41 protein-coding genes and 8 pseudogenes (2 of these 49 running past the window's edge) are annotated in these 57,671 nt (G+C 54.7%); 24 read left to right on the top strand and 25 right to left on the bottom strand.

All coding sequences use genetic code 11. The features are described 5' to 3' along the window. The 6 genes from sufB to ABNG04_RS13960 form a co-directional block, all read left to right on the top strand. On the top strand, window positions 1-144 hold the 3' portion of the coding sequence (gene sufB, locus ABNG04_RS13980) for a Fe-S cluster assembly protein SufB (protein WP_371163009.1). The gene continues 1,287 nt to the left of window position 1, outside the view; only the last 144 of its 1,431 coding nucleotides appear in the window; its start codon lies off the left edge, out of view; the stop codon is at window positions 142-144. Between the two features lie 40 nt (window positions 145-184). Next, window positions 185-514: a 4Fe-4S dicluster domain-containing protein gene (locus tag ABNG04_RS13975; RefSeq protein WP_371163008.1), complete on the top strand. Its 330-nt coding sequence runs from the start codon at window positions 185-187 to the stop codon at window positions 512-514. Window positions 515-517: 3 nt separating this feature from the next. After that, on the top strand, window positions 518-925 hold the full coding sequence (locus ABNG04_RS13970) for a hypothetical protein (protein WP_371163007.1): 408 nt from the start codon (window positions 518-520) through the stop codon (window positions 923-925). A gap of 90 nt (window positions 926-1,015) precedes the next feature. After that, a complete protein-coding gene (locus ABNG04_RS13965; RefSeq protein ID WP_371163006.1) occupies window positions 1,016-1,879 on the top strand; it encodes a 2-oxoacid:ferredoxin oxidoreductase subunit beta in 864 nt (287 codons plus the stop codon). A 5-nt stretch (window positions 1,880-1,884) separates the two neighbouring features. Next, entirely contained in the window at window positions 1,885-2,019 is a 135-nt protein-coding gene (locus tag ABNG04_RS18060) for a DUF7563 family protein (protein WP_445972120.1), read from the top strand. Between the two features lie 116 nt (window positions 2,020-2,135). Beyond that, window positions 2,136-3,530 carry a protein adenylyltransferase SelO gene (locus ABNG04_RS13960; protein ID WP_371163005.1) on the top strand — a complete coding sequence of 465 codons (1,395 nt, stop codon included), beginning with the start codon at window positions 2,136-2,138 and terminating at the stop codon, window positions 3,528-3,530. Window positions 3,531-3,873: 343 nt separating this feature from the next. On the opposite strand, the pseudogene ABNG04_RS13955 reads toward ABNG04_RS13960, so the two are convergent. The 3 genes and pseudogenes from ABNG04_RS13955 to ABNG04_RS13945 form a co-directional block, all read right to left on the bottom strand. Further along, a pseudogene (locus ABNG04_RS13955) lies at window positions 3,874-3,960 on the bottom strand (sulfite exporter TauE/SafE family protein); the annotation flags it as partial. Between the two features lie 131 nt (window positions 3,961-4,091). Continuing rightward, window positions 4,092-4,571 (bottom strand): type II toxin-antitoxin system VapC family toxin, encoded by a 480-nt coding sequence (locus tag ABNG04_RS13950; RefSeq protein ID WP_371163004.1) that lies wholly within the window; start codon window positions 4,569-4,571, stop codon window positions 4,092-4,094. Between the two features lie 11 nt (window positions 4,572-4,582). Beyond that, window positions 4,583-4,852, bottom strand: coding sequence for an AbrB/MazE/SpoVT family DNA-binding domain-containing protein (locus ABNG04_RS13945; RefSeq protein ID WP_371163003.1), 270 nt, complete (start codon window positions 4,850-4,852; stop codon window positions 4,583-4,585). A 668-nt stretch (window positions 4,853-5,520) separates the two neighbouring features. On the opposite strand from ABNG04_RS13945, the gene ABNG04_RS13940 reads away from it, so the two are divergent. Continuing rightward, a complete protein-coding gene (locus ABNG04_RS13940) occupies window positions 5,521-6,573 on the top strand; it encodes an RNA-guided endonuclease TnpB family protein (protein ID WP_371163002.1) in 1,053 nt (350 codons plus the stop codon). Between the two features lie 380 nt (window positions 6,574-6,953). Here ABNG04_RS13940 and ABNG04_RS13935 read toward each other — a convergent pair whose 3' ends face one another. Beyond that, entirely contained in the window at window positions 6,954-7,322 is a 369-nt protein-coding gene (locus ABNG04_RS13935) for a winged helix-turn-helix domain-containing protein (RefSeq protein WP_371163001.1), read from the bottom strand. A 1,133-nt stretch (window positions 7,323-8,455) separates the two neighbouring features. On the opposite strand from ABNG04_RS13935, the gene ABNG04_RS13930 reads away from it, so the two are divergent. Continuing rightward, on the top strand, window positions 8,456-9,175 hold the full coding sequence (locus tag ABNG04_RS13930) for a universal stress protein (protein ID WP_371163000.1): 720 nt from the start codon (window positions 8,456-8,458) through the stop codon (window positions 9,173-9,175). Between the two features lie 265 nt (window positions 9,176-9,440). Next, a complete protein-coding gene (locus ABNG04_RS13925) occupies window positions 9,441-11,636 on the top strand; it encodes an amino acid permease (protein WP_371162999.1) in 2,196 nt (731 codons plus the stop codon). 77 nt (window positions 11,637-11,713) lie between these two features. Here the strand turns inward: ABNG04_RS13925 and ABNG04_RS13920 are convergent. Further along, window positions 11,714-11,958, bottom strand: a pseudogene (locus ABNG04_RS13920) (IS6 family transposase); the annotation flags it as partial. 131 nt (window positions 11,959-12,089) lie between these two features. Here ABNG04_RS13920 and ABNG04_RS13915 point away from each other — a divergent pair. Continuing rightward, window positions 12,090-13,778 carry an NAD-binding protein gene (locus tag ABNG04_RS13915; protein WP_371162998.1) on the top strand — a complete coding sequence of 563 codons (1,689 nt, stop codon included), beginning with the start codon at window positions 12,090-12,092 and terminating at the stop codon, window positions 13,776-13,778. A 40-nt stretch (window positions 13,779-13,818) separates the two neighbouring features. On the opposite strand, the pseudogene ABNG04_RS13910 reads toward ABNG04_RS13915, so the two are convergent. Then, window positions 13,819-14,883 (bottom strand): annotated as a pseudogene (locus ABNG04_RS13910) (RNA-guided endonuclease InsQ/TnpB family protein). Between the two features lie 336 nt (window positions 14,884-15,219). Between ABNG04_RS13910 and ABNG04_RS13905 the strand changes: the two are divergent. Continuing rightward, a complete protein-coding gene (locus ABNG04_RS13905; RefSeq protein ID WP_371162997.1) occupies window positions 15,220-16,269 on the top strand; it encodes an RNA-guided endonuclease TnpB family protein in 1,050 nt (349 codons plus the stop codon). Window positions 16,270-16,578: 309 nt separating this feature from the next. Continuing rightward, window positions 16,579-17,130, top strand: a complete 552-nt coding sequence (locus ABNG04_RS13900) for a DNA integrity scanning protein DisA nucleotide-binding domain protein (RefSeq protein ID WP_371162996.1) — start codon at window positions 16,579-16,581, stop codon at window positions 17,128-17,130. 16 nt (window positions 17,131-17,146) lie between these two features. On the opposite strand, the gene ABNG04_RS13895 is transcribed toward ABNG04_RS13900, so the two are convergent. Beyond that, a complete protein-coding gene (locus tag ABNG04_RS13895; RefSeq protein WP_371162995.1) occupies window positions 17,147-19,372 on the bottom strand; it encodes a HAMP domain-containing methyl-accepting chemotaxis protein in 2,226 nt (741 codons plus the stop codon). Window positions 19,373-19,621: 249 nt separating this feature from the next. On the opposite strand from ABNG04_RS13895, the gene ABNG04_RS13890 reads away from it, so the two are divergent. Beyond that, entirely contained in the window at window positions 19,622-21,325 is a 1,704-nt protein-coding gene (locus tag ABNG04_RS13890; protein ID WP_371162994.1) for a histidine kinase N-terminal 7TM domain-containing protein, read from the top strand. Here the strand turns inward: ABNG04_RS13890 and ABNG04_RS18055 are convergent. After that, window positions 21,293-21,511 (bottom strand): annotated as a pseudogene (locus tag ABNG04_RS18055) (hypothetical protein); the annotation flags it as partial. The gene ABNG04_RS13890 and the pseudogene ABNG04_RS18055 overlap by 33 nt on opposite strands. A gap of 547 nt (window positions 21,512-22,058) precedes the next feature. On the opposite strand from ABNG04_RS18055, the gene ABNG04_RS13885 reads away from it, so the two are divergent. The 6 genes from ABNG04_RS13885 to ABNG04_RS13860 all read left to right on the top strand — a co-directional run bounded on the left by ABNG04_RS13885 (window position 22,059) and on the right by ABNG04_RS13860 (window position 32,704). Further along, on the top strand, window positions 22,059-23,531 hold the full coding sequence (locus ABNG04_RS13885) for an ATPase domain-containing protein (RefSeq protein ID WP_371162993.1): 1,473 nt from the start codon (window positions 22,059-22,061) through the stop codon (window positions 23,529-23,531). Between the two features lie 47 nt (window positions 23,532-23,578). Next, window positions 23,579-25,123, top strand: coding sequence for a sensor histidine kinase (locus ABNG04_RS13880; protein ID WP_371162992.1), 1,545 nt, complete (start codon window positions 23,579-23,581; stop codon window positions 25,121-25,123). Beyond that, a complete protein-coding gene (locus ABNG04_RS13875) occupies window positions 25,116-26,942 on the top strand; it encodes a PAS domain-containing protein (RefSeq protein WP_371162991.1) in 1,827 nt (608 codons plus the stop codon). Before ABNG04_RS13880 ends, ABNG04_RS13875 begins: the two co-directional genes overlap by 8 nt. A 645-nt stretch (window positions 26,943-27,587) precedes the next feature. Then, window positions 27,588-30,707 (top strand): PAS domain S-box protein, encoded by a 3,120-nt coding sequence (locus ABNG04_RS13870; protein ID WP_371162990.1) that lies wholly within the window; start codon window positions 27,588-27,590, stop codon window positions 30,705-30,707. A gap of 726 nt (window positions 30,708-31,433) precedes the next feature. Further along, a complete protein-coding gene (locus tag ABNG04_RS13865) occupies window positions 31,434-32,267 on the top strand; it encodes a ParA family protein (protein WP_371162989.1) in 834 nt (277 codons plus the stop codon). Beyond that, window positions 32,267-32,704, top strand: a complete 438-nt coding sequence (locus ABNG04_RS13860) for a DUF7970 domain-containing protein (RefSeq protein WP_371162988.1) — start codon at window positions 32,267-32,269, stop codon at window positions 32,702-32,704. The genes ABNG04_RS13865 and ABNG04_RS13860 overlap by 1 nt, the downstream gene beginning before the upstream one ends. Before the next feature lie 556 nt (window positions 32,705-33,260). Here ABNG04_RS13860 and ABNG04_RS13855 read toward each other — a convergent pair. From ABNG04_RS13855 to ABNG04_RS13835, 5 genes and pseudogenes are all read right to left on the bottom strand, one after another. After that, window positions 33,261-34,460 carry an ABC transporter permease gene (locus ABNG04_RS13855; RefSeq protein WP_371162987.1) on the bottom strand — a complete coding sequence of 400 codons (1,200 nt, stop codon included), beginning with the start codon at window positions 34,458-34,460 and terminating at the stop codon, window positions 33,261-33,263. Next, on the bottom strand, window positions 34,457-35,200 hold the full coding sequence (locus ABNG04_RS13850) for an ABC transporter ATP-binding protein (RefSeq protein WP_371162986.1): 744 nt from the start codon (window positions 35,198-35,200) through the stop codon (window positions 34,457-34,459). The genes ABNG04_RS13855 and ABNG04_RS13850 overlap by 4 nt, the downstream gene beginning before the upstream one ends. Then, window positions 35,193-35,498 (bottom strand): annotated as a pseudogene (locus ABNG04_RS13845) (hypothetical protein); the annotation flags it as partial. The gene ABNG04_RS13850 and the pseudogene ABNG04_RS13845, both read right to left, overlap by 8 nt. A 33-nt stretch (window positions 35,499-35,531) precedes the next feature. Further along, window positions 35,532-36,362 carry an IS5 family transposase gene (locus ABNG04_RS13840; RefSeq protein WP_371162985.1) on the bottom strand — a complete coding sequence of 277 codons (831 nt, stop codon included), beginning with the start codon at window positions 36,360-36,362 and terminating at the stop codon, window positions 35,532-35,534. 78 nt (window positions 36,363-36,440) lie between these two features. After that, window positions 36,441-37,526, bottom strand: a pseudogene (locus tag ABNG04_RS13835) (CARDB domain-containing protein); the annotation flags it as partial. A gap of 361 nt (window positions 37,527-37,887) precedes the next feature. Here ABNG04_RS13835 and ABNG04_RS13830 point away from each other — a divergent pair. Then, window positions 37,888-39,054, top strand: a pseudogene (locus tag ABNG04_RS13830) (ISH3 family transposase). A gap of 296 nt (window positions 39,055-39,350) precedes the next feature. Beyond that, window positions 39,351-39,719 (top strand): hypothetical protein, encoded by a 369-nt coding sequence (locus ABNG04_RS13825; protein WP_371162984.1) that lies wholly within the window; start codon window positions 39,351-39,353, stop codon window positions 39,717-39,719. Window positions 39,720-40,043: 324 nt separating this feature from the next. Here the strand turns inward: ABNG04_RS13825 and ABNG04_RS13820 are convergent, their stop codons facing one another. The 5 genes and pseudogenes from ABNG04_RS13820 to ABNG04_RS13800 all read right to left on the bottom strand — a co-directional run. Then, a complete protein-coding gene (locus ABNG04_RS13820; RefSeq protein WP_371162983.1) occupies window positions 40,044-41,045 on the bottom strand; it encodes a cytochrome d ubiquinol oxidase subunit II in 1,002 nt (333 codons plus the stop codon). Beyond that, window positions 41,038-42,486, bottom strand: a complete 1,449-nt coding sequence (locus ABNG04_RS13815) for a cytochrome ubiquinol oxidase subunit I (protein WP_371162982.1) — start codon at window positions 42,484-42,486, stop codon at window positions 41,038-41,040. The genes ABNG04_RS13820 and ABNG04_RS13815 overlap by 8 nt, the downstream gene beginning before the upstream one ends. A gap of 261 nt (window positions 42,487-42,747) precedes the next feature. Continuing rightward, window positions 42,748-44,133 (bottom strand): hemolysin family protein, encoded by a 1,386-nt coding sequence (locus ABNG04_RS13810; RefSeq protein WP_371162981.1) that lies wholly within the window; start codon window positions 44,131-44,133, stop codon window positions 42,748-42,750. 1,153 nt (window positions 44,134-45,286) lie between these two features. Further along, window positions 45,287-47,485, bottom strand: coding sequence for an amino acid permease (locus ABNG04_RS13805; protein WP_371162980.1), 2,199 nt, complete (start codon window positions 47,483-47,485; stop codon window positions 45,287-45,289). A gap of 232 nt (window positions 47,486-47,717) precedes the next feature. Next, window positions 47,718-47,971: pseudogene (locus ABNG04_RS13800) on the bottom strand (IS1595 family transposase); the annotation flags it as partial. A gap of 273 nt (window positions 47,972-48,244) precedes the next feature. Between ABNG04_RS13800 and ABNG04_RS13795 the strand changes: the two are divergent. Then, the gene (locus ABNG04_RS13795; RefSeq protein ID WP_371162979.1) at window positions 48,245-48,406 is read left to right on the top strand and encodes a hypothetical protein; all 162 of its coding nucleotides are present in this window, start codon (window positions 48,245-48,247) and stop codon (window positions 48,404-48,406) included. A gap of 205 nt (window positions 48,407-48,611) precedes the next feature. Here the strand turns inward: ABNG04_RS13795 and ABNG04_RS13790 are convergent, their stop codons facing one another. The 5 genes from ABNG04_RS13790 to ABNG04_RS13770 all read right to left on the bottom strand — a co-directional run bounded on the left by ABNG04_RS13790 (window position 48,612) and on the right by ABNG04_RS13770 (window position 55,065). After that, window positions 48,612-49,655: a hypothetical protein gene (locus ABNG04_RS13790; protein WP_371162978.1), complete on the bottom strand. Its 1,044-nt coding sequence runs from the start codon at window positions 49,653-49,655 to the stop codon at window positions 48,612-48,614. Then, the gene (locus ABNG04_RS13785) at window positions 49,652-50,338 is read right to left on the bottom strand and encodes a hypothetical protein (protein ID WP_371162977.1); all 687 of its coding nucleotides are present in this window, start codon (window positions 50,336-50,338) and stop codon (window positions 49,652-49,654) included. Before ABNG04_RS13785 ends, ABNG04_RS13790 begins: the two co-directional genes overlap by 4 nt. Further along, window positions 50,338-50,679, bottom strand: coding sequence for a DUF7344 domain-containing protein (locus ABNG04_RS13780; protein WP_371163108.1), 342 nt, complete (start codon window positions 50,677-50,679; stop codon window positions 50,338-50,340). The genes ABNG04_RS13785 and ABNG04_RS13780 overlap by 1 nt, the downstream gene beginning before the upstream one ends. Window positions 50,680-51,360: 681 nt before the next feature. Further along, window positions 51,361-52,524: a hypothetical protein gene (locus ABNG04_RS13775; protein ID WP_371162976.1), complete on the bottom strand. Its 1,164-nt coding sequence runs from the start codon at window positions 52,522-52,524 to the stop codon at window positions 51,361-51,363. A gap of 1,176 nt (window positions 52,525-53,700) precedes the next feature. After that, entirely contained in the window at window positions 53,701-55,065 is a 1,365-nt protein-coding gene (locus ABNG04_RS13770) for a restriction endonuclease (protein WP_371162975.1), read from the bottom strand. Between the two features lie 136 nt (window positions 55,066-55,201). On the opposite strand from ABNG04_RS13770, the gene ABNG04_RS13765 reads away from it, so the two are divergent. Together ABNG04_RS13765 and ABNG04_RS13760 are read left to right on the top strand one after the other, a co-directional pair. Further along, complete coding sequence (locus ABNG04_RS13765; RefSeq protein ID WP_371162974.1) at window positions 55,202-55,648, top strand: hypothetical protein; 447 nt, start codon at window positions 55,202-55,204, stop codon at window positions 55,646-55,648. Window positions 55,649-55,680: 32 nt separating this feature from the next. Next, window positions 55,681-56,199: a DUF6166 domain-containing protein gene (locus tag ABNG04_RS13760; protein ID WP_371162973.1), complete on the top strand. Its 519-nt coding sequence runs from the start codon at window positions 55,681-55,683 to the stop codon at window positions 56,197-56,199. 306 nt (window positions 56,200-56,505) lie between these two features. On the opposite strand, the gene ABNG04_RS13755 is transcribed toward ABNG04_RS13760, so the two are convergent. Together ABNG04_RS13755 and ABNG04_RS13750 are read right to left on the bottom strand one after the other, a co-directional pair. Continuing rightward, entirely contained in the window at window positions 56,506-56,787 is a 282-nt protein-coding gene (locus tag ABNG04_RS13755; RefSeq protein WP_371162972.1) for a hypothetical protein, read from the bottom strand. Window positions 56,788-57,368: 581 nt separating this feature from the next. Continuing rightward, window positions 57,369-57,671 carry the 3' end of a sensor domain-containing protein gene (locus ABNG04_RS13750; RefSeq protein ID WP_371162971.1) on the bottom strand. Its footprint extends 390 nt past the window's final position, so 303 of the gene's 693 nt are visible here — the last part of the coding sequence; its start codon lies beyond the right edge, outside the window; the stop codon is at window positions 57,369-57,371.

The raw sequence follows: 57,671 nt of genomic DNA, 5'->3' as shown, positions 1-57,671 counted from the left end.
CAGTCGCGTGGTCTCGATGACGACGACGCCAAACAGATGATCGTCTCCGGGTTCATCGAGCCGATCACCGAAGAGTTACCCATCGAGTACGCCGTCGAGCTGAACCGGCTCGTCGAACTCGAGATGGAGGGCTCGCTCGGGTAGTAGTTCGTCTGGACTACGCCACCCTTATCGAGAAATTCTCATGGCTATCGATCCACAATTCGAAGCGAACCGCGATGTCGCTGAGAAACACGAGGGGCACCGAGTCTGGGGGCCAGTCGACGAACCGGAACAGCAGGGAATCCACGGCACACACGTGGCTGTCGACTTCGATATCTGTATGGCCGACGGTGCCTGCCTCGAGGACTGTCCCGTCGACGTGTTCGAGTGGACGGATACACCGGGGCACCCCGAGAGCGACATCAAAGCCGATCCGATTAACGAGACACAGTGTATCGACTGTATGCTTTGTGTCGACGTGTGTCCCGTCGACGCCATCGATGTCGATCCCGGACGAGCGGGGCGCCTGTGAGGGATGATTGAGGAACCACTTATGACCCTCCCACTCCAGTGCTACCGGTGCGGGGCAGAGTACACCTATATCGGTAAGAGTCCACATTCCGCACAGTGCCCAGCATGCGGCTCCTCTTGCGTTCCGCCGGCTGGCAGTCTCACCGTCGTCAACAGCGTTCACTGGGAGAGTGCAAACGGGGTCGCGAAAGTCTGGGTCCACAGTGTGGATGAACGTGACCGACCGTTCGAATTCGAAGTCGCTGCACACGGTCGCCGTGGCAAGTTGGTTGCGATCAAAGTTGACGGCGTACCGATTAACCCACAAGTCGACGAGACACTGGAAACGCTCCCACCAGCAGTGAAGGCCCAAATCGAAGCACAGGGAATAACAGACGTCGATATCGCGACAGTCACGAACTCGAAAGCATGATACCAAGCCAGATTACGCAACGACCGACACCCGCGAGCATCGGCTCGAAGGATGTCCTCTTACATACGGTCGAAGGGGGACGGTAAGGTGATGAGTACTGACATCAGATTCACTGACTTCAAATCCGACGAGCAGCCAACATGGTGTCCCGGTTGCGGGGATTTCGGCACCATGAACGGGATGATGAAAGCCCTCGCGAACACCGGGAACGACCCGGACAACACGTTCGTCGTCGCAGGGATCGGCTGTTCCGGAAAGATCGGGACCTATATGCACAGCTACGCACTTCACGGCGTTCACGGTCGCGCCCTTCCCGTGGGAATCGGGGCGAAGCTAGCGAATCCGAACCTCGAAGTGATGGTCGCCGGCGGCGACGGAGATGGCTACTCGATTGGCGCTGGCCATTTCATCCACGCGGTCCGCCGCAACGTCGATATGACATATGTCGTCATGGACAACCGCATCTACGGCCTCACGAAGGGGCAAGCCTCGCCAACATCGCGTGAGGACTTCGAAACCTCGACGACGCCCGAAGGGCCGAAACAGCCGCCGGTCAACCCACTTGCGCTCGCGCTGGCTGCCGGCGGGACGTTCATTGCCCAGTCGTTCAGTTCGGACAGCCAGCGCCACACCGAGATCGTTCAAAAAGCCGTCGAACACGACGGGTTCGGCTTCGTCAACGTCTACAGCCCTTGTGTGACGTTCAACGACGTCGATACCTACGACTACTTCCGAGACACGATTGTCGATCTCGCCGAGACAGACCACGATCCGACGGCTTACGATGACGCTACAGACATGATGATGGATGGAAATAAAGAGTACCAGGGTGTACTCTATCAGGACGAGCACTCGGTTGCCTACGAAGAGCGTGAAGGGCTCTCAGACAATATGGCGGTCATACCCGACGGAGCTCCGGACAATGCAACGAATCTCGTTCGGGAGTTCTACTGATACACATGCCTGATTGTGCTACCTGTGGCGAGCATATTTCTGCTCAGTTTGTACATGTGTTCGGCGACAAGGACGGCGTCGTTCTTACATGCCCGTCCTGCTCGCCCAATGCTGGTATTGGAAAGGAAATACGACAGTGAACAGAGGATATATGAAGATTCTCTCTCTATTGGGCCCTATTCACTCGTATTGTCACCCATGGGCGGCATGAGCCGTACAAATTATCAAAGCAAGCGAAGAACACTATATGACCTAAATGACCTTTTCATTTGACACGACTTACAAAGAGTTAGACTCGGAGCTGTATTCGAGAGTGACACCGAAGAGTATCGCTCATCCCGAAATTGTGGTTCGTAACGACGAGCTATGCGCTGACCTTGGGTTGGATACAGCGAAACTTGATGCAGAGATGCTAGCAGGTCAAGATCGCTTGGAAGAACCGATCGCCCAGGCATATGCGGGCCACCAGTATGGGACTTTTACGATCTTGGGCGACGGGAGGGCGATGATACTCGGCGAGCACGTACACGATGGGAGTAGATACGATATTCAACTGAAAGGGTCTGGTCGAACGCCTTACTCTGGAAGAGGCGATGGAAACGCAACTGTCAGCTCGATGCTCAGAGAGTATCTGTACTCGTATGCGATGCGGAATCTACACGTCAAAACATCGAGGAGTCTTGCGGTCGTCGAGACTGACGACGTGGTCAACCGACGCCGGACAGAACCCGGAGCCGTCCTAGTCCGAGTAATGAATAGCCACATTCGGTACGGAACCTTCCAGTACGTCGCAGCCCGAGCATCCGACGAACTACAGCAGTTCACTGACTACGTAATTGACAGGCACTACCCGCAACTACATAAAAAAGATCGTACATATGTAGAGTTCTTCGATGTAGTCATGCAGTCAGCGATCGAAATGGTTGTTGACTGGTTGCGTGTCGGATTCGTCCATGGTGTGATGAATACGGACAACATGAGCATCGATGGAGAGACGTTTGATTACGGACCCTGCGCCTTCATGAATTACTACGACGAGGAGACGGTCTTTAGCTCAATCGATAAGCACGGGCGATACGCATTCGGAAACCAGCGACCCGTCCTGCGGTGGAATCTCGACCGGTTCGCGGAGGCACTCCAACCGCTGTGTACACAGTCAGCGCTCACGTATGGTGAACTCGAAGCCAAGCTAGACGAATTTGGGGATCGATTTGATGCGCAGTACTACGCAATGATGCAGAAGAAGCTGGGGATCGGCTCAGATGGCGAGGAAGAGCTCGTCGATGAATTCCTGGAGTGGCTTCGCAAAACGAACGCAGACTACACTAATACATTCCTCGAATTAGAGGCACCCAAGACGTTTGATGACCCGGTGTTTACAACTGCGGAATTCGAGCAGCTGAGGGATAAGTTGGCTGCGGTCGGCCTGAATGAGGAGTTGATGCAGGAGGTCAATCCGCGGTATATTCCCCGCAATTATCTAGTTGAAGAGTCACTGGATGAGTATCTCGAAACTGGAGAGCTATCCAAACTCAAGCAGTTACTGACCGTGTTGGAAACCCCCTATACTTCAAAGGATATGGGTTCGCAGTTCCAGCAACCACCGCCACGAGAGTTCGATGCCGAGTATACAACGTACTGTAACACATGAGCGGACGTCATCAAATCAACACAGTCATCAGTTCAGCATGGTCTCAACAAACTTTCCAGCAGCTATCAGTAACGAGGTGAGTTACCCCAAAGCGACGCTCAAGGTGGTGTTAAATTAGAGGGAGAGGCGGGCGATTGTAAGTTCCTATGCCAGAGTTCGACCGCCTCAGCAAACGTATCATATGTATTGACTTGTCGTTTGTGGAACTAGACCGAGCCCTGCGTTGGGCGATTGAAGTAGGGATCTTGGGTTCCTAAAGGCCGGATACCGTCGTGTTTCCCCTCGTAGTCGTTGCTGGGAGCCGTTACCTGTATCGAGCCAGCGAAAAGGATCCAGCGCTGGGTCAGTGCCCCATCGTGCCCCCGAGGGGCTGGTAATGCGGGAACATCGGGTGTGGAAGATGGACACCGAGCGCCATCAGCCCGTGCGCGAATTGGAGCCGTGCTGAATACAGAGCGGTATCGGTCACCGGTCTACCCGCTGAGAAACGGGACTGGGGATCGGTCAGTACAGGGGACTCACGAATCACTTAACAGAGTCTGAATGGGTATCACAAGCCAGTCATCCGTCAATTAGTGCCAATTTCTCACGTTTCTCGGCTGGGATTGGATTTGCGTATGTCACGTCTTCACCCTCACACAAATCGTCAAAATCGCCGTCAGTCGTAATCAAGTAATCAGCATCGTACGCTCGCGCAAGCGCAACGATGAACGAATCGTAGATGTCGTGATTTTTCTCCGCACTGATTTCGTATGCCTCAAGCAACGTTGTCTCTGTGGTATTGACGATTCGTGCGGGGCTTCGAATGAGTGATTGAATCGCGTTTCGGGCAGCAACTTCATCGACTCCAAAATTGCTTGTCATCACATACTGTGCTCGCAATGGGTAGTAATCGAACACAAGCAACACGTTCGGCCCATCAATTGCGTTCTGTATCCACGGATACACCTCGTTATGTGCGGGGTGATCATCAGTAAGCGCAATCGCAAGCACGTTCACGTCTGTAAGAACCGTCACTTCGGTCGGGAGAGAATCAGTCATCGAAGCGTCGCTCACTGATCCATCGGCCCGAAGAGCGTTTCACCGGCATCAGTTGGTGTTGTGTCCTCCCATGTCTCCCGACCAGCTGTTGCGGTCTCCAGCTTTGAGCTCGGTTTCGGGTTGACTTCGAGGACAGACCCGACGAGGGTCGCCGGAATCTCATCGTTTGATTTGATCCCCAATCGGTTACGAACCTCTTTTGGGAGTGTTACCCGCCCCCGATCATCCACTTTCAGGGTGAGCTCTTCTCCGTTAATCGCCTCAAATGAAGTTTTTCCCATTTTGAATCACCTATTTCCCACTACTATACTGACATACAAAACTCTTGCGCCATTTGAACTGCTGATCAGTTCGCAAGCGAATCCTACCGGATGATTCAGGATATAGGCGGAGAAAATAACATTGCTCAGGTGCTGACTACATCCTCTGTATCTCGCACAGCGTTCTTGATAGATATTGAATAGATCAACCGACTAATCGGTACGTCAGTTCCCTGTACTGAGCGATTCGGCTCTGTTGAAATCCTATTCTTCAGATATATTCTCGCCTGAAACAGCCGGTCGATGAAAACTGTATATGTAACCGCCCCAAATTCTGATTATCTGGTCTTAAGATATGTATCCAACTCTTGCCGCACCCCATCGACGGTCGCGTCAGTCGCCTCTGCGGGTTGTTTTGTGATCATCCAATCCTTGAGCGTGAGGACCGACCACGGAGACACGTAGGACGTTCGGGGAAGCTGCCCCCGTTCGAGCCTGTTGGTGGTGAGTTCAACGGCCTCAGTCCGAGCTGTCGTCGTGATCACAGTGATCGAGGCGAAAGCCCTCGGCTTTAGCCGTGGGATGAAGCCGACAACAGGGAAACGTTCCACGCTCGGACGCTCGGCTGGATATTCCACCGTTCTGAACCACCAACATTTACAAACCTGAAACAGCACGTTACACGTGTAATGGTCGAAGTGAGCGTGGGAACCACGTTCCGCAATCCCAGCCGCTCCCGCCGCCAAGAGTGGCAACGCGCCACCCATCTCCTCCGAGAGTGCAAACAATGGCTCGTAGACGGCTGGGAAGACGACTCGCTCACCTCGTCCGTGACGACTGGCGACATCGACAACCCACTCTACTCAGCACTCCAAAACCAAGCAATCCGGAACGCGAAAAGCGACTACGACGACGAACCCATCGAATACACGGGCGAACAGCCCATCGAAGTCAACAACCAGAACTGGGAGATCGACACGACAGCCAACGGGTCTGTCGTTATTGGGTTCCCGTGTGTTAGTGAGTGGTGGTACACGCCAATCCACGTCCACGACAGCATCCAAGAACCCGTCCATGCCCTTCTCGATGGTGAAGCGGAGAAGACGAAACTCAGCGTCTGGCGGGAAGGTGACGATTGGCACTGCTCGTTCACTGTCGAATACGACGAAGAGCAAGCAGGCGAAGAAACTCCGATCGGCGTTGATGTTGGTCACAACTACATCCTCGCGGCAACGCCAGACGACGCGAGTGCTGAGTCGTTCCTTGTGAGTGGGAAAGAGTACAAATTCGTGCGGCGATACTACCGTTCCCTTCGTGATTCGCTTCAAGAGGCGGGTGCGCTTCGCGCACGTGACCACGTTGGTAACAAGGAGTACCGCCGCATACAAGACGCGAATCACACCCTCTCGAAACGACTCGTTGAATACGCCAGTCAATTCGAAAATCCCGTCATCAAACTCGAAGAACTTGACGGCATTCGTAACGGTAGCGAGTGGAAGGGTGTCCACTCGTGGCCGTTCTTCGAACTTCAACAGTTCATCACGTACAAGGCTGAGAAAGTAGGCATCCGCGTTGAGAAAGTAGATCCTGAGAATACGAGTCAGGAGTGTAGTCAGTGTGATGAACTTGTCGGGCGTGACGGGAGTAAGTTCGAGTGCCCGCACTGTGGGTATGTGCGGCACGCTGACTTGAACGCGGCTGAGAATATCAGTCAACGAGAGGGTAACCCATGTACGGCGTAACACTTCGGGTGACGCGAACCGTACAGCCCAGCAGGCTGAACACCCTGCCGACCGCTTCGCGGTCGCCTGCCACGTGCAGGTGGGAAGGCCGCTTTGACCCGGCTCCACGCGCTGGAAAGCACGCCCTCGGTAATAATCGGGCGGCGACCTGTGACGCTGGCCACGCGAAAGCGTATCTGAGCCGCCGAGGAAACGCGCAACCCTAATATCCCCATCGGGGAATCCCACGGCTTCAGCCGTGGGAGGAAGTCAAGGCCGCGATGTACTCTTCTCCGTGGAAGGGAACAGTATCGTTTGAAAGGATTAGGTACGGTCGCTTTGGAGCGTTTCCGAACGGGTCCTCTGCGATGACAATAGCGCCCTGCGAATACGCCATTCTGCTACTGGTCCTCGTCGTTCAGGTCGGGTAGCTCCTCATCCCACCCATCGTTCTCAGCGTACCAATCACCACTGTACGTGGAGGCTGCCGTCTTGATCCCAACGAAAGAAGCCGTCGCTGCTGCGACGCGATCGTCTTCTGCGGCTGCCCAATACGGTTCCTTGTGACGGACCAGCCCCGCGGCTTCGAGTCGGTTGAGCGTCGGCCCAACACTCCCACGCGGGACCCCCGTTTCCTCAGCCAATTCCGCTGGTGTGTATCCAACTCCCGGTGACTGCAACAGAGACTCCATCAACTTCCTTGCGTTGGTCCCCTCTGATAGGTCAACGCGTGGGTTTCCGGGTTCGTGTGTTTCGAAATCGACTGGCATATACGAGAATTGTACGCGAATTGTATTAGGTGTTAGGAGGGAAACGAGAATCTATCCGGCTGTGATATCGTTCATCTGTACTGACCGCGACTAGGTGAGAATATATCACTTGCTGAGGATTTCAACAGAGCCAGCGATTCCTAATCCCGTTTCTCTGCGGGTAGACCAGTGACCGATACGCGCACTCTAGTCAGCAGCGCCTCGGTGAACTCCCGATTGTCTGCCAGTACCGGTGTGACCGATAAAGGGAGTGTATACAGCCATACAATTTCGACCTACTCAGGGTTTGATACCAATTCGTTAGATATCTCCAATACTTAAACTAGTTTACTAATTGATGCGAGCGTGAGTATACTATTGAGACCTGTCTACACACTACCCGTCTATTGGCAGTAATATGATTTAAGTAAACTCAATCTAACCGTTTATTTGCCAACCGAAAGTTGGCACGCGGGGAAGAACTGGCTCCGGTCAGAGGCACACTTCTTCCCCACGTTCCGAACGAAAATTGTAAATGGAACATAATAAGTCCCACCATCCGAACTATCTCTGAGTTTCTTTTATGACGATTTATTGATTTAAATTTCTATACTGTACTAGCCGACCACACCAGAAGCGGCCACTTGTCCTTGACCGACTCGCGCTGTGTATTCAGCAAGCCACTATGAAAATCAACGAAATTTGATAGAGATCTCAGCAGTAGATTCGCATAGTAGTTGTAACAGGCTAGCGCTACAACGAACCGTGTGGAATGAGGGCTTGAGGAGCCGGTTTGATCGTGAGATCGACGCTATCGGTAGCAGAATACCGGATTCTAACACATCCAGAGACGGCTGTGTTGAAATCCGTAGTCGCTGACAGTTCGTCGAGGTCGCGCTGAATACAGAGCGCGTATCGGTCAGTGGTTCACCCCCTGAGAACGGGATTAGAATCACTCGATACGAGAAGGTCATGAACCGCTCGGATATGTTGTACGGTCCGTATGCGTGACCCCGGATCGACGACGCCGGTGAACGTCGGCACAGTCGAAGACGTCGAGCCAGCTGCGTCGGAGCCGACGGAGTCCTAATCGCGACGAACCGTCAAGGCCATACGAACAATCAAGCCGGTCGGCCAGGAAGTGTCTGTATAACATGCCCCTCACTGGCGACGCGACAATTCTCGTCCCCGTGGACGTGTCGACTACGGAACCACCCGATCAAGAGATTCTTGACCTCTTGGAGCCGGTCAATCTCGTCGTCCTCGGATACTATCCGGTTCCGAAGCAGACGGCACCGGCACATCTCAAAAAGGATCACAAAGCGGAGGCAGCAGAACGGTTGGGGAGCATCGTTTCCGGATTCGCCAGTGGAGACCACGAGGTCGAGGACGTGCTCGTCTTTACGAAGGATCGGCAAGAGACGATCGACCGGATCGCGGATCAACACGACTGTGACGCTGTCTTTGTTCCCGGCAAGACCGACGCGATCGATCGGATTCTCGTGCCGTTGCGTGGCGACGTGAACCTCGAACGGATCGTGTCGCTTACCGCTGCGTTGGTCCGAGCCAGTGACGCCACAGTCACGTTGTTTCACTCCGTCCCGGAGGGCACCGATCCGAGTCAGGGCGAGTTCATCCTCCGTGGAGCGGCCGATCGCCTCACTGAGGAGGGGGTCGACCGCGATCGGATCGACTGGCAGCTTTCGGAGGGCGGCTCTCCGAAGCACAAGATTATCGACCTCGTCGCGGACTACGACTTCGTTGTCCTCGGGGAAGCAGAGCCGTCGCTCAGAGACCGGATTCTCGGGACCGTGCTCACACCCGTTCTCGAGGAGATCGAGAAGCCCGCAATCATCGTGAGAGACATCGAATGAGGTTGGGGTTGATGTGTCAGATGACGGTTGTTGCGGCTTCACAGCCACTCCTCAGATGCTCGGCGAGACCGACGACACCGGTACCAAGGAGTAGCGGTCAGAACGACCGTCGCTGGCAGACGGCCGCCCGTCACCGCGCCGCACCCACCGGGAGTGACGATATCGGGGGCAAACAGACTCTCAGGCAGGGCCGCTCGGGGACGCGTGGTATCTTGTTTGTCCGTCGCTCGGGCAGTGTAGCCCGACGGGCACGGACGGTGAATCGATGAGCGAAGGGCAACTCGAACGGAACATCGGCTTCCTCGAGGCAATGACGCTCGGCGGCGGGACGATGATTGGCGCCGGGATATTCATCCTCCCTGGGATTGCGGCTGAAGGCGCCGGCCCGGCGAGTTCGGTCTCGTTCCTCATTGCAGGGTTCGTCGCACTGCTGGCAGCGCTCTCGCTGTCCGAGCTAGCGACCGGGATGCCGATCGCCGGCGGGAGCTACCACTACGTCAACCGGGCACTGGGCGGCTTCTTCGGAAGTATCGTCGGCTGGGGGATGTGGACCGGCCTGATGTTCGCCAGCGCCTTCTACATGATCGGGTTCGGACAGTATCTCGTCGAGCCGATCCCTTTTCTGGACGGCCGAGCGCTCGTCGTGCTCTTCGGCCTCGTCGGGCTGTCGCTGATCGTCGGCGTCAATTACTACGGCACCGAGGAATCCAGCCAGCTGCAGAACGTCATGATCGGCGCCGAGACCGTCGTCGTCCTCGCGTACGTCGCGCTCGGGCTGTTCTTCATTGATCCGACGAACCTCGAACCATTCGCGCCGACGGGACCGAGCGGCGTCATCGCGACGACCGGCGTCGTCTTCGTCTCCTTTCTTGGGTTCGAAATCATCGCGACGATCGCGGGCGAGGTCAAAGATCCGAGCCGAAATATTCCGCTGACAATGATCCTTTCTGTCGTACTCGTGACGATTCTCTACGCGCTCGTGATGATCGTCACGACGGGCGTGCTTCCGTACCAGTCGATCGGCGAATCGCTGGTTCCGGTGTCGGACGTCGCGGTCGTCTTCGCCGGCACCGTCGGTGTGGTGAGCATTGTGGCGGCTGCCGCCATCGCCGCGATCTCGAGTTCGAACTCGTCGGTGCTCGCCGCGGCACGGGTGAACTTCGCGATGGGGCGAGACGACCTGATGAGCGACTGGCTCAACGTCACCCACGACCGGTTCGGGACGCCTCACCGGGCGATCATCGCTACCGGCGCCGTCATTGCGCTGCTGATCGCCGCCGGCCTTCAGATCGAAGCCATTGTCGCCCTCCTAGCCGAGGTGGCCAGCTTCAGCTTCCTCGTCTCTTACTCGCTGGTCCACGTCGCCCTCGTCGTGTTCCGTCGGGCTGACCCGGAAGACTACGACCCCTCGTTCAAGATTCCGGACGTGCTGTACCCAGCAGTCCCCGTACTGGGTGTGATCCTGACGCTCGTCGTCATCTCACAGATGGCGCCCGTCATCATCCTCCTCGGGCTGGGCATCGTCGGGATCGGCGTCGGCTGGTACTTTGTGTACGTTAGAGACCACGCCATCGACCGGGGCCTCATCGACGACGCCATCGCGCCGACGACGGACGCCTACCGGGTCCTCGTCCCGGTTGCGAACCCGGACACTCAGCGTGATCTCATCCGGCTCGCGGCCGCCACCGCACACGCTTACACCGACGAAGGGACACCCGAACTCGTCGCCGTCAACGTCCTCCAGGTCACGGACCCCGACCCACAACAAAACGTCGCGGCAGAGCGGCTCGAGCACCAACGCGACCTGCTCGAAGGGGCCCGAGATATCGCGGCCGAGGTGGACGTCCGGCTTCGGACGGTCGCGATGACGGGCGAGCGCGTCGACGAGACGGTCCTGAAGACGATCGTCGACGAGGAGCCCGATCAGGTGCTCCTCGGGTGGGGAGGGACGCTGACGCGGAACGGCCACGTCTTTGGTCCGAACCTCGACTCAGTGGTCGAGAAGGCCCCGTGTGAGGCGACGCTCGTGACGCTCCACGATGAGCTGATCGGTACCCCCGTCGCGCTCGCGGGTCCCGGTCCTCACTCATCGGTCGCTGCGCGACGAGCGGCTGATTTCGCTACTGTCGATGGAACCGTGCCCACGCTGCTGAACGTCCAGCAACCGATGGGAGACGCCGATAGTGCCGCATCCGAACGTGGGAATGCGATCATTGACGAGGTGGCCGAGCGGGCGGGACTCGATTCGGAGGAGTACGAGCGAGTGGTTGTCGTCGACGACGATATCGAATCGGCCATCCTCGAAACGGCCGATCAGTTCGATACGATCTGCGTCGGACTCTCAGAGCGAAGTACCGCGTCTCGAGTCATGTTCGGCACGATCGCAGAACGGATCAGTCAGGAGGCGACGAGCAACGTCGGCATCGTCCGGAGATCCAACGAAGCCGACGAAGAATATTGAATATCCAGACGGCGCGCTTCGCCGGACAGAGGAAGTAGAGAGTCAGCCCGTCGAGGGGTCGTTTCGCGAACGGCCCAGGCGGAGTAATTCGGTTTCCGACTAGATTCCGGCTGTAGATCGGCTTTGTGAACCCAATTATGAACGATAGATCGAACTGTTTCAATACGAATACCTCAAGAAACGAAACAGTATTCGAAAGCGATAGTCCTGCTAAATGAAGCTGAACACTGAGCTTCATCAACAGCCGCGGTGTTGTCTCTCGCTCCACAAAGTTTAATTTGATCTCGTCTAAACAGCCGCTGAGGCGGTCGTTTTCGGGCATAGATCACTTTGCAAACGCACCGCCTCAATTTCAATCCTTATCTGAACATCGCTGTGGCGACATTGTCAAATCCCTGTAAATCCAACACAATCAGGTATCCTTTTTGAGCAACGCCCAATAGATGGTATCTAATGGTTGACCTTCCTAGGCCGCTATCCGAGATACAGCTTTCTCGGAGAAACCGTCTCGTTGTGTATTACCTCACCGGGCTGGTTGGCTTGGTACTGATTTATACGACTACGTACAACGTCGCCCTAGCACAGTTAGAGGGAGTCAATCAATCTATTTTCGCGTCATTCGAATTCATTGTCCAGACGATGACTACGACGGGATACGGCCAAGATTCAGGTATCTGGAGCCACCCACTTATGTTCTTGTTCGTCGCTGGAACGCAGATCTCTGGTATCGCGCTCGGTTTTTTTACGCTTCGACTCATCATCATACCGTTATTTACGGGGGCTGAGGTCAATCTCGATAACCGGCTCACGCCCAAAGACGACCACGTCATCATCTGCGAATATCGCCGTGATTCGGCAGTCCTTCTCGATGAACTCCGAGAGCTTGGTATTGATTATGTCTTGATTTCGTCGTCCGAAGAGAACGCTAAGGCACTTTCTGATGAGGGCTATTCCGTTATTCACGGTTCTCCGCAGGATGCGACGGCATTCGAACGGGCTAGCATCGAGACAGCACGAGCAGTCATTACTGACGCCGGAGATGCGAACGTCAACACTATTCTGACCGTGCGGTCGCTCAACTCGGACATCAACATCATCACGCTCACGGACGATAGCGATATGCGTGAGATATTGTTGGAGACCGGAGCAGATTCCGTGTTATCACCACATGGTGTGCTCGGGCACCGACTCGCCGAGAAGGCAGTTTCGTCATTCAAATCGGAACTAACGGACACGATTGATATTGGGGGCGAGCTAGAGGTCACCGAGGTACCGATCCAACAGGGCAATCGACTCATTGGGACACAAATCCGTAACTCGAAAATTCGGGAGGAAACGGGCGCAAATATCATCGGAGCGTGGATCGACGGGGAGCTCCAGCTGCCCCCGGATCCGGATTCAATCATCCGCTCGAATACAGTACTGCTTCTTACAGGGGGACATGATGCTCTAGAGGCATTTAGTGACTTTGTACAACCGGCACGCACCCTCCGAAACCACGAGCGAATCATTATTGCTGGACACGGTGAAGTCGGCCAGGCCGCGCGAGATGTTGTGTCCGAAGAAGGGCTTGAGGTCGTGACTATCGATACCGAAGATCGGGATGATGTAGATGTTGTGGGTGATTCCGGATCGGAGGAAAGCTTAAAACAGGCAGGAGTCGAAACAGCAGGGGCTATTATTGTTGGTCTGCCAGACGATTCTACATCCCTACTGACAACCGTACTGGCACGGTCGCTGAATCCCAACATCGAGATATTAGCTCGGGTGAGTGATACCGATGCTACCAGAAAGGCACTGAGTGCTGGAGCAGACTACGTGCTGTCTGTTCCACGGGTAAGTGCTCGGATGGTCGCCCGGGAGCTCCGTGGAGAGGATGTCCTCGCGCCAGCGAGTCAGATACGGCTGCTTCGTGCCCCCGCAACACCGCTGGCGGGGTTAACACTTGCCAAGTCTGGGATTTATAAAAAAACGGGCTGTCGCGTCATTGCTATCGAAGATGACACCGGACTCACCAGCGCAGTCGATCCACAGCAAGAATTCACCGGAAATGAGCGGATCATTCTTGTTGGTACCGATGAAGCGGTCCAGCAGTTCAGAAAACAGTTCGACGTCGCACCCGTGACATCCTCCCCGTCGTGAACGACGGGGCTTCCCGTACCGCGTTGGGATATTTGCTGGTCTACGACACGACCTGTTCTCTCGTGTTGAACGTCCCGCTTTCGCGGTCGAACAGGTGTGTCGATGGCTGTGCCACACAGCCGTTACTCCTATCCTCTCCGTGAGGACTCGGAGTTATCTTCTGACGCATGTTCTCCGCCCCGTTACAATCTGCGTTGGCTACCAACTCACACGACTGGCACACATACAAGCCACGGTGCTTCCGATTCGACTTCGTGTCGTCACCACACCGTGAACACGTCTTCGATGTGTCCCACTCGTTCTCTTTCAGCACCTCAAAACCGCACATCTCGCCTTTGTACGCAAGGTACTGGTAGATGCGGTCGAACGCCCACGTATGTAGTTTCTTGTTACCGGTCTTGCCCCAGTCTGAATCGCGCACGTCTTTAGGCTAACTCACCGCGAGCGTCCCCACGCCACGTTCGACACACCCGGTGATGATGGCGTCTGTGACCGTATGGTAGAAGTGGGTTTCGCGGTCTGCGAGTTTTTGACGCGCCCACATCGACTGATCTGACGGTCCGTTCTCTCCCTCGGTGTCGTACTCAGAACCCGTGAAGTAGTGCTTGTATTGCTTGAGTGAGTTGCCGGGATACAAAACGTACTCATTAGGGAACGCGACCATGGCGAGGTTCTTGATACCAAGGTCGATTCCCGCCACACCGTCGCCTGCGGAGTCGTTGGTTTCGAGGCTGACTTTACACACGAAGTTGAACGTGACCGTACTCTTGGGTCGCGTGTCGCCATGTTTGCGGTAGCCGGGCGGATTCGTCTTCGGGTCTTTGTGTCGCAGATCGAACCATGACTGGAAAGCGTCGGAAAGTTCTTCGATGACTTTCTGACTGGATTGCGCATTCAGGTCTTTCCAGCACGACTGGTTTTTTATATACGATTTCAGCACGCCCCCATCTGGGATTTCACCAGTGGCGTTCCATACACGGTCGGCTGTCCATCGTGCGACGTTCCAAATCTTGGAGGCGGGGTCTCCGAGCGAGCCGAGGCCCTCGCAGACCTGTCGGTGGTTCCGGATGGAACCAACGTAGGTGCGAGTGACCTGAATCGCCATACATAGCCTATGTCGAAGTAGTTAATTAATAATGTGGATTAGCGTGGAATATCCAGCCTGCCATCGGCGGTGGACTGTGGAGGAGTTGTTGGATTCACTCCCGCCGTAAACGGCGGGATTCTCTCCTCGAAGAAAGATAGACAGACATCATCGGGATCACTAATCGGCACACCAATCGACGCAGTAAGTTCAAACCGATAATTTACGGAAGTTCGAGGAGAAAGCCCCGCCCTTCAGTACGGGGATGAATCCGACAGTCGATGACACAACCCCCGGCGATATCACGGCCTGATATTCCAACAGATTCTTACGACAGCGCATCCAATTACAATTGTAATGGTCACGGTGACTGTCACCGCGAAGTTCCACAACCCATCTCTCTCACGGCGGAAAGAGTGGCAATTCGCCTCTCGCCTCTACCGTGACACTAAACAGTTCTGTATCGACGGATGGGAGAACGGCGACTTCAGCAAATCCGTGACCACAGCCAGCATCGACAACGACCTCTACTCGGCCATCCAGAACCAAGCCATCCGAGAGGCGAAATCCGACCACAAAAAAGACGGAGCGGTTCGCTACCGAGACAGTCAACCGTTCGCCGTCAACAACCAGAACTGGGAACTTGACACGACTGAGAGCGGGACGGTCGTCGTCGGCTTCCCGTGCGTCTCTCAATGGTGGTACACGCCCATCGAAGTGTACGACGACATTGCCGACCCCGTAGACCGACTGGTCAAGGGTGACGCGAAGAAGACCCGTCTACAAGTCTACCGCCGTGGAGACGACTGGTTCTGTACGTTCAACATCGAGTACGACGCCGACACGTCGGGTGAAACGCCTATCGGTGTCGATATTGGTGAACGCCACATCCTCGCAGCAACGGCCTATGGCGAGGAGGAGTCAATGCTGGTGTCGGGTGGTGAGGCGAAGTTCGTTCGGCGCAAATATCGTTCCCTACGCGATTCGCTTTCGGAAGCGGGTGCGCTTCGCGCACGTAACCGTGTGGGTGACAAAGAACAGCGTCGAATCAAAGACCTGAATCACAAACTCTCCCGTCGTCTCATCACGTTCGCGGAACAGTTCGAGAATCCCGTCATTCGGATCGAAGACCTCGAAGGCATCCGCGAGAACAGTTCATGGTCGGGCGTCCACTCGTGGCATTTCCACCAACTCCAACAGTTCATCACGTACAAAGCCGAACGCGCTGGTATTCGCGTTGAGAAGGTTGACGCCTACCATACCAGCCAGCGATGTTCTGCGTGTGGTTCGATGGGAACCCGTGATGGCGACCACTTTTTGTGTTCGGAGTGTAACCGTGGACGACACGCCGACCTGAACGCTTCGGAGAATATCGCACAACGGGAGGGAGAACCATGTACGGCGTAACAGTTCAGCTGACGCGAACCGTGCTACCTCGCTGGGTGAATAGCCAGCCGTCGTTGACGCCTGTAGTTGACAGGGAGGAAGGCCCCATTGACAGGGCTACACGCGCTGGAAAGCACACCGTCGGTCACAATTCGGTGGCGACCTTTGACGGGTCACGCGAAAGCGTACCTGAACCCCGAGGAAACGCGCAACCTGAATATCCACTTCGTGGAATCCTCGCACTTTAGGGCGGGGAGGATGTCAACTATCGAGAACCCATTACCAACCGTTCTTAATACAGTGGGAGATGGACGTAGGACACAAGTCCCAATGTCAGATCCGGACCCGTTACAAGTTGAATACACGACTGTGGGTGAATTGACTGACTTTCTGATGTACGCGACTGAGAGCATCAGCCTCGGTTTTGATCGGTGGGAGGAAGAGCACGTCCGTGGTCCGGGACTGTACTTTATTATTGTGACTGGGGTCCATTCTGGCTCATATGCTGATTCATTAGGCGAAAATAAGTGGCCAACCGAAACCTGTCGAATTGTGTCAGAAGACCTTGATCCATTTGTCGAAGCGGCACGTACGGTTGGGTTTACACGCGATGGGGCAGTTATTGTCAGTACGGATGGCACTATACAAAAACAGATGGTCCGAGTCAAAAGTCAGAGTGATGTTCATGAAAACACGGCGCTCGATTATGCTGACTGGATGGGAACAAAGCATCTGAGCGCTATTGAGGCCTCAGTTCGTTCAGAGGTGGTCGCAGCTATCACACTCAGCGAAGAAGACGGGCGGGTGTCTCTTTTCAAAGGTGGCAGTTACGAAGATTACACACGGGCCGAACTAGGTGGTGTGTGGCGTCCATCTGGTTGAAAGAGTAGGATCCTGTTCAGCTCCCGTCGGAAGAGTCAGAAAAATATCCAGACATCTGCGGAACAAGGATGTTCTCGATCGGAGTTGAATATTGCATTAGCATTGTTCCGACAACACTCATAACCAAAACATATCCGACGGCAAAGGCATCCACCTGTTCGTTGAGATCACCAGCCAACGCCGAGAGTTCTTGAATCGTTTCGGTCGTTTCTGCCAGCGACGATGTCTGCTCTTCGGTTGCTGCCGACACGTTGCTCGCCTCTGCTGCGGTCTGTTCACTCACACTTGCCACCTCATCGACCACCGAGACGACCTCCTCTGTCGAGGCCGCTTGATCGTCAGTTGCGTCACTAATCTCTCGGATACCGCTCTCAGCCTCCTGTACTGCGTCCGCGATTCCGTCAAACATCTCAATCGCATTCTCGATTGTTTCTGACCCACGCTTAACGCGCTCGCTCATCTCCTCCATCCCCGCAACTGTTTCCGTCGTGTTCGCTTGTGCGGTCTCGATCCGCTCTTCGACAGCGGTTGTCGCCTTTTCTGCTTCCTCTGCGAGCGATTTGACTTCTGACGCTACAACGCCGAACCCTTCGCCAGCTTCTCCAGCACGAGCTGCCTCAATCGACGCGTTCAGCGCCAGAATGTTTGTTTTCTCTGCGATACCGGAAATCATCTCCACAATTTCTCCGATCTCTGTCATCGCCTCTTCGAGAGCCTCAACCTGTGCGGCTGCCTCGTCGGCTTGTTCCTCAATCGACTCAATTTCATCAGTTGCCTCCGAGGCGTACTCACGGCCTTCGTTCCCTTGTTCAACTGCTTCCCCCGCAGTGACGGCCACTTGGTCTGCTGAAGACGCAACTTCTTCGACCGTAGCCGACATGTCGTTCATCTCGTTAGCCACCTCTTGGAGATTCTCACTCTGTGTGTCTGCGCCGTATGAGATCTCCTCAACGGACCCAGCAACCTCCTCGCTTGCTTCTTTGACCTCTTCAGTGTTTTGTGCAACCACATCACTTGAGGTGGCAACGTTCTCTACAATCTGTTTGACATTACCGACACTCTCACTGAGACGGTCGATCCCATTTTCTAAGTTTGACAACACGTCGCCGTACGCTCCTGGATATTCAGTATCGATGTCTTGTGCGAGTTGCCCCTGTTCTAGTCGGTCGCTCGCAGCCGATATTTGCCCAAAGCTATTCGACAACTGGGTTGTCCCCACTGCGAGGTCATCAAGTACGGCACCGTACTGTCCCGGACGGTCTGTGTTGATATTATCATCAAGCACACCCTGCTGAAGGTCACTACTAACACTCTGAATTTGCTCGAAGCTTGCCGAGAGCTCGCCGGCACCAGTTTCAAGATTGGCCATCGTCTCACCGTACGTTCCGGGGTATTGGGACTCGAATTCCCAGTCGAGGTCTCCCTGTTTGAGCCCCTCACTTGCGGTTCCAATCTGAGAAAACACTCCCTCAAGATTTTCTTGCATCTTGGTGTACGCCTCCACCATCCTCCCGAGTTCATCATTCTCGACGTGCTGATCTACCTCGGTGTCGAGCTCCCCGTTACTGATCGCAGTGAGCCCGTTCGATAACTGCTTTATCGGTGGTGTGATCCGGCCGGCGACGAACAGGCCGATCAAGATTGCTACAATGAACGCTCCGATGGTCAGCCCAAGAACTTCTAATTGTGCGGCTTGCGTTGTGCTGTCGGCTGATACGACCGATGCTTCCTTGTTTTCGATAGCTGCCTGCTCGAGCGCCTTCGCGGAGCCTCTGGTATCAGCGACGATTGTGTCTAACTCATCGCTCTTCGCCTGTGCTTGCTCCATCTCACCGGCTTCTAAGGCTGTGAACAACTCTTGAGCGGTCGTAGAGTACTGTTCGTGTTGTCCCTGTAATTCTTCGAACTCCGCTTGTTCTGCTTCGCTCAGCTCTTGTTGTTGTAGCTCGGCGGAATATTCGTCGAATCTCTCTCCTGCTGCTTGGAAGTTGGACTGTTCTCCTTCTTCACCGAGGAGTGCGGCGTGTACAGCGACTTGTTGCTCGTCGATGGCGACGAGCATGTTTAATGAGGCGTCGATTTTGTCAGCGTCTTCAGAGATGGCGTGTGCCTCTCTGTCGACGTCTCCAACGGCTTGGTATCCGACCGCTCCGGTGACGCCCACCAGTAGCGCCACGATGACGAACGCGATGATGAGCTTCGGCCGAAGGTCCAATTGGTCGACCGCAATTTTATCTAACATATCTGAGGAGATATATTTGGGTTACAAATAGCTATGCGACAAAAAATTGTGAGTGATAATTAGCGACATTGACGCGCTAAGCCGCCTTCCTCGGCGAGCGACGACCGAACGGGAGGCGCAACCAGGGGGAGATACAGCGCCTCAAATTAGCTAACAACAGGAGCCGGAGATCCACTGACTATTCGCATTTAACTTCTCCAGCTTGTTCTATTCAGAATATTTTTTATCTCATACGTATTTAATATGACAGTGGAACTTGTCCAGCTTGCGTATATGGGTGGGTTTGGGTTTGCTGCGATAGCCTGCTTCGCAAGCGTCCATCGTGTGTCACGGGTCTCAGACACTGATACACAGCGCGGTCTCAGTACTTTGTTAGTGCTAAATGGGATCTGGGCGCTAACTCATATCGGTCGGGTTTCTCCTGTTTCAACAACTGGACAAATAGGCTTCTATCTTGTTGGACTGATTGTAGGCCTCGCAACTGTCGGAGCGTGGCTATATTTTTGTTCGGCGTACACCGGTCATGACTACCACCGCCGACCGTGGATCCGCCGAACAGCGGTCAGTGTCTACCTTGGTATTGTTTTTGTAAAACTCACGAACCCCATCCATGGGATGTACTTTGACACAACCATCACGACACAACCGTTCACATATGTTGTGGTTGAACTCGATACAATCCACTGGATTGTAACTGGATTTTCATACGCACTTGCGTCGGTCGGGTTCTATCTTATATATGAGATGCTCGATAACTCAGGAGCGGACACTCGTGTATTAAGTGCTGTTGTCGCGACAACTGCCCTTCCTATCGTGTTCTATGTGAGCAGTCTCACAGACACTAGTAGGCTCATTACCCTTCATTACGAACCAATTGGAATCGCAGTGTTTGCAATTGGAGTGCTTTTTGTGGTCGACGAGAAGTTTGCTGCGACTCCACAGTTCTGGCGTACGCAAATTATCGATGATATTGACGAAGTGATCGTTGTGACTGATAATCGTGGGTATATCCGCGATTACAATCAGCAGGCAAGTGAGGTATTCCCAATACTAGATGGGGCTAAGGGCCGGCTGCTGGCTAAAACATTGCCAGACTTAGGACGCGTTGTAGCGGGTGAAAGCAATATCGTAACTATTTGTGATCAGGATGGTGATGCTGTGCGTTATTTTCATGTTACAAAAACAATTCTGACCCGAATAAATACAGATGTTGGGCAAGCCATCGTCTGTACAGATGTAACCAGCACCGAGCAACAGCGCCGAGAGTTGAAAAAGAAAAATGAGCAACTTGAATATAAAAATGAGCAACTTGACAAGTTTGCCAACGCAATAACCCACGAGCTACGGAATACACTTACAATTGCTGAGGGGTACCTGAAAGAGATTTCAGCACAACGAGCAGAAATTAATCGCGCATCAGGTAGTGAAGCTGTTGAATCGATAGAGGAAGCACACCATCGGATGGAACGTATTGTAACCAACCTAGCGAAGCTAGCCAGTACTAACAGTGAACCGGGTGAGACTGAGGTGTGTTCATTAGCTATGATAGTTGAGGCCGCAAGCGACCACATTGATCCAGATGAAATATCGATTTATGTAGATGAAGATATGACAATTGAAGTAGATCGTGCGCTGTTCACCGAATTATATATTACTGCGGTTCAGTTCGCCGAACTGTACGGCGCAGATAACATAACAGTAGGTGCCAGGGAGGGGATAATCACAATCACAACAGACGGCAAGTCGATACCAACAGAGGCTCTCGATGATGTGTTCAGTTATGGTGAAGCAGCCCCATCGGCAGAAACTGGGATGTTATTTCCAACGATGGAGACAATTGCTAGAAGCCACGGCTGGTCGGTTGATATTGACCCGACGTACCGAGATGGGGTTCGGATCGAGATTTGTGATGTTGAGACGTTATCCAAAATAAATAGTTCTGACATATCCTGACTGTTCGACCTCTGCCGATTCGAAGACAGTGTACGTGTTCCGCTCTGAGAACTGTTCTTGAGTTGCTGAGGTCTTGTGGAGCTGTATCTGTTCAGGTTTTGAGGCAAGCTGACTGCTGCCTGTCCGTCGAGACATCTGTTGACCTCGACGGACGTGCCGTATCCTGATGTTTTTCGCCACATTGTATTCACAGGCGGTACGAGATGGATGCCCCGACCGTTGAAGTCGGGGAGGAAGCCGACAACCGATGGCGCAAACCACGCTACGATGACAGGACGACTCCCCAGTGTTTGACATCCTCCCCGGCCTGAAGGGCGAGGATTCCTTCGTGCGACAGCACGGGTTGAGCGACAATTGGTCCGTTTGTCCCGATAGATCGAAATTCGTGGCCCCTACTTATACGGACGCTACGGATTCGGTGAGACGCTGTCCTCGAACCACAAGAGGTGGCGAACCAGCGGTGGTTCGCACGGCGATGACATGGGATCCGATGGGGCCTCAATGGCCGGGCCACAGTCCTGCGAGGGAGACAAACGAGAGTTCCTCCGGTGTGTCGCCGGTTCCCTCCGAGTGCGGGTTGGAATCGAAGGGCATCGGCTGCCCGAATCCGATGGTCGGATTCCTCCGCGTTCACGCGGAGGAGGAGGTCAATCTGACCCATGCTTCACCTAAAACAGTCCACGCTCAGACACGTATCATTAATCTACTTGTACACTAGGGTCAAAAGTAGGGTATGACAGATAACCGATTGTCAACTGGTGTCAAAGGGCTAAACGAGATCCTAGGTGGCGGTCTCATTCGCCCTCGAAACGTGCTCATCCGGGGTACCCCTGGATCTGGAAAGACGATTTTTGGGTTACACTTCTTGTCTGCAGGAGTCGATGTTGACGAGACTGCGCTGTACGTCAACATGGGAGAACCACAGGATTACGTTGAAGAAACAGCGGATGCGTTTGACCTCCATACTGAGCAGATACACTTCCACAATATTTCACCGACTCAAGAACAGTTCTCAGAGCGGAACACGTACACTGTCTTCGAATCGGCAGAGGTCGAACAGCCGGGATTTATCGCAGAGTTACGTGAAGAAATTGATCGAATTGAACCAGATCGTGTATTATTAGATCCAATAACAGAATTTCGACATCTCACAACCGACGAACGACAATTCCGAACTGGGATTCTTGGTCTGCTTGATTATCTCAAAGAGGTTGACGCGACAGCGATGTTAACATCCCAAGCAGGCGGCCCAATCACAGACGATGACATCCAGTTTCTTGTCGACACTGTTGTTTCGCTTGAGGTAACGCCAGAGAGCCGGATGGTCACTGTTTCAAAGTTTCGAGGCTCATCGTTTCGGCGTGGGAATCATTTTTATGATATCTCTGAGGCGGGACTTACCGTGTGGCCAGCACTCGTGCCTGATTCGCAAGAGCGAGTGGGGGATGTAGGGACGCTTTCTTCAGGCGTTGACGAGCTTGACAAGTTGCTCTATGGCGGGTTAGACCAAGGCACAATAACGATGCTTACTGGGCCAACTGGTGTTGGCAAGACAACCACTGGCCTCCAGTTTCTCGTACAAGCAGCGCTTAACGGCATACAGAGTGTTCTCTTCCAATTTGAAGAAGCAGAATGGACCATCCGCGACCGTGCTGAAGCGGTCGGGCTCCCACTACAGGCCGCATTAACAAGCGGTAACCTCTCTATTGTGGATGTTTCTCCAGATGAGTACACTGTTGGAGAATTTGAGAACCTCCTTCGAGAAGAGATTGCCGGTGGAACTGAAGTTGTGATGATTGATGGTTCACAGGGCTTCCAAGAGAACCTTCGAGGACTTGAGAACGCGACGAGTACATTGCTACGAGTCGGCCGATTTTTGCGGTCTGCTGGTATTACTACGCTCCTCGTCAATGAAGTCCACAATATTACTGGCAACTTCCAAGTATCTGAAGAGCGGACGAGTAACCTTGCCGACAATATTGTGTTTCTCCGTCATGTTGAGTATCGTGGAGAGATGCGAAAAGTTATCGGAACGCTCAAAATGCGGACTAGCAACTTCGAACGTAGCCTCCGCGAGCTAGAGATCACGTCTAATGGTATACGCGTTGGGGAGCCTTTGCCACAACTTCGGGGTATTCTCACTGGAACGCCTGATTGGAACGAAGAAACCCCCATTACTGAACAGCGTACGGATGATCAAGCGTAGCCTACTGCGCAATATACGAGAACGCCATTAACAGTCGGTCAAAACACATGTCCACAGGCGAACAACAACCGTATGAGGAGACAGCAGCCGAACCCACTCGCATCCTGCTATTAGTCAATGATCCAGGAGACCAGCATGTCCTCAGTGAGTGGCTAACCGCACACGAGCAGTATACACTTATTGAGAATGCCGACATTTCTGAGGCTGCGTTCGACTGTTGTATACTTGACAGGAAAGCACTTCGCGAACATCGCACAACACTACTCACACGCAAACAAAAGGAGCAGGTCGTTTTGCCGTATCTCTTGTTGGTTCCAGAGTCGAGACACCGCGAGGTCTATGATCGGCTTGGTGAGACACATCCAGAATTGTGGGACGCGATCGACGGAGTAGTTGATATGCCAGTTGCAGAACATCGGCTCAGTGAAAAACTGGAAACGTTTCTCGACCTCCGGCATCAATCAACTATCGCATTCAAACAACGCGAGCAGCTCCGCCAGATACGTGATCAACACGCAGGTCACGGGGTGTTGATCACCGATATAGAAGGAAAAATAGAGTACGTCAATCGAGGCTTCGAGTCACAATCAGGGTACACAACTGAGGAGGTGCTCGGCAAATCTCCACAGATCCTCAAATCTGGTGAGCATGACGAAGAGTTCTATGCGGATCTATGGGAGACCATCACCGGTGGTGAGATTTGGACTGGGACAGTAATCAATAAGAAAAAAAATGGCGACCGGTATGTTGTCAAACAGACTATTGCTCCGGTAACAAGTCCTAGTGGAGACATCGTCCGATTTATTGCCGTTAATCACGACATCACAGAGCTACAAACGCTCGAAGAACGCCTTCGTGAGCAACGCGAACAGCTCGATGTGTTGAACAGAGTCCTTCGACACGATATTAGAAATGACATGAATGTCGTTACCGCCTGGGGAGAGATGCTTGAAGATGAGCTCACCGCGGATGGAAAAGAGAAGCTTGACCGTATCCTTCGGGCGGGAAATCATGTTATCGAACTCACAAACGTCGCTCGCGACCTTTCTGAACTTATTTATGGAGATGGGACGCCAGATCTCAAACCAATATCGCTCCGGCAATATTTAAACGAAGAGATCGAAAAGCGTCAAGAGACATTCTCTAACGCTAAAATAACCATGCCGGAACCCCCCGACCACAGTACACATGTACTAGCGAATGAGTTGCTCTCATCGGTGTTTCGGAACCTCATCAACAATGCTGTTCAGCACAATCATACGGCTCAGCCCCGAGTAGCGGTCACTGCTGAAGAGGTTGGTGACGTAGTTCGTGTCAGCGTATCTGATAATGGGCCAGGCATTCCACCTGATGTCCGGTCGGACCTATTTCAGGAAGGTCATAAAGGGCTAGAGAGTGGAGGAACTGGAATGGGCTTATTCCTCGTCGACAATCTTGTCGAAAGCTACGGCGGGGACGTCTGGATAGCAGACCGTGTGGATTACGCATTCCCTGATGAAACAGACAGTGATGATCTACCTGGCGTAGTCTTTATTGTTGAGTTACAAACCATATCAAAAGAAGACAGCAATGAGGGCAGTATAAATGAGTAATCCACGTCCTATTGATGAGCCCTCTGGTGCCGCCGAACAGGCAGCTTTGTTTCCGCTACTTTCTGAGAAGGGTAATCGGCGACTGATTGTTGAGTGGATTGAAACCCACGATGATTATACGCTCGTGGACCCGGACCAGTCGGTCGCAACAGCAACGTTCGACTGCTGTATTCTTGATGGAGAGATGTTACAGACGCATGCCGAGACGCTTCGAGCCCGAAAGCGTGAGGCAGAGCCTGCTCTATTACCGTGTCTTTTGCTCATCCCAGAAGCAGACCTCTCACTCATCGAAACTGACCGCGGTGAGATCGCTGACAGCGTGGTGTTCGAAACTGCTGATGAAGTGGTCTCAATGCCCATTAAGAAGGCTGAATTAGAGTGGCGTACTAAAGCACTCACCCGGTTGCGAACCCAATCACTGCGACTTAAAGAGCGGACGGACACACTAGAATTATTCAAGAAAGCCGTTGAATCTTCAGGGCATGTTATTTGGATGTCAGACACTGACGGGACAATCAACTACGTCAATTCAGCGTTCGAATCAGTTACTGGTTATACTAAAGCGGAAGCCATCGGAAAGTCGCCAGAGCTGCTAAGCTCTGGACAAATGTCTGATGATTACTATACTGATCTTTGGGAAACAATTACCGCTGGAGATCGATGGCGTGAGGACATCACCAACGAAAGGCGTGACGGTTCCCAATACGTTGCCGACCAAACAATCGCTCCAGTTATCGAAGACGGTGAACCAAAAGCGTTCATCGCCGTCCAAACCGATATAACCGATCGTAAAGACCTCGAACACCGACTTTCGCGATACCGTGACGTTGTCGAACGACTAGACGATCCAATTATGCTCCAGACCCGTGAAGGGGCGTTTCGGTTGGTAAACGATGCGCTATGTTCCTTCGCTGGGCTGTCGAGAGACGAGTTACTCGGAAGTGGTGAATTCAAGTTTATGGATGACGCCACAGCCAGGAAGATTGCCCGACAAAAACAGCATGTGATCGAGACAGAGCGCCCGATAGAATACACCGTTGAGCCAACGTTCACATATACCAATAAGGAACCAGTGTTCTATACGAGCCGGTATCCACACTACGAAGACGGAGAACTTGCGGGAACACTGGCGATTTGTCGGGATGTCACAGATCTCGAGAACCGGACGCGACAGCTTCGAGTCTTCGATAATATTCTCCGGCATAATATCCGCAACGACGTGAACGTAGTCCGTGGCCGGGCCAAGCAACTCCAGGAGGAACTTGATGGAGAACACAAGGCCACTGCTGATGTGATTGTCAGTCGAGCAAACGCTCTGTTGACGACGAGCAAGAAGTCTCGAGCTATTACTGACAGTCTTAGTGGATCACATGAGTTGGAATCCGTAGACATCGCGCAATTAGTGCGAAAACTTACACAGGAGATAGCTGCCGACTGGCCTGAGGTTACCGTCGATATCTCAGGTCCAGACCAGCTCATCGTTTCTGTCCCTGACTCGATTGATGCTACAATTGAAGAGCTGCTTATGAATGCTGTTGTCCACAACGACAGCGACACACCAGAAGTGTCAGTGAATCTTGCTACCGACGAGTCATGGGGTGTCCTCCGCATTCGAGATAATGGTCCAGGTATTCCAGAGTTTGACAAAGATGTTCTTGAATCGGGCAAGGCTATCGAGACGCTATCTCACGGTAGCGGTCTTGGATTGTGGCTCGTCTACTGGACTGTTACTCATTCTGGTGGGCACGTATATGTTGATGAGTGTGAGCCTACCGGTACTGAGATCACTATCTACCTTCCTCTAGTTAGTACCAATTGACATTCTCTTTCGCGTAAATGTAGAGAAATCCCGAGCGGTGGGAGTTTCAGGTCCCCAGTCCAATCACCAGACCATCAGTTCTTCCGGGCACGGGGAGTCCTACGGCATTGAACTGGTGGACTGCTGGCCATGCCAAGTGGCCGTTAACCCCTATTATCGACCGTGTACGGCGTCCCGGTGTTGTTTTTGTCACGGGACGCCAGCAGGCATCAGAAATCGGGAGTATCGTGTCGCGTGTTTTGAGCAGTCGGCACAAACACACCCTTCGAGAATGTGGCGTTCACCGACTGCCCTTTGGGATATTACCTCGTTACGCGGGCGGACAGGCCGTGGTTCAAAAATCGAAAATTTTCGTCATCACGAGAGAGCGGAGCTCTCTCAACTGACCTCCAGAAGGCGGTTCGGAATCCGCTCTGTTCCGACCGATTCCTACCCTTACACAGAGTGTGCTGCCAATTAAACCTCGGTATGAGAAACTCGGGGCAGACGTTCGGCTGGTGGATTCTTTCTCGCCATATTGGCTTCATCACCCGGCTAAACGCGGGTGTATTCGCCTTCTAGTCTGTATAAAAAATTTGCCTTGAGATGATATTCGAATTGGTAACCGTGGCACAGTATTATTATTAGCCGTCATGAAATTCGCTCATGAGTGGTCAAGTGGATATTCGCGTGCTTCACGTTGACGACGAGCCAGGGATTGCTGAGATGACTGCGGAATTTCTGAAACGAGAGAATCATAGCTTTAGAGTTGAGACTGCGACGAGTGCCAACAAAGGATTAGAACATCTTTCTCACGATGACTTCGACTGTGTCGTCTCTGATTACGATATGCCAGGCCGGAACGGTATTGAATTTCTTGAATCCGTCCGCGAGAAGGCCCCCAACTTGCCGTTCGTGCTTTTCACTGGCAGAGGTTCCGAGGAAATCGCCGCTGAAGCCATCTCCGCAGGCGTGACGGACTATCTTCAAAAAGACACCGGGACTGAGCAGTATACCGTATTAGCAAACCGACTACAGAACGCAGTCCGACGATATCGTGCAGAAAAAGAACGCAAACGCCAGCGCAAAGCTATTGAAACAGCACAAGAAGGTATCAGCATCCTTAACGAGGACGGAGAATACATCTACGTTAATCAGGCGTACGCGGATATATACAGATACGAACCGGACGAAATGCTCGGGGAGCACTGGGAGCTGACCTACCCCAGTGAGAAAATAGCAATCGCACACGACGTAATTATGCCGACGGTGGCTGAGGATGGCTACTGGAGCGGGGAAACAACCGGTCTCCGGGGTGATGGAACAACTTTTCTTGAGGACCACACTCTCACACAGACTGACACGGGTGAGCTAATTTGTTCGGTCCAAGATCGTTCTGTGGAACAGCAACAAGAAATCGAAGTCACCCAATTTCGAACGCTCGTTGAGACTATCAACGACCCAGTCTACGTTCTCGATGACGCAGGAAAGTTCGAATACGTGAACGACGCGTTCGTTGAGATGGTTGGGTACGACCGTGAGAAAGTTGTCGGGGCGTCACCAGCACTGATCAAATCACCGGAAGTGGTCGACCGGTCAGAAACCCACCTCGGGCGTCTTCTCTCGTCGAACGGACCCGACAGTATACAGTTCGAGGTCGAGGTCCAACCCAAACAAGGCGAGCCAATCCTTTGTGAGGACCATATGGGTGTCTTACCCTACGAAGGGGGGTCTTTTGAGGGGTCAGTCGGGATTTTGCGTGATATTACTGAGCAAAGAGAGCGAGAAGCTATGCTCCGACAATATCAATATGCGTATGAATCAGCCCTCAACGGGATCGCGATAGTCGATCTTGACGGCAAATTGGTGGATGTAAACTCTACGTTCCTCGATATGTGGGGGTATGATGATAAAAAAGACGTGCTCGGACATCCAGCGATCGATGTGTGGAAAAATCCTGATCAAGCGAAATCCGCATTGGAGACGATTAGGGAACAGGGTCGGTGGGAAGGCGAACTCGAAGCAGTCCGGGCCGACGGCTCAACGTTCCACGCTAGGGGAGTAAACAGCTACCTGACGGATAGCGACGGTCACCCCATTGGACTCATATCATCCTTTTTTGATATTACTGAACGCAAAGAGCAGGAAGCTGAGCTAGAGATACAGTCCACTGCGATGGAGGCGGCAGTAGACGGAATCTCGATTTTGAATGGGGACAACGAGTACATCTATATGAACCAAGCCCACGCCGATATCTTCGGCTACGACGTTGATGAGCTCCTCGGTAGTACATGGCAGCGGCTGTATAGCGATGACGAGATTACACGGATCGAGGAGGAAATATTCCCAGTACTCGAAGCAGAAGGCGAGTGGCGCGGCGAGACTGTGGGGAAGCGGCGTGACGGAACTCCTGTCTATCAAGAGATTACTCTCTCACTACTCGACGACGGCAAACTGATCTGTACGAACCGAAACGTCACCCAGCGCAAGGAACGCGAGCAGGAGCTTGAACAGACAAACACCGTTCTTCGTACAATTGTCGAGAATCTGCCGATGGGTGTACTCGTTGAAGATACTGAACGCGACGTAGTCATCGCAAATGACGAGTTGGGAAAAACGCTTGGCGTCTCGATTGAGAGTGAAGAGCTGATTGGGCGTGACTGTGCTGCGGCCGTTGAGGAACTCAAGGATCTGTTTACTAATTCAAACGAGTTCACTCAGAGAATCACCGAGCGGCTCGAACAACGAGAGCCGGTTCAAAACGAAGAAATCCACCTCACGGACGGTCGCGTAGTGGAGCGTGATTACATCCCGTACACCCTACCCCAAGGTGAGGCGAGCTTGTGGCTATATCGTGATATCACAGTACGCAGACAGCAAAGGCAACAACTCGAACGGAGCAACCAGTTCTTACAAAAAACGCAGGAAGTCGCACACATTGGCGGATGGGAATATGAGATGGCAACGCAGTCACTGCGGTGGTCAGATGAAGTGTATCGTATCCACGGACTGCCGCTGGGTACTGATGTAACGCTTCAGGATGCCTTGGAATTCTATCACCCAGACGATAGAGACGCACTTCAGAAGGCGTTTGATCGGCTTACAACTAACGGCGAACCGTCCAAGTTGGAGTTGCGGATTACCACAGTAGACGGTGGCGTCCGCTGGGTCAGCGCACTTGGAGAACCGGTACGTGAAGATGGCAAAATCGTCGCGGTCCGGGGAACTTTTCAAGATATTACTGAGCGGAAAGAGCGTGAGCAGGAGTTACAGATGGTCCGCGAACAGTTCGAACAATTTGCAGGTAACGTCCAAAACGCGTTTTTCCTTTTGCCGGCCGACTACTCTGAGGTTGAGTATGTGAATCCAGCGGTCAAAAGGATCTATGGAGTCACACCTGAGGAAGCATACAACAACCCGATGGTGTGGCTCCGGCACGTACATCCCAGCGACAAGAACGAGCTGCTCGCAGATCTGGAAGCCCAGCAGAACGAAGCATCCGACTGGCCAATCGAGCAGGAATTCCGTGTCAACCACCCGGACCGTGGAGTACGGTGGGTACGGGCCCGCCTCAACATGATTGCTGATGAGAATGGTAACCCCTCGCGGCTCACTGGTGTTACGACCGACATTACCGATCGTAAACAGCGCGAAGAATCACTCAATGCTATCTTGAGAATAACACGGGAGTTGATGAATGTACAAAATAAACAGGCGGTTGCCAAGCGAGCGGTTGACGCTGCACAGAACGTGTTGGGCCGACCATTGACATCCTCCTCCGCCTGAAGACGGAGGAATCCCGAGCGGTGGGAGTTTCAGGTTCGCAACCATGACTCCGCCACTTAACGGGAACCCGTCCAACCCAGTCATCGTGGTCGGTGGCTGACTGGCGGTGCCAAACCGCCGTTACTCCTATCCTCGGCGTCATTCGACCCCCTCTGTTGTTTTTGCCAGCCGGGAGTCAACGTCGCTTCGACGGACTTGGAGTTATCGTCGGGCTTGCTCACCCAACAGGCACAAGCCGAACCCTTCGAGGATTCGCGTTCACCGTGTTGGTATTTCGGATACTGTCTCATTAGGTGGCGGGTAGACCGCCTCCGAAGATCGTTCGGAATCCGCTCAATTCCGACCTGACCTTACCACTGTATAGCAATTCTTAGCACTTGAAAATATGGATTGGAAACTCAGGCTGTGTAACTGTCGAGCGAGGTTACCGCCATGTCGGTTTCATCACCCGCCTGAAGGCGGGTGTATTCACCTTGCGGCCTCTATAACCAGGCTATATATACCGACGAAATCCACGGGGCACCCCACACCTGTGGTGAACTACCCTACCCTTCTCGCTCACGGCTGACGCCGTTCGCTATTTAAATGGAGGGTGTTTCCTTACTCGTTGGACTTTTTAGTCAGTCTGTTCAGTCTAACTAGCTATACTGCCTAGTTATACTTTTTAGTTGTACTTACTAATTCGTCTGACGCGTCTTTATGTTCAGCGAGACTAACGCGTAAAACATGCTCACGTACACAACGTACAGCGAGGCAGGGGGCGTCGGCAAGACCACACTCGCGTCAAACCTCGCCGACGCGCACAGCCAGCACGATCGGGATGTCCTCGCTATCGACCTCGATCCGCAGAACGGCTCGCTTACTTACCTGCTCGGCGTCGACAGCCATCGCGATGAAGGCGACGCGGACAACATCGCCCGCCACCTAATCGACCGGCCGAAGAGTGACTTTGAGGACCTCATCCACGAGACGCGGTTCGGCTTCGATCTCATCCCGTCTCACAACATGCTGGAGAACCTCGCCGATCTTCTCGCCCGAGCCGAGTCGATGGCAGAGGACCTCGGCGAGGACTTCGCTCGCCACGACCAGCTTCGGCGCGTCCTCTTGGAGGCGGGCATTCCTGACCAGTACGATACGATTGTCGTGGACCCACCGGCAACCGCGGGCCCGCACCTCTACAACGCAATTGGCGCGACGCGCTCGCTCGTGATCCCGCTGGAGCCGACCGGTAAGGGGATGCAATCTATCGAGGGGCTTCGCGATGTCGTCCAGGGGTTCGAGCAGACCGTCGACGTCGCCGTCGGCGTCCTCGCGGTCGTCCCCAACGGCGTCGGCCGGACCACCGACCAGCAGCGGTACCTGGCGCGCATCCGCGAGCTCGGCTACGACGCCCCCGTCGCGATTGGTGAGCGGGCCTCACTGTTCGAGGGCTGCTGGAGCGAACAGACCACGGCGTTCAGCTACGTCGACGAATACAGGTCCCGAAAGCGCGATCACGAGATGGAGACGCTTGAACAGCTACGTGACCTCGCCACGCATGTCGAGGAGGTGAGCGCCTGATGGACGGAATGAAACCCGGCAGCGGTGACGATCCGTTCGCCGATGACGATGGCGTCGACAACGATGACGATCCGCTCAACGATGCTAATGAGGAGGCGACGAGCCCGTTTGTGGAGGACGAGGAGGCGACCACGCCGACACCGGAGCCAGCGCCGACGGCGACGCCCGGGGTCCCCGACCACCCATCGGAGGAGTCCGCGACGTTACCGTGGATCCACCGGCGGGACGGGGTCAAGGACGACCGGGACCACAAGACGATCCACTACACAGAGCACACGGTGAAGCGGGAGCGCCGAGACCTCCGACCAGCTCTGGAAGAGGAGCTCGGTAACGACGTCGAACTCACCGACGCCCGGGAGGCCGCGTACCTCGTCGGGATGGACCATGTCAATGAGGTCGCGGCGGTGCTCCGGGAGTGGGGCTACGACATCGACTAAAGTCGCCGATTCATATAGCGCGATACGCTATACAGAGCGCCGTTTTGGGACACACGCCGCTATCGAAGTGTACTCTGAGGGGGCTTACCTTGGGGTCGCGTGGTTGGAAACAGGTTCCTCACGGGTGTGAGCGCGCCGGACACCACGTTTCTGGTGAGAGTAGTACCAGATTTCGGGATAACTATCTCAATAACTGACCCCACCTCAGCCAGCGGTCGCGTTAAGTTAGTACTCACCTAGCTGCTGTCATGCGATTTTCTGTAGTGTTCTGGGACGTTGTAGCGGATCGTGTTCTGAGGATCAACGAGAAGGAGAGCTGAAAACGCAGATCCAGTTTCTCCCGGAGTTACTACCTATCTTGAGTATATAAATCGGCTTTCCAAAACTTACGGGATACTCTTGCCGTCTTGCGTTTCTGCTTAACTTAACGCGACCGCTGCTTCTGCCCTACTATTTATGTATCGTGATTTTACGAACTAGTGACAAAAACCCACTGACTGGCTGAGTGCGAATAAAAAGGTCGATCTCCGATTTGATATTCTATGGGTATACTGGTTTAGCTTCGCAGCGCCTCTACCGGGCGTTCGTTTGCTGCCTTCCAAGCAGGGTACGCCCCGCTGATAATTCCTACTCCAACTCCAAATCCTAGCGCTAACAGGAGATAGTAACCGTTGGTCGGATCGATAACCAGGCTGGCGTCAACCGCTGGGGTTGCAGCTACGAGCGCGGCGACGAGTATCACGGTCAGCACAGTCCCTGCGGCGGCGCCCGCAGCACCAATCAGGCCAGCCTCTGCTAACAACACACGCAACACGTCTCGGCGGGTCACACCCACAGCACGCATTACGCCAATCTCTTGTCTCCGCTCGACCGTACTCATCAGCATTACATTGAGGATCGAGACGCCGGCGACCACGAGCGAGATAGCGCCGAGCCCGAGCAGGAACGTACTCAATAGGTCGAAGAAGCCATTAATCTCATCCACGATTGCTGCTAATTCGAATAGGTCGACTCGATCTTCACGAGCGTTCACCTCTCTGCGGATCGCGTCCGCAGCGGCCTGCGCCGTCTCGCCGGATTCTGAGATAATAAGCGCTTGCGCGTAGCCGTCAGCGGCGAACGCCGACTCTGGGAGAAAGACGGCGTCATCGGGTGCAACCGGGCTGAATGTCTGTGTCTCAGCGAGCACGGCAACGACGCGCACTTGTGACCCTACGATCTCCACAGTATCGCCCGTCCCAATGCCGAGATCTGTAGCAACACCCGCACCGATGATTGCGCCCTGCCGGTGACGGTCCGGGAGCTCCCCCTCAGCGGCTTCAAACGCGAGGGCTGGTTCCTCAACGCCATAGATTGTCGCAAAGGTTTGTGAGCTTGCGCCCGCAACAATTCCGTTGTCCGAATACAGTGGAACCACAGCCGGATCGCCGACCGCCGGGTCGTCAACGGCACGTCGGATCTCCGCCACATCAGTCGTCGAAAGTGACTCTACTCCGGTATCCGAGTTTGGCGACACGACTACTTGTGTGCCAATATCACCGATAGCGTCGTTGGCGCCGAGCGCGAGCACATTTCCGAATATCCCTAGCGCGGCCACTGCCAGCACGCCGATACAAACGCCAAGCACCGCTAGCACTGTCCGTACGCGGTTCCGGCGGAGATTCCGGCCGGCCATTGTAACAGCGGGTCGCCAGCCCCGGAGCCAACTGGTAGCTCCGGTTTTAACATCGGTTCCGCTGGAAGTACTCTTGGTCATTGTTCTCCCGGTTCGGGCGGCGACTCGCTGTCCCGGTCTCCTGGGCTACCGTCTACTGAGGTCGCCTCATCGACACCCTCGCCTACCAGCACCCCGTCGGTGAGCTCAACAACTCGGTCTGCGTACTCCTCGACTAGCGGATCGTGTGTGACCGCGATGACAGCAACACCCTCCTCTTTCACCCGCCCGAACTCAGCGAGGATTGACTCGCCGGTGTCCGTGTCGAGGTTCCCCGTTGGCTCGTCAGCGAGTAACACTGCCGGGTCATTTATCAGCGACCTAGCGATAGCGACCCGTTGTTTCTGTCCACCAGACAGTTCTGATGGCTCGTGGTCAAGTCGGTCACCGAGCCCAAACCGTCTAAGCAGGTCCACAGCACGGTCGCTCGCGTCGCCCGGATCGAAGGCGGTTGGTAGCGCAACGTTCTCGACCGCGGTCAGCGCTGGCAGGAGGTGGAAGTCCTGAAAGACGAATCCGATCGATCCCTTGCGGGCTGTGGTGCGCTCGGCGACCGAGAGCTCAGTCACATCGGTGCCGTTCAACAGACGCCACCCCTCAGTCGGGTCGTCGAGGAGGCCAAGTACGTTGAGCAACGTTGATTTCCCGGAACCACTAGGGCCGACAACAGCAACAAACTCTCCAGGCTCAACCGCGAAGTCCACGTCGTCGAGCGCGATCACCGCTTCCGTCCCTCCGCTTGGGTACCGCCTGGTCGCACCCCTGAGCTCGACGCTATACATCGCGGCGACGGACTACACTCCCGGCAATTGCGACCCCAGTGCCGCCAACAACTCCGACAATACTGATTACTCCAAGCGTGCCAACAGTACCAGATTCAGACCCACTCTCGTCATTTGGCTCTGGAAGTGCCACTGTTGTGGTCTCGGTGTAGCGGACACCACGCTCGGTGTACTCGATCCGAATCGGAACCTCATCCGCTACAGAGGCATTCGCCACAGTTTGGAGGTCAAAAGCGACGAAATCGCCCGCGTTCACGGTTCCAATGAAGTACTTTTGCCCGGCTGGGGTCGGTTCAACCGGCTGTGTTGAATCGCTGTAAGGCGGAGGGATTCACTGTTTGAGGAAGCGTTTGATGTTATAGACGACACACATCAGCGCGATTTCGCGGAACTCACGGAAGCATGACCGCGCTCGCACAGCGAAGCCGAGCGAGCGCTTCACAGCCGAGTTCACGGTTTCAGTCATTGAGCGCTGATTGTAGCGGTTATCGTCGATTCTAGCGTTTTGCGCGTGGTCGTACGGAGCAAAGATGCGGTGCTTGATCAGCGGTCTGATCCCGAGCTCACGCAGACCTTCGCGGAGCGATTGCTTGTCGTAGCCCTTATCGGCCGCAAGAGACCGCAGATCGCCCGCGTTCCGGCGGGCGATCTGCTCAGCAAGGTCTGCGTCGCTTCCTTCCCGATTCGTTGAGCAGTGAATGTCAAGGACAGCCTGAGACGCTGTATCGACGAGCTTCGTGACTTTGAGCTTCTGAACGCGGTAACTGATTCGCTGGCAGTAGTGGCGGCTGGCTGGTGAGCGGTCGTAGAACGTAGCGTCGATGGCAGCGTGTTCGGAGAGATCGTGCAGCTGCGCCGACTGGCCCAGCAGCACTCGACAGACGCTCATGCTGATCCGGTCGAACGCCTTACACAACGTAGACGGCGCGGGGAGATCGGCCGCGTTAAGGCCGATCTCCCCGGTTATTTGTGGCATCTCTTTGAGCAAGTCGATCGTCATGCGATACGATGAATCGAGGTAAATCCGCAGACAGTGAAGCGAAACGAGTGCGTAGTCGGCGAATCCGCCGCCACCTTCCGGGGCGGCGGATTCGCCTCCATCGCCAGTAACTCTTTGAGCAACCGGCACAACTTCCGCGATGAAGCGGGAGATTTGGGTCATAGACAACCGCATTCTCTCGCTTCAACTCCTTTGATTTAGCGGCCTGCCTCGCTGCTGTCTGGTGATTCAACACAGCCGTTCAACCCCATCTGCCCCAGCAACCGAAACGACAACTCCGTTCAATTCACCAGTACCCGTATTACCGAGATTGGCATCAACAGTTACCTGCCCATCATCAGTCGTCCGGACGGTCGCGTCGGTAACGCTCGGACTACCTTCACGCGTTGGATACGTCACTGTCGACTCTGTGGTTCGGTCAGCACCGCGTTCGTTTCGCATGTCGGTATCAGCACGGAACGCCGCGGTAACCGTCACGTCCGAACGCTCGTCAAGCGGGCCAAGATCGATGATTACCTGCCGCTCCTCACCGGGGTCGAGGTTCTCGACGATGAATGGGCCGACTTTAGCTGTTGGATCAGCATCGTCGCTCGCAGCATTTTCTCCCCCATCCCCTCTGACTGATGTGCCAACGGCAGTCAGGCTCACGCGGTCTGCGGTCGTGGTCCCGGTGTTAACGACCGTCACCGCTACCGGAGAGTCAACCGACTCGACAGACTCAGAGTCAGACTCGTCGTTCCCACCGGCTTGGAGGCCGCCGCCGCCACCACCGAGAAGATCTCCGACACCACCAACATTGATTCCACCAGCATTTTGATCGTTATCGTCGCTCTCGAGGTCTTCCGGTGCTAGCGCGCGGGTGCGGAGGTCAAGCGCAACCTCTACCGGCTGAACATCAACAATCACGTCGCGCGTCACCGTGACAGTCCCGCCGTTATCCTCGCCACCTGTCGCTTCTTGATCCGCAACGACCTCGACAGTAAGTCGGTGTTCTCCCGGTTCGTCGAACTCTGTCCACAGAGCGGCATCAGTTGTGTCACCCGGAGAGAGTCCTCCGACCATGGTAGCCTCGTCAAGTGGGTTGCCGTCCTCATCTACATTATACAACCGGACGCTCGTTATGTTGGCGGCTGCTGGACTTCCACCAGAGTTTGAGACAGTTACATTAAATAACGTTCGCTCATCGACTACCGGCTCACTTGAGCTGACATCGACCTCATCGATACCAATCCGAGCATCTGGCACTGCTGTGACCCCTCCTACAGCGCCTAGTAACGTTAACAGGACCAGTAGGGAAGCTATAATCCGTGGTGAAACCGCGTTCACTCTCGATAGAAGGTTGCGAGTCACGCATCCACCGTAGGATTAGTCCAGTTAATTATCACCTGTAAAAAGAGTACGGCCACCACCGCTTGTAGGGACCCCACCTCTATGTCGAACGGCTGTGTTTCTTCGCTATGAACCACACTTGTGTTACGCGCTGAATGGGTTTTAATATTGTGAAGTAAGAAATATACTAGATGCTAAAAACGAATCTAAAGTACAAATTCGGGTGTTTGAACGAAAATCAAAGTACATAATTTCCTATATAAGGCAATACTATCTTATTCGTGTAGCGTGTATGCAATTGATGTGAACATCAGTACATCACAAAGCCGGTTAGTTGAGACGTCTGCTTGCTGAAGGTGTGTCTGATACCACGCAAGCAGACGATGTAATCCACGAGGACTAGCTTCTTAATCCCCTCGTCAACGCTCTTGACGAGGAAGTTGCCCTCACACTCGCTGAAAACGCTAAACTCGATGCTGAAGACATCTATGAGGTCCCGTCGGCGCACGCGCCGACGAGGACCTCAGTCTCAACGCTCTGTGAGAGAAGTGAAGATACACCCCACGAAAACTCGGTTTTCTACCGCCTCCGCACCAAGTTCGATCTTGAGACGCTCGAATAAGTCGGAAGCGCGCTCCTTCAGAAGGACGTTCTTGACGTCCTTCCCCAGCAGGTGGAGGTCGTTTCTGACCTTCACCTGCGGCTCTGCTACGGCGACGAAGACGGAACAGACGGCCTGTACCACTCACAAGCGAAGCGTGGAACAACTGCGTTCCATGCCTACGCCACACTCTACGCGCGTGTCAAGAACAAACGCTACACGCTGGCGGTGCGCCGTCTCGAAGACGGCGACACCGCCAGCAGTGTCCTCGCAGAGTTTCTCGGTATCCTCGACGGCCTTGACCTCGACATCAAGGCCGTCTTTCTTGACCGCAAATTCTACGACAGTAGGTGTTTGACGCTGCTTCAGGCACACAACCACGCCTACGTCATGCCGACCGTCCGCTGAGGACAGACGATCAAGCAAGAACTCTCGGAAGGCTGGAGTCGCGTGATTCAACACGACATGATGGCGAAACTCGACGGTCACAGCTAGACCGTCGAGTTTCCGTTCTACATCGACTGTACGTACCAAAACGGACGGTACGACGAACATGGGGTGGCGCGTCACGGCTACGCCGCTGACGCGCCGTTCATTGACTCGCCACGAGACGCTCGATACCACTACGCGAAACGTTTCGGTATCGAGGCCAGCTACCGACTCTCCGAGCAAAGTATTGCGACGACCTCGACACAAAATCCGGTCGTACGGCTGCTGTACGTTGTGGTGAGCTTGTTGTTACAGAACGTCTGGCGCTATTTACACTAGGAGTACGTGGTGACGTCCCTCACGGCGGGGCGTCGCCACTAGCAGTGGTCGTTCAAGAAGTTCATCAACATGATTCAACGGGCAGCGCGGACGGCCCTCGCGACCCGTCGGGCCGTCCCCGCAAACCGACCACCAGACGACCGGTTTACCCGCTAATGCTCGACCGGGCTAGCCTTCGTTGAGAGTGGCGACGCTGTCGCGTCGGCGGCAGCCGCCGCCGACAGCGACGGCTCTCCGTCGGTTTGTCGAAGATCTTCTCGTCAAGGCCACCAGCACAACCGCTCCGCCATGGAACTCAGGCTTCAGAAACAGCTAGCTGAGGATGCTTTGTGAGGTACTGAGACCACCAATAGCAGTCATTCACAGCCATTAGATCCGCTGATTTCTTATTCTTCAAAATAGTCTTGTATTAACACCACAAGATTAATACGAGTCGAGCTACACTAATATATGTGTCCACACCGACTCAACAGGCGCCGACGGGATCTTCTGGAATGAACTCGCTGTCAACAATTGAGCAAGTCATACTTATCCTGTTAGGCATCACAGCTGTAACACACCTGTATGCTGGTGTTGTAGAGGGAGCACCGCCGGTACTTCTTGCTGGTGTTGGCTTCATTGGGGGAATGCTCCTGTACACACGGGGTGTTCGTCGCCATGGTCTCGCTATCGCCGCGATCCCGTACACAGCCGTCCAGATCCCACTGTGGTACGTTGCTAAGGCGGGGAACTTCACCCTCGTTGGGTATGTCGATAAAATCGTTCAGATTGTGCTTGTTGTGGCTCTCGTCGCCCTTGTCTTCCGGCAACGCAACGCGTGAGTTACCAAAGCAGTTGATGAGACACTCAAGATGGTGTTGAATTAGAGGATGAGGCGGCCGATTGTAAGTGCCTATGCCAGAGTTCGACCGCCTCAGTGAACATATCCCGTGTATTGACTTGTCGTTTGTGGAATAATGAGGCAATCTTCTTCCAGTAGACACCGGTCACCGGTGAGGTGCTCTGAGATAGGCTCGTTGAGACCGAGGGTGTAGTGGTGGTTAACAACCTACCCATCTAGCGGGTCTGTATCTAACTCACCGTTACAACGGCCCACGTCCGAACGGATGGAAAAAATCGTTGACACCAATGCGGGGTACACAGGTTCAATTTTTGTATCCTTCACCTTCGATCGGACCGCTAAACACGCCATAGAGGAATTTGAAGTACCACAATACGAGGAGAAGCGCCGGAAATCCGAGAATTGTCACGAGATTCAGTGCTAACGGTGAGACAACCGCTTCTCGAACCGTCAAGCCAGTTGGCGGATAGATAGTCGGATATAGCAGGAGAGCAACCAGCAGGCTCAATAGCGCAGGAAGCCCGAGTGCGCTCACCAGCCAAGCACGGTACTTGCCGCGCAGGGCAAGAACGCTTCCCCCTCCTCCCGCAACGGCCGACAAGACGACAATCATACCTACGGGAATCGAAAGAACAATTTCGGCAGTACCTCCGGAATCAGTTACGACGACAGTCGTCAACAGAGCGATAGCTCCGATCAAGTACGTCAGCGTCGCAATAATCCCGTACGTGCGCAGGTCGGACGCTAGCCGTGGTCTGGTTTTAGCTGCCAGAAAGGCCGCCCCAGTGGCAACCGAGACGGCTACGAGGCCGACACCAGTCAGCAGTGCCGGCATCGACAGTGTCGGCGCGTCAAAGATCCACCGACCGGCGAGAGTACCGAACAGCAGTGGCGCAAGAAAGCTCCCGCCGACAAAAGAATAGTCCCAGTACCGCTTCCAGCGCTCGTCGTCACGCTGTTCACGCATTTCTGGGCCGAGCCCGCGGAACAGCAGCGCAAGCACGAAGCCGATCGCGAGCAGGTAGTGGTCGGCCAAGACTCGCGAGTACACCCGCGGGAATGCCGCTAGCAGCATCGTTCCGAAGGCGACAACCCACACCTCGTTTGCGTCCCAAACCGGGCCGAACGCCGTCAAGAATGTTTCCTTCTCATGCTCGTCATCGCGAGTCGCGTATAGCATTCCGATTCCGAAGTCAAACCCGTCGAGAATCATGTACATCGCCAGCGAAAACATGACAGCACCGAACCAGATCTCGGGGAGTGCGTCGACAAGATACGCGTCGACGAGCAACACAAGCTCAGTCATCATCGCTCACCTTCGGGACAGGACCATACCAGCGATCGTCGTCCGGTACCTTCACTCCGAGTTCTCGGAGTTCGTCTTCGACCAGCCACCGCAGCACATGAAGAGCTACCAAGATCAATCCAATGTAAATAACAACGAAGCCGACGAGCGTCAGAGTCGCTTCGGTTCCGTTCAATGTCGAGGAAACGGCCTCACTAGTTCTGAGTTCGCCCTGGATGACCCACGGTTGTCGACCGATCTCTGTGACGTACCACCCCGTGAGAAGCGCCGCATAGCCGAGCGGCGACGCAGCGATCATCGTCTTCAGGAATCGATTGCTCTCCGAAAGGCGGCCATTGTAGATGAGATATCCGCCCCATAGTGCCAGCCCGATGAACAGGAATCCGAGTCCAACCATGAACCGGAACGACCAGAACACCATCGCTACGGGCGGGTTCTCCTCGTACTCGTTTAATCCAAGTACTTCGGCGTCAAAGTCACCACCGGTAGCAAGGAACGACCCGACCCCTGGAAGACTCACAGTAAAAAGGTTCTCAGCTTTCGGATCGGTGATTGCGTCTATGCTCTTTGGGAACGCGAGCAGGTGTAAGTCTGCCGTGCCGGTCTCGTAGTGGGCTTCCATAGCGGCGAACTTCTGCGGCTGCGTATCTGCGACGTGGCGCCCATACGCGTCACCATGGACTGCTTGTAGAGGAGCGGTGACAAGCAGGATGATAACTGCGAGTTTCAACGCAGTGTTCCATGTGGCGGCATCACGCTTCTTCCAGACAATGTACGCCGAGACCCCTGCGACCAGTAGCGCGACAGAAATAACCGACGCATTGACCATGTGTACATACATCCACGGCATCCGGGGCGTGAAGAACGCAGCCAGCGGGTCAGTTAGCTTCGCGACCTCCACACCGTTACGCGTGATCATCTCGAAACCCTGTGGAGTCTGCATCCAAGCGTTGACAATCAGGATCCAGAAGGCCGATAACCAAGCCCCGACTCCCACCAGTACCGACGAGAGGATGTAGGTCCGATCGCTGACGCGTTCCTGACCGAACAGCAATACTCCGAGGAAAACAGCCTCAAGAAAGAACGCCATCTTCGCTTCGAATGCGAGCGGCCCACCGATTAGCTCTCCAGCCACCTCAGCAAACTGTGGAAAGTTCGTCCCGAACTGGAAGCTCATCGGAATGCCGGTGACCGTTCCCATGACGAATCCGGCGGCGAACACCTTTACCCAGAATGATCGCAGCCTTGTGAACCGCTCGTCGTCGGTCCGAACGTCTTTCCAAGTGAAGTGGACGATGAACGGCGCCAGCCCGACCGAGAGCGAGGCGAAAATGATGTGAACGCTGATCGTCCAGCCGAACTGCGCACGACTCGCAAGCTCCGGTGAGAGCTGTAGCGCCCATCCCTGAATCAAGACGTCGGGAAGCACCGTCGAGAACATAGCTCTGTTTCCCCGCGGAAGTAAAAGAGAAGTTGTGTAATTCCCTCATTCGAGAACTGTACTACGGCAATTTATATCCGCAAAACCGTAGTTTTTGTAGCCAATACGAAACGGTCACTGGTAGCGCCGGAGGCAAAGCTCCGAACACCTTTTCATATTCTCGATGCTGGGGATTTTGACTGCCGGTACACATTATTGGAGTTCGCACTCCCAGTCCACGGGCCTGTGTCTCCACGTGTTGGCTAGGTCAGATATTGCTGGTCACTCAGATCTGCCCTCGTCAGCCGGCAATTCCTCTTTGACGGGATCGGCAGTGTCGCGGTCGACGGTTACCCGGACTTTCTGAATGCGGCTGTTATCTACCTGTTCGGCCCGCAGCGTCACATTCTCGTAGGTGAACTCCTCGTTCTGCTCGACGAGCCGGCCCGCGATGTTGAAGACGAAGCCCGCGATACTTTCGAACTCCTCGCCCTCAGGCAGTACGATGCTGAGAGCCTCATTGATTTCTTCGATGTTGACTCCGCCGTTCGCAAGGATAGTGTCGTCGTCGACGACCTCAATCGGCTCTTCCTCGTCACCCGCCAGTATCTCGCCGACGATCTCCTCGGTCATGTCCTCTATTGTGATGAGGCCCCCGGTGGCACCGAACTCGTCGACGACGATAGCCATCTGTATCCGGTTCTCACGCATCTCCGATAGGAGGTCGTCGACGCTCTTCGACTCGGGGACGTGGAGCGTGGGAGTGACCACGTCCGCTACCTTGTGGTCGTCGTAAGTGTCGTAGTTTGAATCTTGTAGGTCACGGATATCGAAGACGCCAATCACGTTGTCCAGCGAGCCCTTGTAGACTGGCAGGTCCGCGTGACCACTTGAGATACACTTCTGAATCGCCTCCTCAACGGTTGCCTCACTGGAGATAGCCGCCATATCGAGGCGGGGAGTCATCACCTCCTTGGCGGTGGCATCGGTGAATCGCAGGGTCCGCTGGAGCCGCTGACGTTCTTCCTCGTCGAGGACGCCCTCGCGCTCGCCGGTCTGGATCATATTCCGAATCTCGTCCCGACTGACGTAGGTCGACTCGATAGACGGACTACCGCCGGTGACCCGGTTCACGATGCCTGTCAGATAGTAGAACAGGGTGATGAGTGGCCACAGTGGCTTCTCGACGACTTTTAGCCCTCTGGCGACACGCCGTGCGTGTAGTTCGGTGTTCTCGACAGCGTAGGACTTGGGTGCGCTCTCGCCGAACACCAGCACTATCGACGTGATGCCGAGTGACGAGATGAGAACTGCCGTGCCCGCGTCGAAGTAGAAGCCAACAATTGTCGTCGAGATTGAGGACATCGTAATATTGACCATGTTGTTCCCCACGAGAATTGTCACGAGTAGGCGGTGGGGATCCTCCTTGAGAGACTTGACCGCCTGCGCACCGGGTAAGCCTTGCTCGACAATCGCGTCCACTTGGTGGGACGGCAGGGAGAACAACGCGATCTCCGACGAGGAAAAGAATCCCGACCCTACGATGAGGAGCAGAATCAAGCCGATGCCGATCGCGGTTACTGCCGTCTGTCCCAGTTCGACACCAATAATTGGCACAGTGTACTGTAGGGAATCGCCCCCAGGCAGTGTCGTGAGCGGGGTCCACATGCGACTACCTAATGGGTGAAAAAAAGTAACCCGTGGTAACAGGACGTTGCCACGTACTCCTGGTGTAAATACCGCCAGAAGTTCTGTAATAATTGCTCTGTTGAATCCGATGACTGCGTGGGGATCACTGTTTGAGAGCCTGTTCGAGGTTGTAGACTGTGGCGGTCACCACCGGTTCGCGGAACTTGCGGTACCAAGCGCGAGGGTGGACAGCGGGACCGAACCGATGCTTGATGATCAAAAGGGGGTCTCGGCCATCCAACGCTGGCCGTATAAGTCACTGTCCAACCGTGCGTTGTGCGCGTGATCGTACGCAGCGAACAACCGATGGCGCAACAGGCCGGACGCCCCCTGATCGGAGGGCGTCCCGGAGAGATTGGTCGTCATAGCCTTTGTCGCCGGCGAGACCCTCGATTTTCTTGGTGTTGCGAAGAGTGACTCGACGGCCTCCGGGTCGGGGTTATAGAGATAGGAAGGCGAATACACCCGCGTTTAGGCGGGTGATAAAGCCGACATGGTGGGAAGCAATCCACTGGCCGAACAGCTGGATCGAGTTTCAGATACCGAGGTTAATTGATAGGCCACTCTATATAAAAACAGGAATTGGTCGGAACAGAGCGGATTCCGAACCGTCCTTCGGGGGTCGTTCGAGAGAGCTCCACTCTCTCGTGATGACGAAAATCTTCGATTTTCGAACCACGGCCTGTCCGTCCGCGTAACGGGGCAGTATTCAAAAGGGCAGTCGGTGGACGCCACATCCTTGAAGGGTGTGTCTGTGCCGACTGCTCAAAACGAGCCAGAAGATACCCCCGACTTCACTGATGCCTGCCAGCGTCCCCGTGGCAAAAACAACACCGGGACGCCGTACACGGTCGAGAATAGGGGTACCGGCCACTTGGCATGGCCAGCAGTCCACCAGTTCAATGCCGTGGGACTACCCGTGCCCGAAAGAACTGGGAGTCCAATGATTGGAGTGTAAACCTGAAACTCCCACCGCTCGGGATTTCTCCGCGTTTACGCCGAGGAGGATGTCAAACACTCGTATCTACAATCTCTGTACAGTTACAGTGCAAAATATATCAAGACAAGTGAGTTGCATAGTAGCCATACAGGGGAGGTCGAGTACGAGATACGCGCTCTATATTGCCCGTAATTAGAACAACCGTCGTTCGATAGCCCCACGGAGATGCCCTGGCTGGCTAACTTCATAGACAACGAGGGTTCCATGCTCTGTTCCAGCCGTTATTAAGCTCGGTTCCTGAGAGAAGAGCTGATCTGTGAGATTCTGCTGTATGCCGCTAACAATGAGTACATTAGAATCGTTAGCCGCAAGCTCAATTGCGCTATCAGTACCCAGCTCAACTATTTTTGTTTCAACTGGAGACTCACATACGTCCACCAGCTCTGAGAGATAATCGTCGATAGTGTTCCGGCGGCTTTCAGGGAGATCCGTTTTTACTGGGAAGTAGAACGTAATCGTCGCATCGACCGCTGAAGCGAGCGCATCGGCCAGCGCAACTTTCGTTGGGTCAAACGGCCCCTCATCGGTGATGACCCCAATACGTTCTATATTTTCGTGGTCGAAGTTCGAGACTTCAATCACATCACAAGGGGCGTGATCTTCAATCCAGCTGGTATCGCTGCTCAGTAGCGACTCTAACCCAGCCGACCGCTCAATGATTAGTGTGTCGGCGTTGATCTCATCAGCATAATTCACGATTGCGTGTCGGGTATCATGGCTGACAACCTCGCCGTATCGGATTGGTATTTTCGAATTGGCGGCTCGAGTACCCATGCGCTCTTCGAACGCTTGGTCGGCCTCTGTGAGGGTTGACGCCGACTGTGGGAGCGGGGTTTGGTCAGGGATAATGTCGAACTGTGCGACTCGAATCCCTCCCTCCCGGGTACGCGCGAGGTCTGTTGCTAGATCGATTAACGACTCTTCTACCGCAGGCGTGGTCTGTTCTGTTACCGCTACTAAGACTTCGCTACTGTCGGTCTGTACCTCGGATTCGGTTTGCTCAACCACGTCTCGTCCGACGCTACGACGGAGAGCATCAGTCATTGCCCCCTCGCGAGCGACGCCGCCGCGGCGATAGACGAAAAAGTAGTACCAAAGCATGGATCCGAGAATAATGACGACGGCTCCGACCAGCGGGACAAACCCGATGTACCGGAGTAAGACGAAGCCACCAATGATTCCGACTAGCTGTGGAACAGGGTACAACGGAGATCTGAAGCTAGGATCATACGCCTCGATTGATCCCTGTCGAAACGCGATTAATGCGACGTTGATTAGAATGAAAACCAAGATTTTGAAAGCACTAGCCAACTTGGCGATATCGTCGATAGGGACGAACGCGATGAGGACGAGCAAGACACCACCGGTAATTGTGATTGCGTTGACCGGCGTTTCGAATCGGTTACTGACCTTCTCAAAGATGTCCGGGGCGAGTCCGTCACGACTCATCGCGAAGGGGTACCGTGACGAAGAGAGGATACCTGCGTTTGCCGTGCTGATCAAGGCGAGTAATGCTGCCAAGACGACAGCAGCGACGCCGATCGTGGGTAGCGCATTACTCGCTGCGACCTGCATCGGGGTCTCCGTATTCGTCAACGCCGCCTCGTCGGCGACACCGACCATCACGGTAACAATCGCAACATAAATTCCCGCAGTGATGATTAGTGAGCCGAGAATGCCTAGTGGGAGATTCCGATCCGGATTCTCCACCTCTTCGGCGACACTGGCGATCTTCGTAACACCAGCGTACGAGACGAACACGAACCCTGTTGCGCCAAGAATACCGTTAATTCCGCTGTCAAAGAACCCCTCAAAACGAGTCGACTCGACGTTCGGCGCACCGACAACGATGAACCAAGCCATTACTGCCAGCATGATCGCAACGATGATGATCTGCATCCGGCCAGTCTGCTTCGCACCAGCGATATTCAACACGATGAGCAAGGCCGCAACCGTCAGCGCGACGGGTGTGACCGGGAGATCAAACAAGAGTACGAGATACGGCGCACCGCCAACCAGCGCTAACGCACCCTTAAATGTCAGCGAGAACCATGTCCCAATTCCAGCAATTGTCCCGAATAATGGACCCATCGCGCGTTCAATGTACAGATAAGTCCCTCCTGCCTCTGGCATCGCCGTGGCCATCTCGGATTTACTCAGCGCTGCTGGCAGTACCAGCACTCCTGCAAGAAAGTACGCGAAAACGACCGCGGGGCCAGCCATTTTCATAGCTAACCCCGGCAGTATGAAGATCCCACTACCAACCATTGCACCAATGCTAATAGCCGTCACTGCGGGGAGACCTAGGTCTCGTTCTAACTGCTTCCCCATTACTGGATGGAAATCACGTCTGTTGAGTAGTGGCTAAGCAACCGATCAATAGATTTGGTGGAATTCAGAACTAAAATGACATTCATGTGTATTTCGCAAGTTGTGATACCCACTAATAAAACGAGCGATTAAATATATCCATTATAATCTGGTTAGACTGTGGAAAATTATATATTTGATAACAGGATCTAATGAAACTACTTATTCGTTCTTGTGTAGCACATTGTTAATTTCAGAGAGTGGCTTTGACGGCATTTTTGAGCGCTTTTCGTCCGGGTTTATATCGAGTTCTCGTCCAAGTTGGAACGCTCGGAGATACTGTGTGAGGCGATCTTTTTAGATGCCTCGATACGGCGAGAGCCACCGTCGCGCCAGCGACGCTTGGCTCTCGCGGGTGTTCACGTGGACCGTCTCATCGGCGTACTCATCGTCTTCGTGAACAACGTATTTGCGGTCGAATCTCTCGTCTTCTGTAAGCGGCGGGTAGAGCAGACAGATTCCGATGATCATCTCACATAAACCTCGACAACAGCCCGAAATCTGTCAATGCCCGTAGGGCGACAAGAGCAACGAGGGCAACCACAGCAGAGGCGGCTAGTTTCTGGTTCTTGCGGGAGAACATGTCGTAAATCAACAGTACTGACCGATTACTCTTCCCCATAGGTAGGCTTTACTTCGTACCACATTCGCGCTCTGTATTCAGCACGTCTTCAAGAACATATCAGAGCCGTTTATTTTTCACGCCGGGTAGAACGTGGTATGAGCCGTGAACCTCCTGACGCCGACATAATATCGGACGAGGAGCTCACCGAGTTGCTCGCTGATGCTGAGGGGATGACGCCCGAGGAGATCGAACGCAACGCTGCTAAACTCGAGATCGTACCGCCTGAAAGAGCGACCATCGTCAACATCGACGAGTAAACTACGGTTTTGACGTGGTTTCAGTGCCGCCGAGCAGCAGCTACGAGCGATCTACTGACTGCCAGTCTTGTTCTCGCACAATTACAAAATGGTATAAATAGTAGTATCAGCAAGCAAAACTGATCGACAGCATATTCCAACAGCAGGGGCGTATCAAACCTATCCCCTCGCTACCATATCACACTTGATCGCTAGACGTGATTCGTCAGTGGCCTGCTGCGGGATGCGTATCGTCGTCTCGATCGGTATCAATCGGTTCGTATTCGTAGTCCATCCCCAGAGGAGTGAATCCAGGAACGTAGCTGAACCGTTTGCCAGGCTCTCCGTAGAACATCACGGGAAGAGTGCCCCGAGAGTCACGAACGTTGTTCTGTGGAGGCCACTCGTTGAGTTCAGCCGAGGGCTTGTACACTTGGGGCGCAGGAAGCGCACCACGTTCAAGATCCCGCAGATCGAGGACTCGGACTTCGAACTGACGGGCGAGCTCCTCAGCCCGAGCAGTGATGTTGGTCGTATGACAGAGGACTGGCATCGCCCGGCAGGCAAACGCGATCGTACACAGCCGGAAGATCGTCGACGGCGTGATCGTGTCGCTCGTCCAGTCTTTACACTGAGCAACAATCCAATCAGTTGGTTGCTGTTGTTTTGGCTTCCGCTTGGCAACGACATCGACCTCAAGACCGAATAGGTGCTGGCGCGTCTCTGCTCGATACCCCCACCGCATCAACGCCCGCTGGAGTTGATACTCAAGCCATCGCCCATCGCCAACCCCACGCCCAGCCACGTCTGTATAGACAGATCGGTGACTGGAGAGTTTCTCAAGCTGCGTGGAGTTGTCCGCCGACCCCTCAAAAAGTGCGTCCTGAAGAATGACGATGTGGTCTCGAATCGTTTCGAGTGTTTGCTCGATCGAATACTCTTGTGAGGAGTGGTCGTACCCCTGAATGGAGAGATCCTCAAGCAGCCGATCGAGACGTAGTTTGATGTGATACAGTGCCTGAGCAGGGTCGTCCCACGTCACCACCTCATGATCGCCTTGGGACGGGGGGTGCTCTGTCTCCGCAAGCTGTCGACGGATCGCTTTGAGCGGGTAGAGCGCGAGGAACAACCGTCGCCGTATGGTGACAGCTTGGACGGTCGTGAGCGTCTCCTCTTCTGAGAGAACGTCCCGGAGCGTCTCGATCACGTCGATAAGCTGGGTGAGTCCACGATCGAATCCCGGCGGAAGCGAGAGTGGTTCGTCCGTCATTTGGAGAGTGGGCTAGGGGTGAAGTGCTGGCGAGTCAGCGCTGTCTCTGAGAGCGGTCGGAGCGTTGGTTGTCCGTGAGTTCGAAGGTGGTGGTAGAACTCCTCTGTCGTCGCAGGATACCACTGTGGGCTATCGCGCTCGCGGTAGCGGAGCTCGTCGTCGACGGAGACGACTACACCCTGCTCGGTGGTGGCCGTTTTCTCGAACACGAGCGCAGACGGGTCTGGACGCGCCCAGCTGTCACGGATCCACTCGATCATCGTTTCAAGCGGCGTCGGGTCGACGGGATCAGGATACCGGGTGGCTGCTGGCGCGCAGATCGCGACGTCCTCGACACGGTCGCTACCACAGAAGCGCCACTCTTCGCCAGTCCACGCGAGTTCACGGCGTGTCCAGGACTCGCCTGTGCTGTCGGGTTCGAAGCGAAGGCGACGCGGTGGCGCACTCGGTGGGTTCCACTGGAGGAGACACGGACCGTCGTCGGTGACGATAGCGTCATGACGACGGCGACGAGACGCGAACAGTGCGGCGTCGATCTGTGCCCGTGCTCGCCGCAGAGTCGCGAGTGGATCGCCACCCGGCATCGAAACGACGTCGTCACCACCGTTGACCGCTTCGAACAGCCGGTGAAAGTTGGAGTCGATCTCTCTGAGCGTCTCCAGTTCACGCTGGTAGTCAGTCATTAGACGTCCTCCGAGTCCGGCTTGTAGCATGCCGTCTGAAGCCGGCGGATGTGTTCGGCGAGGGGTTCAGTCGCGTCTGTCGGAGCGACGGACTTCGATCGGTCGTCAAACACGACTGCGCCGCACTCATCGAGTGTCTCGAGATGCGATTGGGTCAGCGAGATGTAGACCGAGGTGCGTTCGTTGCTCCTGATTTTACTGGGGTCAATCGCGTTCTCGATGGCAGCGATTTCGACGGCCAGATCACCGGCGGTAGTTGCTCCATACGACTGTGAGAGCGAGAGCAAGACGCGGCGACGACGACTATTTGCGATTGCGTTGAACGCACTGTCTGGATCCATCGGGATGGCAGAAGCGGTCGGAGCGTCGGTGGGTTCGGTCACCTCAGATCGCCCCCATAATAATTGTCTGACCAGCAGATCGCTGGTGACGGTTTGGCGAGTTATTGGAACTGGGCTCTGCGACGCGGTGTGTCAGTAGGTCAGTATCGAGTGCGGTACTCTGAAAAGCAGAGTTATCACTCCTGACCCTGGTTGGGTTGGTTGCTGTCATTAGGTAGCAGCACGATGTCTCCGGCGTCTCAGCGCCGGAGGGTTCCGTCAAGACTCGTGGCTAAACTGAAGAGATTCGATTGTGACTTTTATATTGGTGTCACAAATTGAAAGTCGGTTATTTTGCCATTTGAACGCCTCTAAGATTGATATTAGCGTGTATTCTTAATCACCTCTTAAATTACGCCTCACCCACTACCGGTGAGTAAAAATAATCCGTCACTGCGGCGGCTCTCCTCTATCTAATTCATGGGATGAGCAGGCGAACCATCCGTCTTTAGTTAATATCCTCAGTAATACGTAGTGGCTTCGTTCTCTGCCCATATTTGAAGCCTTCACGCCAGCTACACGGAGAAAATGGCACTGACGGGGATGTATATTGCTCGATAATAGTATCATCAGATTCTGAGCCGTACGTTCTCTCATTTTAATCTACTCATCGACGGCGTGGAGTGGTCGCTGTTAGATAGATCACACGGGGCGGGGGAGTGTTGGGGCATCGTCGATCTTGATCCGATAGAGTGCTGTCGAACAGGCAACCGCGACAACTAGCGCCATCTCTACAGCCGAGTATCCAATAAAGTACATACTCAGAACCAGTCCAGCTGCCAGAACGCTCGCCGCAAGGAAGCGGCCCACGCCAGACATTTTTGTGAGGTCATTCGCTTCAGGTGTGTACTCCATACCCCGAATTTCATGCTTTACACGGTAGAAGGCAAGTCGGGCGTGCCACCAACCGGCCTGGGCAACAGCCACCGGGCCGATACTCGACCGCTGGGTGTCGTCATCCTCACGGAAGTCGTCCAGCGTCAGCTCTCGAATCGCCTCTTCTTCGTCCTCCGGTGGGAGTTTACAGCTCCCTTTCTCAGGAACCCAAGTGTCGACATGAATGAGATTCCCCTCGTTCTCCGCGCGGTATTCAGACCACGTCGGCGGATCCGGATCAAGATTGTACTTCATGCTCTGCCTGCCGTACATTTTATCCATCTCCTCGGCCGCGATCAACCCCGATCGAGCCCTGTAGGCTTCAATTGTCTGTGGGCGAGCCCAACCGAAGTTGTTCACTAGGCCGGTGTCGCTCATCCCCGCCCAGGCGAAGTGGGTGACTGCTGTCGCGCGGTTCACATACGGCTTGTAGGTCACGGAGTCGATCCCATCGACGAGTTCGATAATCCGAGTTGTTCGCCGCCAAATAGTCATGTAGCATCCTACTGGTCGGTCGAGATTGCCGAACATCTCATTGAATTTCTCGACGATCTCCACCTGACGTTCGGTTTTGAGCGGGATCGCTCTCGCTGTTGAGTCGACCTTGCCGTGCCAGTATTCTTTGAGGATCTCTTCGGTGTCGCGATCCTCGCTGTCGCGGTCGGCTGTCTGCTTTGCGTATTTTCGACAGTCGCCGCAGTCACAGTCTTGGAAGCTCGGCACTTGGATTACTTTTCGCCCTGGGTCGTACCAACTCGAGCGGTAGTGTGAGAGCGTTCCCGGACGCATCCGCCCGTAGCCGAGCATCAAGTGGTAGAAAAAGGATTCGACACTTTTCTCCTCATCGGCGATTGAAGCCGACAATTCGAGGACCCTCTCGTAATCTGCTTGTGTGAAAGCGTGGTCAATAGCATGTCCAGACCGAGCCATAATCAAACGTATACAAACTTAGTCATAAATCTTCTCCCGAATTGTGAAAAGTGAAGTACGCTTAGTCAACAAGTAGCAGGAATAATATATTAGAAGAATATAATGTGTTTGCCGGTCGGCGGGTGTTGGTATTAAATGCCGAGCTCTCCCCCTGCGCGGCGCGCTCTCCGCCTCAACGAACTCTCTCAACAGTGCTCCAGAACAGACGATAGAGTGGCTCAATCCCGTCGCGTTCTGCGGATTCAACAGAGCAAATTCTTCCGCTTCGCTACTACCTTCAGACCGACGCTATCCCGCCGCATTCTGCGGATTCAACACACATGAAAGCCTGCTAGCGCAACAGACCACACTTGTGCGACCCAAACGATTACTAGTTCTCTCGGATCATGTGAGAATATGACAAGGGTGGATTCAGAGGGTCGAGTCCTCCTTCCAGAGGGGATACAAGATCGTCTTAATATGACACCGGGCACAGAAGTTGCGGTCCGCGAAGAAGGCCGAAAGGTGGTAATTGAACCGGAGACCAGTCCTGACAAAATTCTCGAACGGCTGGAACAAATGATTAAAGAAATATCACCAAGACAAAAGGTGGAACACCACTTGGTGAAGAGAACAGTCCAACCGCTCACAAGCACAAAGATGCTATTCAGCGACGTGCGGAGAGCCACAGTGATGAGTGACACGGGTGACTTGTATCTATTCGATGCCGGCGCAAGCCTACCAATAGGCAATAGATACGCTACACTGACCACGACCGAATCAGAATCTATCACTTCTGAAGGATTTCAACAGAGCCGTCGTAGTGGGAACATATAAAAACGTCTCACGACAATTAAGTAGGAATTTTGAGGGGAACGAGTGGAGAGTAAAAAGCTATGAGTCCAACCGTCCGGGAACTCCAGAACTCAATCCGAGTAGCGACAGGCCGTTTCGAACGGGAGATCAAGGCGTCGTTCACAAAAGAGGAGTTACAAGCGATTTGTGAAGTACTCAGAACTAATGTTGACAAAACGGAGCAACCATCAACATCGCGAATGCGCCGATCCATCCGGGCGCACGTCGGTATCGCAGAGTCAATAGAGGCAGCCAACGACTCTACCTTCCTGAAGTCAGATCTCCAAGTGATTGCTGACGAAGTCGGAGCATCCTTGGAATAGCCCTGCGTACCATCCCGGTCTACATGATGCCGCCGATGACGAGTAGTCCCACAACGAGCAGCAGCGTCGCGACCACAATCCCCCCGGCCAGTAACGTATTCTCAATCGCTTGCTGGTAGAATGGCATCGCGGCGTACTCCTCGCGGAACGCCTCAAGGTTCTGGTCGTCGTAGAAGTACTTCGTCTTCAGCGCGAACCGCTCAGTGACCGCACACCCCGTACAGACCGGTTCGCCTTCGAGTCGTTCAGTCTTGATGTGGCTGTCGCAGGCGATCGCCCCGCAGTTCGGACAGTAGGTATACGTCTCGTCGACGCCACTCGTCTCGCAGTGGACGCGACGATGAATCCCGTCCTCCAGCGTGACCCGTGAGGGGCCAGCAGCATAGTACTCGTACGGATACGAATACTCTTGGAGCTCGGTCGTCTGCCGAACTTCGGGGAGATACACCGGCTCGATCGATTGTACTGAGATGTCCGAGAGATTCGGCTCACACGTCTTGTTGTAGGTGACGTTGTTGTCGCCGGTGTAGGTCACCTTCGTCGTGTGGTAGTCCTGAAGGCGGTCAACAGCCCACTGCTTGTACTCAGTTTGGGTCTGGCCGAAGCGGCGCTCCTCAACGTCGTCGAATACCTCCCCGGACCGGTCGGCATCAAGATCGACTGTCGCGTGGAAGTTCTCGGTAACCAGCGTCGCGACATCGTCGTCGGCCACTGTCGGATGGCCGCGCTCAGCGTGGACGACGAACCGCGTGCGGTCGTTGATCTGATGGATGACGCCGACGGAGGTCTCGAAGACGGCGTTGGTGTCGGCGGTGATCGCGACAACCGGCCGAAACGTCACCTGCGAGTGCGGCACTGGCAGGTCCGCAGCCTCAATGTTCTCGATGTCGCGGAACGCCTCTTTGACGGGTGTGTCGACGTCGGCCGCCGGGTCGTACGGCCGGAGGGTCTCGTCGCAGAGGATTTCGATGCGGCCGTTGTAGAGGTCAAGTCCGATCTCGTCGGCGATCTCTCGGAGGCCCTCGCCGTCGAGCAACTCGATTGGATGCGGATCGTCGTTCTGCTGAAGGCGCTGTGCGTACTCCTGGGCAGGGTTCGTGAATCGGCCGGTCGTGACGACCATCCCGCGTTTCGGGCCGTCGAAGTCGAACGTCGCGATCGCCGAATGGAGCTTCTGGACGACTGGGCGACCAACGGTTCCCGTGTGCTTGTACTCGACGATGATCGCCCGCCGTGTTCCGTCGACGACTTCCTCCATCAGGACGTCCCGGCCCTCATCAGCTGTCCGCTCGGCCTGCCGGACGTTCTCGTAGCCGAGGTTTCGGAACACGTCCTCCATCAGGTCCTCGAACTCGAACCCCGAGAGGTCGTCCAGTACAGCCATCCGAATATAATTGGACTGTATCTTACTAGAATCAAATACGTTGCCGACTTCGGCGGCGAAAGCGGGTGCGGCGGCCACAGTTGTTGTTTCACGTCCCGCGAGGGGTGCGGGACGTCATCACCGTCCCGAATCACCGATGAGTTCTACAAATGACAGCGAAATTGCCCCCGACCACTGGTGGTTGCATCGCCGAACAGACGACGAGCACTTCGTGTTCGCCTACGAGTTCTCGAACTCCGTTCTCTGCCACGTCCAGCAGACCTCGGAGTGGCTGGTCCGGGTCGACCGGGCCGATGGGACGATCCTCTTCAGCCAGCACGACCTCCGGTCGCGAGCGGCGGCGGTCGACCTCGCCCAGAGCATTATGGAACTCTGTACGATGCTCCATCGGGAGGTCGTCACGGAGCGAAATCAAGCGCGAAAGCCGATGTGCGTCGGTCCCCGAGCAACCGGGGCCGCCAACGCAAGCGATCGGATGACGGGACAGAGTCCCGACACCGCCCGTCGACCGTCGGATTCCCGACCCCGGCAGCCACCGACCCGACCACGAGGCCTCGATCACGGGCAGGGTGAGTTCCGATGACCGGCGGCCGAGCCTATCGCGGCGAACGCTGTATGGGAGGACAGCTGGTGTACACGCCCGATGGCGACCTCTTGGATAAGCATCTCCACGTCCTGCGTCGCGCTCCTGGTGGATTCGACTGGGGACCGGAGGCCGACGAGGCCCGTATCGATCAGCTCGCAATCGCACTACTGGCCGATTCGTCGACGAAGGACATCGCGCTCGACCACTACAAGGAGTTCGCAGAATACCTGCGTGAAGAGCTCGAGGGTGACGAGTGGCGACTCCCGTCCAGCGACATTTCGGCCGATACCTGGTCGCAGGACATCGATGTCATTGATGAGACGCCGTCACCGGAAGACGTCGATATCACGGCGGTCGATTTCGACGAGATGACCTTCGCGGTCGAGCGAGCGCTCTGTGAGAAGCACGACATCAATATTCACCAGAGCGTCGACGACCGTCGCGAGGCACTGGAGGACGCTCGCCAGGAAGTTCAATCAGAGACTACCGACTCGGAGAACTCGGCCACCGACACCGGCGGCTTCGAGTTCCCCGCAGCCAGCCAGTAGGGGCGGTGACGCCGTTCCCGGAGCTGTTTATTTAGCCCTCGAGAGGAGTGCGGGGGTTGCCGCTCCCGCGACGAACCGATGAACGGGAACGCACGACGCCCCACGTCGAACGCAGTCCAGGCAGTGTCGATGATCTCATCTGAGACTACTCGGTCGGGGAAGGAGTCACCTACACCGACGGTGATTCAGTGTACGCGGCCCGGAAATGTGGGTGATCGCTTTGTTGAAATCTTCTAACCGAATTGAGAGTCCGCGCATCATACCGGATCGGGGGAGACAGCACAACCTGCTTAACGACGCATCCGGTTAGATAACCGCAGATGTAACGAACGTCATCATACCACCGATAATCAGCAATACGAACAGCAGGGAGACACGGGGTCCCAGCTCTTCGTCAAGTATGCTGTCTGCACCAAATAAACCCATAAGCAGCGCCACAGCAAAACAAGCCAAGCCGATGGCAAACCCACCTGCCAGTAATGAGACCGCTCCTGACTCCGTTGTCGCGAGACGACCAAACCAGAGACTCATCAGGAGCATCGTTAAGCCAAGCGCGGAATGACGCTTCAATTCTGCAGTGGAATTCATCGGTCCTGTGAACGTAGCTATGGTGTCACCCTGTATTGAATTTGATCTATTCGGTGGCGTTCCAACTGAAGCATAAGGGGAGATTGATTCCTCGGTAGAATAGCAGCCTCTGAGTTCGAGAGTGCGTTTAATAATCACGTTCATTTTTGAGGTCGCTGAATCGTCTCTCCTCCGGTGGCCTCCGAATTTATATTTAATCTCTCCGTTCGACGTGGTGAGCGCACTGATCCGGTTGCCGGCCCAAAGAGACAGTCTCTCGGCCGAGCCGTTCGTTGCGCCGCACGTCTTGTGTCCGGCCCGGCGGTTGTCCGGTCAGGTAATCGATATATTCTCGAAGTGGGGAACGAGATCGGCAGCGAACCAGAAGCTCGCACGGTCCTAAAGCTGGATACGGAGGTCTAGGCCAGAGGAGAGCCCGGAGTTGCCGACCTCGCCGCAGGGTAGTCCCGCAGACCGTCCGTCGCCGACGACGACGGTGCCGTCAACGGCGGCGGGCTTCCGGTCAGCCCCTCTGGAACTACAGTCTCCATTCCGTGTAATCCGATCAGCATCGGACTACCGTTCCCACTCAATCCGTGTGGTCACGGTGCCGCCTCCCGACCGACCGACAGCAGTGCGTCGGTTATTATTCCGCCGGCCGTGGCGAGGGCATTATATACGTTACAGATGACCCAGAAGCCAACCACTCCGAGCCCCGCGACGGCGAGCGCCTCGGGCAGGGTGGAGACAACGAACTTGCCGATCCGGTAGCTGACCTGCGGGTCGTCGTACACTACGGGCGCAGCGAGCATCGTCACAACCAGCACGCTACCGACAACGGTCACAACGAACGCCGCCAGTTCATAAAGGAACTTCAGGAGGACGACAGCGACGCTGATCCACGT

Origin of the sequence: Halorubrum miltondacostae, assembly GCF_041379815.1 — an archaeon.
Classification (GTDB): domain Archaea; phylum Halobacteriota; class Halobacteria; order Halobacteriales; family Haloferacaceae; genus Halorubrum; species Halorubrum miltondacostae.
This window is presented reverse-complemented; position numbering and strand designations above follow the sequence as displayed.

Coding starts and splice junctions, on each gene's coding strand:
- ABNG04_RS13975 (WP_371163008.1), top strand. CDS start 185: ATGGCTATCGATCCACAATTCGAAGCGAACCGCGATGTCGCTGAGAAA.
- ABNG04_RS13970 (WP_371163007.1), top strand. CDS start 518: ATGATTGAGGAACCACTTATGACCCTCCCACTCCAGTGCTACCGGTGC.
- ABNG04_RS13965 (WP_371163006.1), top strand. CDS start 1,016: ATGAGTACTGACATCAGATTCACTGACTTCAAATCCGACGAGCAGCCA.
- ABNG04_RS18060 (WP_445972120.1), top strand. CDS start 1,885: ATGCCTGATTGTGCTACCTGTGGCGAGCATATTTCTGCTCAGTTTGTA.
- ABNG04_RS13960 (WP_371163005.1), top strand. CDS start 2,136: ATGACCTTTTCATTTGACACGACTTACAAAGAGTTAGACTCGGAGCTG.
- ABNG04_RS13950 (WP_371163004.1), bottom strand. CDS start 4,571: ATGACTGATTCTCTCCCGACCGAAGTGACGGTTCTTACAGACGTGAAC.
- ABNG04_RS13945 (WP_371163003.1), bottom strand. CDS start 4,852: ATGGGAAAAACTTCATTTGAGGCGATTAACGGAGAAGAGCTCACCCTG.
- ABNG04_RS13940 (WP_371163002.1), top strand. CDS start 5,521: ATGGTCGAAGTGAGCGTGGGAACCACGTTCCGCAATCCCAGCCGCTCC.
- ABNG04_RS13935 (WP_371163001.1), bottom strand. CDS start 7,322: ATGCCAGTCGATTTCGAAACACACGAACCCGGAAACCCACGCGTTGAC.
- ABNG04_RS13930 (WP_371163000.1), top strand. CDS start 8,456: ATGCCCCTCACTGGCGACGCGACAATTCTCGTCCCCGTGGACGTGTCG.
- ABNG04_RS13925 (WP_371162999.1), top strand. CDS start 9,441: ATGAGCGAAGGGCAACTCGAACGGAACATCGGCTTCCTCGAGGCAATG.
- ABNG04_RS13915 (WP_371162998.1), top strand. CDS start 12,090: ATGGTTGACCTTCCTAGGCCGCTATCCGAGATACAGCTTTCTCGGAGA.
- ABNG04_RS13905 (WP_371162997.1), top strand. CDS start 15,220: ATGGTCACGGTGACTGTCACCGCGAAGTTCCACAACCCATCTCTCTCA.
- ABNG04_RS13900 (WP_371162996.1), top strand. CDS start 16,579: ATGTCAGATCCGGACCCGTTACAAGTTGAATACACGACTGTGGGTGAA.
- ABNG04_RS13895 (WP_371162995.1), bottom strand. CDS start 19,372: ATGTTAGATAAAATTGCGGTCGACCAATTGGACCTTCGGCCGAAGCTC.
- ABNG04_RS13885 (WP_371162993.1), top strand. CDS start 22,059: ATGACAGATAACCGATTGTCAACTGGTGTCAAAGGGCTAAACGAGATC.
- ABNG04_RS13880 (WP_371162992.1), top strand. CDS start 23,579: ATGTCCACAGGCGAACAACAACCGTATGAGGAGACAGCAGCCGAACCC.
- ABNG04_RS13875 (WP_371162991.1), top strand. CDS start 25,116: ATGAGTAATCCACGTCCTATTGATGAGCCCTCTGGTGCCGCCGAACAG.
- ABNG04_RS13870 (WP_371162990.1), top strand. CDS start 27,588: ATGAGTGGTCAAGTGGATATTCGCGTGCTTCACGTTGACGACGAGCCA.
- ABNG04_RS13865 (WP_371162989.1), top strand. CDS start 31,434: ATGCTCACGTACACAACGTACAGCGAGGCAGGGGGCGTCGGCAAGACC.
- ABNG04_RS13860 (WP_371162988.1), top strand. CDS start 32,267: ATGGACGGAATGAAACCCGGCAGCGGTGACGATCCGTTCGCCGATGAC.
- ABNG04_RS13855 (WP_371162987.1), bottom strand. CDS start 34,460: ATGACCAAGAGTACTTCCAGCGGAACCGATGTTAAAACCGGAGCTACC.
- ABNG04_RS13850 (WP_371162986.1), bottom strand. CDS start 35,200: ATGTATAGCGTCGAGCTCAGGGGTGCGACCAGGCGGTACCCAAGCGGA.
- ABNG04_RS13840 (WP_371162985.1), bottom strand. CDS start 36,362: ATGACCCAAATCTCCCGCTTCATCGCGGAAGTTGTGCCGGTTGCTCAA.
- ABNG04_RS13820 (WP_371162983.1), bottom strand. CDS start 41,045: ATGACTGAGCTTGTGTTGCTCGTCGACGCGTATCTTGTCGACGCACTC.
- ABNG04_RS13815 (WP_371162982.1), bottom strand. CDS start 42,486: ATGTTCTCGACGGTGCTTCCCGACGTCTTGATTCAGGGATGGGCGCTA.
- ABNG04_RS13810 (WP_371162981.1), bottom strand. CDS start 44,133: ATGTGGACCCCGCTCACGACACTGCCTGGGGGCGATTCCCTACAGTAC.
- ABNG04_RS13805 (WP_371162980.1), bottom strand. CDS start 47,485: ATGGGGAAGCAGTTAGAACGAGACCTAGGTCTCCCCGCAGTGACGGCT.
- ABNG04_RS13795 (WP_371162979.1), top strand. CDS start 48,245: ATGAGCCGTGAACCTCCTGACGCCGACATAATATCGGACGAGGAGCTC.
- ABNG04_RS13790 (WP_371162978.1), bottom strand. CDS start 49,655: ATGACGGACGAACCACTCTCGCTTCCGCCGGGATTCGATCGTGGACTC.
- ABNG04_RS13785 (WP_371162977.1), bottom strand. CDS start 50,338: ATGACTGACTACCAGCGTGAACTGGAGACGCTCAGAGAGATCGACTCC.
- ABNG04_RS13780 (WP_371163108.1), bottom strand. CDS start 50,679: ATGGATCCAGACAGTGCGTTCAACGCAATCGCAAATAGTCGTCGTCGC.
- ABNG04_RS13775 (WP_371162976.1), bottom strand. CDS start 52,524: ATGGCTCGGTCTGGACATGCTATTGACCACGCTTTCACACAAGCAGAT.
- ABNG04_RS13770 (WP_371162975.1), bottom strand. CDS start 55,065: ATGGCTGTACTGGACGACCTCTCGGGGTTCGAGTTCGAGGACCTGATG.
- ABNG04_RS13765 (WP_371162974.1), top strand. CDS start 55,202: ATGAGTTCTACAAATGACAGCGAAATTGCCCCCGACCACTGGTGGTTG.
- ABNG04_RS13760 (WP_371162973.1), top strand. CDS start 55,681: ATGGGAGGACAGCTGGTGTACACGCCCGATGGCGACCTCTTGGATAAG.
- ABNG04_RS13755 (WP_371162972.1), bottom strand. CDS start 56,787: ATGAATTCCACTGCAGAATTGAAGCGTCATTCCGCGCTTGGCTTAACG.